The sequence below is a fragment of the Wolbachia endosymbiont of Diaphorina citri genome (assembly GCF_013096535.2).
Lineage (GTDB): Bacteria > Pseudomonadota > Alphaproteobacteria > Rickettsiales > Anaplasmataceae > Wolbachia.
On record NZ_CP051265.2, the window covers coordinates 1,499,459 to 1,542,468 of the forward strand.

At 34.4% G+C, this 43,010-nt stretch carries 33 protein-coding genes and 4 pseudogenes (1 of these 37 cut by a window edge); 5 read left to right on the forward strand and 32 right to left on the reverse strand.

What is annotated here, in order from left to right; genetic code table 11:
- From wmk (HGO49_RS06960) to wmk (HGO49_RS07000), 9 genes and pseudogenes are all read right to left on the reverse strand, one after another.
- On the reverse strand, positions 1-425 hold the beginning of the coding sequence (wmk, locus tag HGO49_RS06960; RefSeq protein WP_172758510.1) for a WO male-killing family protein Wmk. It extends 490 nt beyond the left edge of the window; 425 of the gene's 915 nt are visible here — the first part of the coding sequence; the start codon lies at positions 423-425; its stop codon lies beyond the left edge, outside the window.
- A 78-nt stretch (positions 426-503) separates the two neighbouring features.
- Positions 504-953 (reverse strand): annotated as a pseudogene (locus tag HGO49_RS06965) (hypothetical protein); the annotation flags it as partial.
- A gap of 20 nt (positions 954-973) precedes the next feature.
- Positions 974-2,299, reverse strand: a complete 1,326-nt coding sequence (locus tag HGO49_RS06970) for an IS110 family RNA-guided transposase (RefSeq protein WP_172758509.1) — start codon at positions 2,297-2,299, stop codon at positions 974-976.
- Positions 2,300-2,593: 294 nt separating this feature from the next.
- A complete protein-coding gene (locus HGO49_RS06975) occupies positions 2,594-3,919 on the reverse strand; it encodes an IS110 family RNA-guided transposase (protein ID WP_172758509.1) in 1,326 nt (441 codons plus the stop codon).
- Positions 3,920-4,213: 294 nt separating this feature from the next.
- Positions 4,214-5,539, reverse strand: coding sequence for an IS110 family RNA-guided transposase (locus HGO49_RS06980; RefSeq protein ID WP_172758394.1), 1,326 nt, complete (start codon positions 5,537-5,539; stop codon positions 4,214-4,216).
- 294 nt (positions 5,540-5,833) lie between these two features.
- Entirely contained in the window at positions 5,834-7,159 is a 1,326-nt protein-coding gene (locus HGO49_RS06985; RefSeq protein ID WP_172758394.1) for an IS110 family RNA-guided transposase, read from the reverse strand.
- 250 nt (positions 7,160-7,409) lie between these two features.
- Positions 7,410-8,159, reverse strand: a pseudogene (locus tag HGO49_RS06990) (hypothetical protein); the annotation flags it as partial.
- Positions 8,160-8,329: 170 nt separating this feature from the next.
- Positions 8,330-8,995 (reverse strand): JAB domain-containing protein, encoded by a 666-nt coding sequence (locus tag HGO49_RS06995; RefSeq protein WP_172758508.1) that lies wholly within the window; start codon positions 8,993-8,995, stop codon positions 8,330-8,332.
- Positions 8,996-9,166: 171 nt separating this feature from the next.
- Positions 9,167-10,096 carry a WO male-killing family protein Wmk gene (wmk, locus tag HGO49_RS07000; RefSeq protein WP_172758507.1) on the reverse strand — a complete coding sequence of 310 codons (930 nt, stop codon included), beginning with the start codon at positions 10,094-10,096 and terminating at the stop codon, positions 9,167-9,169.
- Between the two features lie 370 nt (positions 10,097-10,466).
- On the opposite strand from wmk (HGO49_RS07000), the gene HGO49_RS07005 reads away from it, so the two are divergent.
- Complete coding sequence (locus tag HGO49_RS07005; RefSeq protein ID WP_172758506.1) at positions 10,467-11,396, forward strand: Rpn family recombination-promoting nuclease/putative transposase; 930 nt, start codon at positions 10,467-10,469, stop codon at positions 11,394-11,396.
- A 173-nt stretch (positions 11,397-11,569) separates the two neighbouring features.
- Here HGO49_RS07005 and HGO49_RS07010 read toward each other — a convergent pair whose 3' ends face one another.
- Genes HGO49_RS07010 through HGO49_RS07020 form a run of 3 tightly spaced genes read right to left on the reverse strand, consistent with a single transcriptional unit; the run spans position 11,570 to position 21,374 of the window.
- Positions 11,570-11,713: a hypothetical protein gene (locus tag HGO49_RS07010; RefSeq protein WP_017531684.1), complete on the reverse strand. Its 144-nt coding sequence runs from the start codon at positions 11,711-11,713 to the stop codon at positions 11,570-11,572.
- 20 nt (positions 11,714-11,733) lie between these two features.
- Positions 11,734-20,067, reverse strand: a complete 8,334-nt coding sequence (locus tag HGO49_RS07015) for an ankyrin repeat domain-containing protein (protein ID WP_172758505.1) — start codon at positions 20,065-20,067, stop codon at positions 11,734-11,736.
- Positions 20,068-20,099: 32 nt separating this feature from the next.
- Complete coding sequence (locus HGO49_RS07020; protein ID WP_172758504.1) at positions 20,100-21,374, reverse strand: hypothetical protein; 1,275 nt, start codon at positions 21,372-21,374, stop codon at positions 20,100-20,102.
- Between the two features lie 956 nt (positions 21,375-22,330).
- On the opposite strand from HGO49_RS07020, the gene HGO49_RS07025 reads away from it, so the two are divergent.
- A complete protein-coding gene (locus HGO49_RS07025; RefSeq protein ID WP_017532019.1) occupies positions 22,331-23,656 on the forward strand; it encodes a hypothetical protein in 1,326 nt (441 codons plus the stop codon).
- A 188-nt stretch (positions 23,657-23,844) separates the two neighbouring features.
- Here the strand turns inward: HGO49_RS07025 and HGO49_RS07030 are convergent, their stop codons facing one another.
- On the reverse strand, positions 23,845-24,501 hold the full coding sequence (locus tag HGO49_RS07030; RefSeq protein ID WP_172758465.1) for an exopolysaccharide biosynthesis protein: 657 nt from the start codon (positions 24,499-24,501) through the stop codon (positions 23,845-23,847).
- Positions 24,502-24,823: 322 nt separating this feature from the next.
- Between HGO49_RS07030 and HGO49_RS07035 the strand changes: the two genes are divergently transcribed.
- A complete protein-coding gene (locus HGO49_RS07035) occupies positions 24,824-25,987 on the forward strand; it encodes an actin-bundling T4SS effector WalE1 family protein (RefSeq protein WP_172758464.1) in 1,164 nt (387 codons plus the stop codon).
- A 123-nt stretch (positions 25,988-26,110) separates the two neighbouring features.
- On the opposite strand, the pseudogene HGO49_RS07040 reads toward HGO49_RS07035, so the two are convergent.
- Positions 26,111-26,377, reverse strand: a pseudogene (locus HGO49_RS07040) (transposase); the annotation flags it as partial.
- 68 nt (positions 26,378-26,445) lie between these two features.
- Between HGO49_RS07040 and HGO49_RS07045 the strand changes: the two are divergent.
- Entirely contained in the window at positions 26,446-27,684 is a 1,239-nt protein-coding gene (locus tag HGO49_RS07045) for an IS256 family transposase (protein ID WP_172758362.1), read from the forward strand.
- 18 nt (positions 27,685-27,702) lie between these two features.
- On the opposite strand, the pseudogene HGO49_RS07050 reads toward HGO49_RS07045, so the two are convergent.
- Positions 27,703-28,698: pseudogene (locus HGO49_RS07050) on the reverse strand (IS256 family transposase); the annotation flags it as partial.
- Between the two features lie 219 nt (positions 28,699-28,917).
- On the opposite strand from HGO49_RS07050, the gene HGO49_RS07055 reads away from it, so the two are divergent.
- On the forward strand, positions 28,918-29,163 hold the full coding sequence (locus tag HGO49_RS07055) for a hypothetical protein (RefSeq protein ID WP_172758463.1): 246 nt from the start codon (positions 28,918-28,920) through the stop codon (positions 29,161-29,163).
- A gap of 216 nt (positions 29,164-29,379) precedes the next feature.
- Here HGO49_RS07055 and HGO49_RS07060 read toward each other — a convergent pair whose 3' ends face one another.
- The 17 genes from HGO49_RS07060 to HGO49_RS07140 form a co-directional block, all read right to left on the reverse strand.
- Positions 29,380-30,909, reverse strand: a complete 1,530-nt coding sequence (locus tag HGO49_RS07060) for an ankyrin repeat domain-containing protein (protein ID WP_172758462.1) — start codon at positions 30,907-30,909, stop codon at positions 29,380-29,382.
- Between the two features lie 156 nt (positions 30,910-31,065).
- Positions 31,066-32,556: a recombinase family protein gene (locus HGO49_RS07065; RefSeq protein ID WP_172758461.1), complete on the reverse strand. Its 1,491-nt coding sequence runs from the start codon at positions 32,554-32,556 to the stop codon at positions 31,066-31,068.
- Positions 32,557-32,558: 2 nt separating this feature from the next.
- Positions 32,559-32,990, reverse strand: coding sequence for a DUF2924 domain-containing protein (locus HGO49_RS07070; RefSeq protein ID WP_172758460.1), 432 nt, complete (start codon positions 32,988-32,990; stop codon positions 32,559-32,561).
- A gap of 4 nt (positions 32,991-32,994) precedes the next feature.
- On the reverse strand, positions 32,995-33,492 hold the full coding sequence (locus HGO49_RS07075; RefSeq protein WP_172758459.1) for an ankyrin repeat domain-containing protein: 498 nt from the start codon (positions 33,490-33,492) through the stop codon (positions 32,995-32,997).
- A 38-nt stretch (positions 33,493-33,530) separates the two neighbouring features.
- Positions 33,531-34,268, reverse strand: a complete 738-nt coding sequence (locus HGO49_RS07080) for an ankyrin repeat domain-containing protein (RefSeq protein ID WP_172758458.1) — start codon at positions 34,266-34,268, stop codon at positions 33,531-33,533.
- A 168-nt stretch (positions 34,269-34,436) separates the two neighbouring features.
- A complete protein-coding gene (locus HGO49_RS07085; protein ID WP_172758503.1) occupies positions 34,437-35,603 on the reverse strand; it encodes a phage tail protein in 1,167 nt (388 codons plus the stop codon).
- A 263-nt stretch (positions 35,604-35,866) separates the two neighbouring features.
- Entirely contained in the window at positions 35,867-36,658 is a 792-nt protein-coding gene (locus tag HGO49_RS07090; RefSeq protein ID WP_172758457.1) for a baseplate assembly protein, read from the reverse strand.
- A gap of 2 nt (positions 36,659-36,660) precedes the next feature.
- Positions 36,661-36,996 carry a GPW/gp25 family protein gene (locus tag HGO49_RS07095; RefSeq protein WP_172758456.1) on the reverse strand — a complete coding sequence of 112 codons (336 nt, stop codon included), beginning with the start codon at positions 36,994-36,996 and terminating at the stop codon, positions 36,661-36,663.
- Positions 36,997-37,001: 5 nt separating this feature from the next.
- Positions 37,002-37,256: a PAAR domain-containing protein gene (locus HGO49_RS07100; RefSeq protein WP_172758455.1), complete on the reverse strand. Its 255-nt coding sequence runs from the start codon at positions 37,254-37,256 to the stop codon at positions 37,002-37,004.
- 5 nt (positions 37,257-37,261) lie between these two features.
- Positions 37,262-37,726 carry a phage baseplate assembly protein V gene (locus HGO49_RS07105; protein WP_172758454.1) on the reverse strand — a complete coding sequence of 155 codons (465 nt, stop codon included), beginning with the start codon at positions 37,724-37,726 and terminating at the stop codon, positions 37,262-37,264.
- Entirely contained in the window at positions 37,713-38,183 is a 471-nt protein-coding gene (locus HGO49_RS07110) for a hypothetical protein (RefSeq protein ID WP_172758453.1), read from the reverse strand. The genes HGO49_RS07105 and HGO49_RS07110 overlap by 14 nt, the downstream gene beginning before the upstream one ends.
- Positions 38,180-38,671: a phage tail protein gene (locus HGO49_RS07115; protein WP_409350572.1), complete on the reverse strand. Its 492-nt coding sequence runs from the start codon at positions 38,669-38,671 to the stop codon at positions 38,180-38,182. Before HGO49_RS07115 ends, HGO49_RS07110 begins: the two co-directional genes overlap by 4 nt.
- Positions 38,668-38,979 (reverse strand): head-tail joining protein, encoded by a 312-nt coding sequence (locus HGO49_RS07120; protein ID WP_172758452.1) that lies wholly within the window; start codon positions 38,977-38,979, stop codon positions 38,668-38,670. Before HGO49_RS07120 ends, HGO49_RS07115 begins: the two co-directional genes overlap by 4 nt.
- On the reverse strand, positions 38,979-39,983 hold the full coding sequence (locus HGO49_RS07125; RefSeq protein WP_172758451.1) for a major capsid protein: 1,005 nt from the start codon (positions 39,981-39,983) through the stop codon (positions 38,979-38,981). The genes HGO49_RS07120 and HGO49_RS07125 overlap by 1 nt, the downstream gene beginning before the upstream one ends.
- Before the next feature lie 43 nt (positions 39,984-40,026).
- A complete protein-coding gene (locus tag HGO49_RS07130) occupies positions 40,027-40,398 on the reverse strand; it encodes a head decoration protein (protein ID WP_038536951.1) in 372 nt (123 codons plus the stop codon).
- 74 nt (positions 40,399-40,472) lie between these two features.
- Positions 40,473-41,510, reverse strand: coding sequence for a S49 family peptidase (locus HGO49_RS07135; RefSeq protein WP_172758538.1), 1,038 nt, complete (start codon positions 41,508-41,510; stop codon positions 40,473-40,475).
- Entirely contained in the window at positions 41,510-42,916 is a 1,407-nt protein-coding gene (locus tag HGO49_RS07140) for a phage portal protein (RefSeq protein ID WP_172758450.1), read from the reverse strand. The genes HGO49_RS07135 and HGO49_RS07140 overlap by 1 nt, the downstream gene beginning before the upstream one ends.
- Between the last annotated feature and the right edge of the window lie 94 nt (positions 42,917-43,010).

Sequence of the window (43,010 nt, forward strand, 5' to 3'; positions counted from 1 at the left end):
GAGATAACATGAGCAGAAACTCCTACTTTCATCAAACCCCTTGCTACTTCTATTTTTACCGCTTTTCTGCTTCTTTCCTCGCTCAAACGAATAAATTTGGTTAATAAATAAAATACCTCGCTTAATTCTTCATCCTTATACCCCTTTACTAAATTTAATATTTCTTCATCTTCAAAATATCTTTTTTCATTTGGTAGTGTCTCTCCACAAACTAGACCTTTAACATTCACTGATAATGCTTCTGCTATGGCATATAACTTCTTAATTGGAATTTTACGACTCCCTTTTTCATATTGCAGTATTGCCCAGTACTTTACACCAACCTTCTCCGCTAAATCCTTTTGAGTATACCCTCTCTCTAACCTCCAACTTTTCACTTTTTCCCCTACTTCACAGTCTAGACTTTTTTCCACGAAAACAACCATGCGTATAATATTTTCTACTATAGCTCAGATATAACGGTAGAAAAAACCTCTGGAACCTTAAAGTTTGCTGTAGACGCATTAAAGTTCCCTAAAGGTTTCTTTACTACCTCCACATACCCTATTTACCCATGAAGACAATACTTCATCATTGCTAATATCTTTTATAGCATACTTTTCATTCCATATGCCACATCTAGTGAAATTACCTCTTTCTACCACTTCCTTAAGCTTCACTCCCCCAAAGAGGCAATTTTTTCCAATTTCTTCGCATCTTTTTTGTAACTCAGCCCACATTTCCTTGTTTTCTACTCTGACTTGTACTTGATCATATTTTTTTACATCGTGGTACAATATAATATTTAGCTTACCAATGCTTGTAGGAAACTCTAATATAATAGAGCTTCCATCTGACATATCGATATAGTTTCTTATACCTCCCTTCTCACTTTTAACCTCAACTGCATCATTGCCAATTTTTAAAATATTACTTCCTAACTCTCTCAGTATTTTGGCAACCTCTACTTTACTTCTAAGAAACTTCCCATTAGTTATTCCTGTTGAACTAAGATATAACCGAACTCCTGTGCCTTTTTGATTAAATTTTTTACAACTTTCTCTTTGTAACGTGTTTCATAATAATCTATTCCTCTTTCTACATATTCTTGTCCATACTTCAACATACTATAAAAGATACATGCTAATTTCCTTGCCGTAGCAGTAATCGCTTTTGGTGCACCTAGTCGTTTTTTTAACCTTCTACAATATGCACCTATTCCGCTATTGCTTCTTGATACACAATGAGCAGCCATTCGAAATGCATTCGCGGCACGATTAATGACTTTACGTGTTCTTGTGCTAAACACTTTTTCCCCTGTAATTTTATTAGCAGGGCTTAGCCCCAACCACGAAGTAAAATGCTTTTCTGATCGCCATTTATTATAGTTAACACCAACTTCCGAAATGATAGTTTGTACAGTTAGTATATCCAATCCAGGAATTTTGGTAAAATCTATACCAGTTACTCGATATAATTCTTCATGCAAAGCAAAGTTTGGTTTACTTTTTCTATACTTATTTTTCTCTTCACCTAACTTTTTACTTTCATCAGACTTTGTCTCAAATGTTTTATAATATTCTTCAATGCTCCTGTCACATTCTGCTACTTTTTCCTGATAAATATTATATAGCTCAAATTCTTGCTTTAATGTAAATAGGTGTTCTTTCCTATAGTTTCCTGCTAATGCTTTTGCAATAACAGATTTATCACTTTTTATTCGTCCATCTCTTAGTTCAGCCAATTTTTCAGGATTACTCTCACCATCTATTATTGCTTTAATAATTTGCATTCCAGTTACACCAGTTGTATCGCTTATAACTTTATGTAGTTGAATATTCATTTGTGTTAGCGCTTTTTGCATACGCAAAGTATGTGTAGAAGCATTTTCAATTAAATTTTTACGTTGCCGAACATAACTACGCAATACACACATTTGATCATCTGGCCTAAATGAACCTTGGAGTAACCCATAACTGTGTAGTTGTTGAATCCATTGACAATCTTGCACATCTGATTTTCTTCCAGGTACATTTTTAATATGTTTTGCGTTTACCAGTTTTACTTCAAATCCGTGTGATTCAAGTACTTGAAACAAAGGAATCCAGTACACTCCTGTTGACTCCATGGCTACTGTATTAACTTTACATTTTTTCAACCATTTTGCTATGTTGTAGAGATCTTCCGTAAAGCAGCTAAATTTTTGTATACGTTGTTCATCGCTTCCTTCGGGTACACATACATAATGTACAGCAGAACCAACATCGATTCCTGCTGCATTAGGATTCGTTATCTCTAATTTACTTTTGAACTTTGCCATTTTCAATCTCCATTATATAATAATCCATAGTTGAGAAGTGCTTAGCTTGGGACGGTTGAGTTATACATTCTTCTAATCGAGGTAGCCCAAAAGGCTCCATCAGTGGTTTGACCGTTCCTCCAAAGCCACGCTGTCCTACGGGCACTTAAGGCACCATTGCACAGTTCGGCTATAACTGCAAAAAGCTCTTCTCTACAAAATTATATATAAAATTTGCCGTACACTCAGCTAGGAAGTTTCTTTTTGGTTTGACAGGTTTTATCTGTCCGGCGCTTCTAAGAAACTTCCCATTAGTTATTCCTGTTGAACTAAGATATAACCGAACTCCTGTGCCTTTTTGATTAAATTTTTTACAACTTTCTCTTTGTAACGTGTTTCATAATAATCTATTCCTCTTTCTACATATTCTTGTCCATACTTCAACATACTATAAAAGATACATGCTAATTTCCTTGCCGTAGCAGTAATCGCTTTTGGTGCACCTAGTCGTTTTTTTAACCTTCTACAATATGCACCTATTCCGCTATTGCTTCTTGATACACAATGAGCAGCCATTCGAAATGCATTCGCGGCACGATTAATGACTTTACGTGTTCTTGTGCTAAACACTTTTTCCCCTGTAATTTTATTAGCAGGGCTTAGCCCCAACCACGAAGTAAAATGCTTTTCTGATCGCCATTTATTATAGTTAACACCAACTTCCGAAATGATAGTTTGTACAGTTAGTATATCCAATCCAGGAATTTTGGTAAAATCTATACCAGTTACTCGATATAATTCTTCATGCAAAGCAAAGTTTGGTTTACTTTTTCTATACTTATTTTTCTCTTCACCTAACTTTTTACTTTCATCAGACTTTGTCTCAAATGTTTTATAATATTCTTCAATGCTCCTGTCACATTCTGCTACTTTTTCCTGATAAATATTATATAGCTCAAATTCTTGCTTTAATGTAAATAGGTGTTCTTTCCTATAGTTTCCTGCTAATGCTTTTGCAATAACAGATTTATCACTTTTTATTCGTCCATCTCTTAGTTCAGCCAATTTTTCAGGATTACTCTCACCATCTATTATTGCTTTAATAATTTGCATTCCAGTTACACCAGTTGTATCGCTTATAACTTTATGTAGTTGAATATTCATTTGTGTTAGCGCTTTTTGCATACGCAAAGTATGTGTAGAAGCATTTTCAATTAAATTTTTACGTTGCCGAACATAACTACGCAATACACACATTTGATCATCTGGCCTAAATGAACCTTGGAGTAACCCATAACTGTGTAGTTGTTGAATCCATTGACAATCTTGCACATCTGATTTTCTTCCAGGTACATTTTTAATATGTTTTGCGTTTACCAGTTTTACTTCAAATCCGTGTGATTCAAGTACTTGAAACAAAGGAATCCAGTACACTCCTGTTGACTCCATGGCTACTGTATTAACTTTACATTTTTTCAACCATTTTGCTATGTTGTAGAGATCTTCCGTAAAGCAGCTAAATTTTTGTATACGTTGTTCATCGCTTCCTTCGGGTACACATACATAATGTACAGCAGAACCAACATCGATTCCTGCTGCATTAGGATTCGTTATCTCTAATTTACTTTTGAACTTTGCCATTTTCAATCTCCATTATATAATAATCCATAGTTGAGAAGTGCTTAGCTTGGGACGGTTGAGTTATACATTCTTCTAATCGAGGTAGCCCAAAAGGCTCCATCAGTGGTTTGACCGTTCCTCCAAAGCCACGCTGTCCTACGGGCACTTAAGGCACCATTGCACAGTTCGGCTATAACTGCAAAAAGCTCTTCTCTACAAAATTATATATAAAATTTGCCGTACACTCAGCTAGGAAGTTTCTTTTTGGTTTGACAGGTTTTATCTGTCCGGCGCTTCTAAGAAACTTCCCATTAGTTATTCCTGTTGAACTAAGATATAACCGAACTCCTGTGCCTTTTTGATTAAATTTTTTACAACTTTCTCTTTGTAACGTGTTTCATAATAATCTATTCCTCTTTCTACATATTCTTGTCCATACTTCAACATACTATAAAAGATACATGCTAATTTCCTTGCCGTAGCAGTAATCGCTTTTGGTGCACCTAGTCGTTTTTTTAACCTTCTACAATATGCACCTATTCCGCTATTGCTTCTTGATACACAATGAGCAGCCATTCGAAATGCATTCGCGGCACGATTAATGACTTTACGTGTTCTTGTGCTAAACACTTTTTCCCCTGTAATTTTATTAGCAGGGCTTAGCCCCAACCACGAAGTAAAATGCTTTTCTGATCGCCATTTATTATAGTTAACACCAACTTCCGAAATGATAGTTTGTACAGTTAGTATATCCAATCCAGGAATTTTGGTAAAATCTATACCAGTTACTCGATATAATTCTTCATGCAAAGCAAAGTTTGGTTTACTTTTTCTATACTTATTTTTCTCTTCACCTAACTTTTTACTTTCATCAGACTTTGTCTCAAATGTTTTATAATATTCTTCAATGCTCCTGTCACATTCTGCTACTTTTTCCTGATAAATATTATATAGCTCAAATTCTTGCTTTAATGTAAATAGGTGTTCTTTCCTATAGTTTCCTGCTAATGCTTTTGCAATAACAGATTTATCACTTTTTATTCGTCCATCTCTTAGTTCAGCCAATTTTTCAGGATTACTCTCACCATCTATTATTGCTTTAATAATTTGCATTCCAGTTACACCAGTTGTATCGCTTATAACTTTATGTAGTTGAATATTCATTTGTGTTAGCGCTTTTTGCATACGCAAAGTATGTGTAGAAGCATTTTCAATTAAATTTTTACGTTGCCGAACATAACTACGCAATACACACATTTGATCATCTGGCCTAAATGAACCTTGGAGTAACCCATAACTGTGTAGTTGTTGAATCCATTGACAATCTTGCACATCTGATTTTCTTCCAGGTACATTTTTAATATGTTTTGCGTTTACCAGTTTTACTTCAAATCCGTGTGATTCAAGTACTTGAAACAAAGGAATCCAGTACACTCCTGTTGACTCCATGGCTACTGTATTAACTTTACATTTTTTCAACCATTTTGCTATGTTGTAGAGATCTTCCGTAAAGCAGCTAAATTTTTGTATACGTTGTTCATCGCTTCCTTCGGGTACACATACATAATGTACAGCCGAGCCAACATCGATTCCTGCTGCATTAGGATTCGTTATCTCTAATTTACTTTTGACCTTTGCCATTTTCAATCTCCATTATATAATAATCCATAGTTGAGAAGTGCTTAGCTTGGGACGGTTGAGTTATACATTCTTCTAATCGAGGTAGCCCAAAAGGCTCCATCAGTGGTTTGACCGTTCCTCCAAAGCCACGCTGTCCTACGGGCACTTAAGGCACCATTGCACAGTTCGGCTATAACTGCAAAAAGCTCTTCTCTACAAAATTATATATAAAATTTGCCGTACACTCAGCTAGGAAGTTTCTTTTTGGTTTGACAGGTTTTATCTGTCCGGCGCTTCTAAGAAACTTCCCATTAGTTATTCCTGTTGAACTAAGATATAACCGAACTCCTGTGCCTTTTTGATTAAATTTTTTACAACTTTCTCTTTGTAACGTGTTTCATAATAATCTATTCCTCTTTCTACATATTCTTGTCCATACTTCAACATACTATAAAAGATACATGCTAATTTCCTTGCCGTAGCAGTAATCGCTTTTGGTGCACCTAGTCGTTTTTTTAACCTTCTACAATATGCACCTATTCCGCTATTGCTTCTTGATACACAATGAGCAGCCATTCGAAATGCATTCGCGGCACGATTAATGACTTTACGTGTTCTTGTGCTAAACACTTTTTCCCCTGTAATTTTATTAGCAGGGCTTAGCCCCAACCACGAAGTAAAATGCTTTTCTGATCGCCATTTATTATAGTTAACACCAACTTCCGAAATGATAGTTTGTACAGTTAGTATATCCAATCCAGGAATTTTGGTAAAATCTATACCAGTTACTCGATATAATTCTTCATGCAAAGCAAAGTTTGGTTTACTTTTTCTATACTTATTTTTCTCTTCACCTAACTTTTTACTTTCATCAGACTTTGTCTCAAATGTTTTATAATATTCTTCAATGCTCCTGTCACATTCTGCTACTTTTTCCTGATAAATATTATATAGCTCAAATTCTTGCTTTAATGTAAATAGGTGTTCTTTCCTATAGTTTCCTGCTAATGCTTTTGCAATAACAGATTTATCACTTTTTATTCGTCCATCTCTTAGTTCAGCCAATTTTTCAGGATTACTCTCACCATCTATTATTGCTTTAATAATTTGCATTCCAGTTACACCAGTTGTATCGCTTATAACTTTATGTAGTTGAATATTCATTTGTGTTAGCGCTTTTTGCATACGCAAAGTATGTGTAGAAGCATTTTCAATTAAATTTTTACGTTGCCGAACATAACTACGCAATACACACATTTGATCATCTGGCCTAAATGAACCTTGGAGTAACCCATAACTGTGTAGTTGTTGAATCCATTGACAATCTTGCACATCTGATTTTCTTCCAGGTACATTTTTAATATGTTTTGCGTTTACCAGTTTTACTTCAAATCCGTGTGATTCAAGTACTTGAAACAAAGGAATCCAGTACACTCCTGTTGACTCCATGGCTACTGTATTAACTTTACATTTTTTCAACCATTTTGCTATGTTGTAGAGATCTTCCGTAAAGCAGCTAAATTTTTGTATACGTTGTTCATCGCTTCCTTCGGGTACACATACATAATGTACAGCCGAGCCAACATCGATTCCTGCTGCATTAGGATTCGTTATCTCTAATTTACTTTTGACCTTTGCCATTTTTAATCTCCATTATATAATAATCCATAGTTGAGAAGTGCTTAGCTTGGGACGGTTGAGTTATACATTCTTCTAATCGAGGTAGCCCAAAAGGCTCCATCAGTGGTTTGACCGTTCCTCCAAAGCCACGCTGTCCTACGGGCACTTAAGGCACCATTGCACAGTTCGGCTATAACTGCAAAAAGCTCTTCTCTACAAAATTATATATAAAATTTGCCGTACACTCAGCTAGGAAGTTTCTTTTTGGTTTGACAGGTTTTATCTGTCCGGCGCTGTCCTCAGAAAATTCTATATATAATGTTGCATTGTCTATCTCGATATCTATTAATTCTCCTTCTTGAAGAGCACTTTCGCCAGCTTTCTCTAGTTCTTCTAGTCTCTCATCTATCTGTGGCTGAACTTCTGGCTGTAGCTCATTATAGATTTCACCTATCAATTTATTCTCCAATAAAGTATCATGAAACTCTGCACCGTTTAGCATTAGTTTACGTATTAGCTTTTTACGATCAGCCTTATCAAATTTATGAAAATGTGTACCCAATATTACATACTCAGCAAAGCTCCACTCCCCATCATTACATGCATTTAGCCTTCCTCCAGATGCTAATACTTGGTCTATGGCTTTATGCAATTCATTTACGCTTTTTGCCTCTACTACAGAACTCTTAAACCAGCTTAACTTTTCACTTTCGCTTGCACTTGGCTTTATTTTTTTCAAAGCTGAAGTAAATGGATTTAAATATTCTGCTTGATCGTTTAAAGGTTTTGTACCATATATATAATCAAGCCCTTTTCCATAGTTGATTTGAACGTCTCTATTAGAGGAGGGCACTTCTCCAGGTTTTTTAGCCTTATTAATTTTGCCTACAAAGGTGTTAGTACGACCAATTCCTATAATCGCATTTGATATTTCACCCTTTGATAATCTATCAAGATCAACATTTAATTCGTAAACACCTCCTTCTTGATCATCAAAAGGTACAATTATTTTATTAACCATATTAGCCTCCGCTATTAAATATACTTTACTAAGTCTACAACCGACTTTATTACTTTATTATTAATTCAATATATACTTTTTCATTAATTATAAACAAGAATTAATGTGCTTGCAAATACTTTCTTCATTCAACTAGTTAAATAACTCATGAAAATCTTCAAACATCTGCTTTATAACAGTCCTTGCTCTTTAAAGCTAAAATACCCAACACTCGTGATGATAATGTGATCCATTAACCTAATCCCTATAGTCTGACAAGCTTTAGCCAAGTCTTTAGTTACAGCTTCATCCTCATCAGATGGCTTTAACCTTCCTTCTGGGTGGTTATGCGATATTATTATTGACGTCGCTTTTCTTATTAATGCCTTTCTTGTTACTTCTCTTATGTAAAAAGGTACCTTATCCACTGTACCAGTGAACACTTCTTCCCCCTTTAAACGGCACTTTTGATCAAAATATATTATTTTCATCTTTTCCTCCTCTGAATAGCCAATACTCACCCTTAAATATTTTACTATGGTTTCCAAGTTATCCATTACAGGTCCTTTCTTTAACTCTTCTCTTGGTACTCTCTTTGCAGCTTCCTTTAGGCACAAAATTACTGCTACTGTAGAGTCAGTTATCCCTTCTATAGTTTTCAAGTCATCTATTTCCTGACCTAAAATTCCTCCTATTCCAAAATTATCCATTAGCTTTCTAGCAATAACTCGAGCTTCTTCCCTGTCATGCACTGCACTTAGAAACGTTTCTATTACTTCACGATCAAGTAAAGCTTTACCGTTGCTTTCTAATGCTCTGAATTCTATTTCTTCTCTACGATCTTTCTTATTGTTCATAAAAATTACCCTTCACTAATAACAAAATGTTTTTATATATTTACTACTGTTTTTTTGTCAGCATTGGCATAAGGCCATAGCTTTTGAGTGAAGTCAAATCAATTTTTCAATCTTTTTTACTTATTTTTTCATCAAAAAGTAAAGATGTTAATAGATACTGATTTTTTTATTTTAAATTTGTTGAATTTCGTCTAAAGAGATGCCTACTGTTTTTAAAATAATATTGATAGAAATTCCTTCCTTAACTAAATTCTTTGCAATTTTCATCTTTTCTACTTTCTTCACTTTCTCTTTACAAATTTGTATGCTTTCAAACAGAGATTTTATTAGTACATTACGTAGTTCTTGGCTTTTAATCTTTTTATATTCTTCTATTAACCTTGATAGTTCCACTTCACTATTTTCATTTTCTGCTGTTTCTGGAAGCAGATCCGTAATATTAATTAATAGTACCTTTGCTATTTCATCTAACATTTCAAGTGAAACACCAGCTCGTCCTTGTTCATATTCATATATTCTTTGATTTATTATGCCCACTTTACTTGCTAAATCTTCTTGTGTGTATCCTCTTCTCAACCTCCATTCTTTTATTCTTCGACCTACTTTATACGGAATAGAAATTTTTTTTTCATCATTATCATATTCACCAATAGATAAATTAGTTGTTCGAGAGATAACATGAGTAGAAACTCCTTCCTTAACTAAACCCTTTGCTACTTCTATTTTTACCGCCTTTCCACTTTCTTCCTCACTAATACGGATGAATTTAGTTAATAAATAAAACGTTTCGCGTAATTCTTGATCCTTAATCTCTCTATGTCTTCTTACTAGATTTAATACCTCTTCTCCCTCGTACTTTTCCTCATTTGATACTTCTTGTCCGCAAGTTAGATCTCTAGCAGTTGTTGATAATGCTTCTGCTAATTCATATAACTTCTTAATTGAAATTCTGCGTGTTCCTTTTTCATATTGCAGTATTACCTGATATGTTGTACCGATTTTTTTTGCTAATTCTTTTTGAGTATATCCCTTTGCTAACCTAAAACTTCTTACCTTCTCTCCTACTTTGTGATCTAAAGGATTAGTATAGCTAACGGTCATTCTTTTTCATAACTTACCATTTTAAAAGTTTTAGATAGAAATTTTGCTAGCATATGTTACCTTTGTTGAAAACTAGTATATTAAATGCCTATGCTATGACAAGCTAAGAAGTTCACACTTTAAATAGGTATCTTTGAGGCTGCTAAATCATAAATCCATTTGTTAGCATTTTAATATACCTTATAGAAGAGTTGATAAAAAGATCTACAAAAGGGCGTCTAAGGTGCATAGTAGCATTCTAAGGTTATCTATGAAAGTAATTTTTCCCAACTCTTGAAATTTTGCTAACTTTAATAGACTTTAGCACAAAAACGTTGAATATTTCTTCAGAATTGTGTATAATTATTAATGCTTTCTAGGTTAATTTATCATGGCTTTTTCTAAATTTCTTGATGCACGCAATGATTATGCCTTCAAAAGAATATTTGGCACCGAGAAGAATAAAGATATCCTCATTCATTTCTTGAACGATATTTTAGGCTTTACTGGCTTAGCTGCTATTCACGATGTTGAATTCTTAGCTACCATTTTAGACCCTGAAATTGCCGCTAAAAAGCAAAGTATTGTCGATGTTCTTTGTAAAGACTCTCAAGGTTCAAGATATATTATAGAAATGCAATTCACTAAGACCAAGGGCTTCGAAAAGCGTGCTCAATACTATGCTGCTAAAGCCTACTCAAGTCAAGCAGATCAAGGTGATAATTATCATAATCTCAAGGAAATTATCTTTATTGCTGTTGCTGATTGTATTATTTTTCCAGATAAGGCTGAGTACAAATCTAATCATGTCATTTTAGATCAAAATAGCTTTGAACATGACTTAAAGGATTTTTACTTCGTATTCATAGAACTACCAAAATTTACAAAGACAAAAGAAGACCAACTAGAAAATATAGTAGAAAAATGGTGTTACTTTTTTCGCTATGCAGCAGAAACAAACGAAGAGGACCTAGATAAAATAGTTGGTAGTGACGTAATAATAAAACGAGCTTATGAAGAGATGAATAAGTTTAATTGGTCAGAAGAAGAGTTACTAGCATATGAACAAATGAAAAAACGCATAATGGATGAGATTGCTGCTTTTGCTCAAAAATTTGATGAGGGTCTTAAAGTAGGTCAAGAAAAAGGTAGACAAGAAGGCATCCAAATCGGCCATCAAAAAGGTAGGGAAGAGGGAGAAAAAAAGACTAAAATAGCTGTGGCCAAAAACTCACTCAAGGCCGGTGTATCTATAGATGTTATCGCTCAAATTACCGGTCTCTCTCATTCTGAAATTTTACAACTCAGGGAAAAAACATAATATTCCTACTCATTCACTTCAATATTTATGAAAACCTTTCCTAAGTTAGACATACCACTTAATTAAGAGTCTAATGAACTGTCTAAAATGGCTATAAAGATTGCACAAAGAATTATATAAATTACTATCATAACGTTATCCAAACTTCTATATCAAAGCTACATACTGTAAGTTCAATATGGAAAACACATTGACCACTTAGCATTATTACCTGTAACGTCTACTTCATCCATTTTATTATTAAGACCATCAAACTTGCTACTGGTTTCCCTAATTATTTTGGCTACCTTTACTTTAAATTTTCCACTGCTTGGCATATTACCTCTTATATTATAACCTACCTATTGAGATTACCTCCAAGCTTGGTTACTCCTATCTCAGAAAGACAAGTTGATACTTTATCCTTTGGTAGAACATTTGTACAAAAGCACTTCTTGCACTTTTCTAAAACATTATCTAACCCAACATTACCACTAAATTCAACTCCTCTTTCAAGACTTGCTGTTATTTCTGGATATGCACCTTTAAGTTCAACACATATTCTAGCTTGTTCTTTTGAATCTAGGTTTCTTATTTTATCTTCTACAAATGAATTAAAGTTTTCAAGAGCAAATTCAACTGCAACTCTTCTACTTGGCACAACTTCTACTCCCTTACTCATTAAACCTTGATAGCGCCTACTTGGAGTATTATCTAATGCATCGGCAACACAACTCGCAAGAGCAATATTTTCATTATTTAGGAATTTATTCCAACCAACAGATGATGTACTTTGTGGTATGTTTTTATTATCACTTTTTACATTATTCTTGTCTGCAATGTCGTATTGAGAGGGTAATGCAGGAATTATAGAAAAAGTGCTGGCTGCTAATTTTTTCGCCCAAGAAATACAATTATTTATCCATGAAGATTGTCTTGTACCACTACTTGCTACTATTTCAGGTTGATTACTTGAATCTATAGCAAGAGGCTTTCTTGACATATGATGACGAGCATGATCTCCATGGTGATGACGGCGTTTACGTTGTCTTACGCTATCATCAACTAGAATAACTTGAGGAATCGACATTAAAGATGAAACCGCGGACTTGCTCCTTAAATATTCCTTAATTTCTGTATCATTCTGATTGATAGCCAAATCATAGGGTGTTCTACTGTCAGCAGTTAAGGCATTAACATCAGCAACCCTTTCAACAAGACGCTCAACGACGTCTAATGAACCCGATTGCACAGCCCAATGAAGAGGTGTCCAACCTTCATTATCTTTGACCTTAATATCAGCACTGTTATCTAAAAGAAGTTCAACTATATTAAAATTATTCTTTTGAATGGCCAAAAATAAAGGAGTCCAACCCTGCCTATCTTGAACATTAACATTAGCACCTCGTTTGATACTTTCTCTCACTTTTTCAAGATCTCCTTTTTCTGTAGAAATTAATAATTCTTTATCTAGATTCAATTGTTTTTGTGTCAAAACTTCTACTATATCTTCGTAACCCTTTTGAATAGCTAGGTCTAAAGATGTCTTGCCGTACATGTCTGTAGCCTTTAAATTAGCACCCCTGTCAAGAAGTAGATTTACTACATTCAACCTGTTTGCGTCAACAGCAATATGCAAAGGTTTCCTATTGTATGCATCTTGAGCCTCAATATTAGCACCTTTATCAAGAAGAAATTGAACCATATTTGAATTACCTTCTTGAGCCGCAAAGTGCAAGGGTGTTCCTTGATATGTGATCTCATTATTAAACTTGGCACCCTGAGCTATAAGGAACTTGACCACATCCCATTTACTTCCCTGAGCGGCATAGATTATAGGTGTCCAACCATTATTACTATCTTGAGTATCTAAGCTAGCGCCTCGAACTACAAAATCCTTAACTTCATTAAGATTACCACCTTGTACTGCAGTTAACAACTGCCTATCTAGACCTAATTGTGTTTGTTGTAAGTATTCTACAACATTATTATATCCTTTATCTCTAGCAAGATCTAGCGGTGTTTTACCATTCCTATCTTTAGCATTGACATTGGCTCCCTTACCTACGAGGTATTCTATTATACTAAGATGGCCATTCCAAGAAGCCCAGTGCAGAGACATCCAGCCGTCTTTGTCAACCTCATTAACACTTACTCCTTTATTAAGAAGAAGTTCTATAATATTTTTATTATCGTGCTCAGCAGCAATGTGTATAGGCTCTCTGCCATAAACGTTTTGAGCATTAATACTAGCCCCTTTGTCAATGAGAAACTTTGCAACTTCTAAACAGCCTTTCGACGCTGTATAATGTAGCGGTGTCCAACCATAGTTACTGGTATCATCAACGCTTATCCCCTTACCGAGAAGGAACTCTATAATATCTTTGTAATTTTTTTCAGCAGCAATGTGTATAGGTTTCCTACCAAAAATGCCCACATCTATAGCATTAACATTAGCACCCTGACCAACAAATTTTTTGACTTCAGAGAGATCTCCATTTTCTGTAGCAGTCAATAATTTTTTGTCTAATTCTGTTTGTTTTAAAAATCCTACTATATCTGTATAATTCCCTTGAATAGCCAAGTCTAAAGGTGTTTTTCCATCGCTAGTTTTAGCTTCAATATTAGCCCCTCGACTTGAAAGTACTCTAACTATATCAAGCCTGTCTTTGAAAATTGCATGATGTAAAGGTGTCCAGTCATTTTTCGTTTTAGCTTCAATATTAACACCTTTATTAAGAAGAAACTCAATTATTTTAGGTGTAGTATTATTATGCTGAATAGCCACATGCAAAGGCGTTAAACCATCATTAGTTTTAGCTTCAAGGCTAGCCCCTTTATCTACAAGAAGCTCAATTATTTTCAATTGACCATAAGCATTTGCTATATGTAAAGGTGTTTCCCCAATGTTAGTTCTAGCCTCAATATTAGCATTTCGATTTAAAATTGCCCTAGATATATCAAGCTTATTATCATTGTCAGCAGCACAGTGCAAAGGCGCCCAACTACGTTTATCTCTAATATTAACATCTGCACCCATACTGAGAAGATTCTCAACTTCACTAAGATTATTTCGTCTCACAGCATCAAACAGTTGCTCTGTCGATAGAATTGCTTTTTCCTTATTAAATTCCACTATAACATCTTCTGAGTTACAAATAGAAGCTATACACTTTGAGTTAGAAACTATTGCATCATTAAAAGCAAGCATCATTTCTCTTGCTGGTTGGTAAGTATTCCAATTTTCTATTTTTACAAGAGTGTTATTTTTATGTGATAGCAATAAGGTATCATTCATAACTTTCATATCGAAATCTAATATAGACTTACCTTTCAAATCAACCAAACCAATATCATTCTTATTAATAGGCTGATTATGATAAATCTCTAACCCTTGCTCATCTGGTTGGTAATACCTGAAAGAACTAAATTCATCAGCTCTTTCTCCAAATTCTTCTGGTTCCATAATTTTGTCGCTCAACTCTATGGATAAATCCCAGTTTTTATGAACAGAAGAATAGTAATCCGATATTGATAATGCTCCTCTATCTGATAACAATAGCAAATCATTATTTAGCTTCAAAAAAAGTACTTTGTCTGAGTCAAATGTGAAACAATTATGATGATTTAAAAGATCAGTACCATTAACACTAAATCTTCCATCTATTCTCAAACTATGAGAGCAATAATCTCGCTCTAATTCTCCATTCTGAAGTTTGTAATATTCTTCCCCATCAAATGTAACTGTGACATCTTTATAATCTGGTAGCAAGGTTACATTTAGGCCATTTTTATTAATCTTTATTTCCCCTTTATCGTTTTCTATAAATGGCATATCATTTAATGTACTATTTAATTGGCTAAAATCTAATATACCATTTGCTTGAGCAATCGTAATATTAGCGTTTCTGTTATCGAAAAGATAAAGATGACTTGTATTACTTGGAGCTTCCCAGTAAAAATTATGATGTTCTTTATCAGGATAAAAAATATGATTACTGGAACTACCTATAGTACTATGATAATTAGCACTTGATAATTGCTTTGTAATATTAAAGTTTGAATTTTCTATTTTTCTTAAATTATCTAATTCATCATCTAACACAATATCACCTCTCAAGCTTTTTGTCACATGCAAGTTTGTTACTATGCTAGTCTTATCATCTATTTTCGTTGGTGTTACAAATAAACCATCTGCTGTTTTTACCGATGTTTGTTTATCTACACTTATAAAAGCTCCACTTTTGTTATAGATGGTTGTTATGTTATTAACGTGGGTTATGTTATCCATATCATTAAAATTTATCGGTAATAATACTAAACCTTCTCCATGAATGGAATCACCAAAATAACCCTTTATTGTAGTAAAGTTTTTTGCTGTTATTACATCATTTCCACCTTTACCATCTACATAATCTACATTGAAGAACTCTAGGTAATTAGTTCTATTACTGCCAATAATAGAATGTATGTTTATTGAATCTGTAGTAAGATTACCTTGTGTTATGACTATGTTCTTTTGTCCATCTGCTCCTAAATCACAAGAGAACTTTCCTGCTATGTGAAAGAAATTTTTACCTGGACTATATACCTTACAACTATCTAATGACTTTTCAAAATAGTACCTATTTTCTATATTATCTCTTCTATCCCGATCACCATTTAAAATATCCTTTTCTTGAAAAACAATATTAACATTAGCATTTTGAGCCGGTATGTAATATATGCTTCCATACCCACGGGAATTCTTATTTCTGTATATAACTGCATTATAACAGTCGCCAGAATGTTCTTGCAAGGACCACTTTTCTAATACTCTATTTAATATCCTACCCCTATGTGGTGATGAATCTCCACATGAAGCTTGACTTGGCAACGTATACAGAATTTCCCTATTTTTTTCATGTATTGTAATATCATCACCACGTGGTCCACAAGTGACACTATAATTTTCAATAGTACTCGGAACAATTCTAGAATAGTAATTCATATCATCAGCATAAAGAAAGTGCGTAATATTCGTACCTAAGTCAAAACCAAGCCTATTACTAATCACCCTAGTTTGGGTACTACACTTAAATCCGCCTAAAAGTTCTACAATTCCTTTACCAACATCCGATGGCATCATATGCCCCTGTCTTTTATCTCGAAAGTGTTTACTAGTAGCATATTCTTCTTTTGTAACCAGTATAGAAGGCAGTGAAATAGCTATTGTATCGTAGTTACTCTTAAATTGATTTAAGATCTTTGATATATACTGTTTATATATCTCTTCTGCTTGCAGATCATTTCCTATATAATCTGGTACTTTTTTACCAAGAAAGAAATCCCAATACAAGTCATGTTTCTCTTGATCTGTAAGTTTTATATGTTCTCCTAATTTTTCTACTTCAAGTCCCGCTTCTACAAATTGTGCTATAATGATTACAACAACTGAAATAGCAGCACCAACCGGACCTGCAAATTCTCCTATTATTCCTGCTTCCATACCTATAGCTGACATTGTTTCCGTAACAACCGCAGGGACATCTGCAGCTATAAAGATAGAATTAGTTGCTATGTTTAGATCGGCAATCTTTATGTCTGCAGGATCTGTTGCATTTTGTCTTGCTTTAATCGATTCTGCTAGCCCTAAAAATGCCGCAAAATTACCTATAGCACGTCCCATAACTGGAGCAAACCCCTTCAAGATCTGAGAATCAAGCTTTGTTCCTAACTCTAACATTTTTTCAGAGATTTTTTCACCAATCTTTGGCATTACCCAGAGATTTAATGCATCGTAGCCTAACCCCTCTATGTCTCCATTTGCTATATGTTTACCAACTAAGAATACTGTAAAGGCAAGACCTGCACCTTCTGCTACTTTTCCTATTTTTTCTGATACTCCGGATCTTCTCAGAATATTTTTCACTTCTTCTTTGTTCTCTATATTATCCTTCATTTCTTTCACAATATCCCTAATCTCTGGGTCTATTGAATCCAGATCTATGTCTTTAATCTTTGCTACAAATGCTTCTTCAACATTTTTGTCTATAATTTCACCTTTAGATATCTTCTGAGAAACCTTGAAAAGCTGATCATAAAACTCAATATTCTTTACTTTTTCCACCACCTTGTCAGTACTGAACAACTCTTTGATACGCTGTTCTTTTTCCTCCTTTGTAATCTTTTCTTCATCAAAGGAATCTATGCAGGCCATACCTGTACTGCGCTGTTTCCTTCCTTTAGAACATTGCTGCTGACTAAAACTGAAGATAGAGCTATGAACCACTTTAACAGAAGCAAATTCATCTTTACTTACTAAAATAAGAGAATTTGCATTACTCGCCCCTTTGTCAAAAATAACACCCATAAAAGCAACTTTGTTGCCATCTGTGAGCGTTTTATAAGTAACACCTTTTGTATACTCTTTAGTTATTTGATCATTTGCTTCTGTTATTAATGCATCAGCTGTCTTACCTTCCCTTGGTCCTTTAACCTCCAATCCTACCGGATCATACTCTTTAGCACTGCTGGCTTGGTTTGCAAACTTAACACCATGAACTAGCATATCAATGCGTTTTCCCCTACCTGTTTGAAACTCTGTTAATATTAACGCTCTATCTTCTTGTTGTGGTTCTCCTAGCTTGATATCACTATAATGGTCAAATGCTCCATGCAATACTGCCTGAGTATGTGCTTCTTTTTCTATTAAACCTTTAAAAGGTAATATTGCCTCGCCTACTTTGCCAAATAACTTCTTGTACTTACCTATTGATGAAGATTGATCTTGTAAAGAAGCAAGCTGAGATACTAGTACTTCATCAAATGTTTTCTTAAAATCCTTAGGGTAAGGAACATTCTTAAAATCACCTTTAAACTTATCAGATTTTTTACCATTATACTCTCCTAGAGAAATAGGCTCATTAACTTCAACACTAAAATATTTTTTAAAATCTGATTTTTGTTCTTTTATATTAAAATTAAGATTTAATTCTACTATCTTTCTATTTCCTATCTTTTGTTCAAGTTTATTAAGAGGAATGCCTTTTTTTAATATTTCAGCTTTTCCATCTGATTCAACAATATTCATTACATAAGCTGATTTTTTATCACTTTCTGGAACAAATACCATTGTTACAACTGCATGACTTTCATCAAGCCTAGATGACTCAGCTAACTTTTCATCTGCCTTCTTGGCTGCTTGGCGTTGAGGAATACCTCTACCTTTACTTTCTAAACGAACTTCAGTAGGTACGTTTTCTTCATAAACAAAAATATGTTTTTCAAAACTCGTCTTTAAATCCTTAACTTCATTTAACAATAGTGATTGTCCTAACAAAAATCTACTAAAATAATGATTATCTCCCTTCTCTCCCGTGCCAGGAAATGTATGATATACACGTTCTATATTATTTTGAATTTGCTTTTTTAACTCTCCTTCATCAATTTTACCACTGTTTCGTTCATCAATAGATCCCAATATATCATTAAAAAGAGGGGTGATTTCTTGATCACGTGATTTAGTAGCGATATCTGAAATAGGAGATGGATGATCAAGGTTTACACCAACGCATAGCATGTCATTTGCAGTAGTTAAAACTCTCATTACATTTGGTTGAAAACCTTTTGTGTAATCCTCAGCTTGCTTTAAAGCAGCAGCTGGTGTAGTTCCACTCTTTTCCCCTATTTTACCTTCTTTTAGCTCTGCTTTAGTAGCAGCTTTCAATTCTATAACAATAGGAATAGAATTCAATGATCTATCCTTACCACGAGGCACTAGAACAATATCAGCGTAACCTCTTCCTGCAAATTGCTCCAGGTAAACTCTAAGATTATGTCTATAGCGAAAATTTACTAAAGCTCCTGCTAAAAACCCATGATGTGCTGCTTCTCTTGCTTGATTAGCGTAAACAAGTGCTGGATTAGCGTAAACATTTGAATGCTCATATCCAGAGTGAATTTTACTCACTTTATCAAGAACTCTTTCAGTAAATTCTTTTACTATTTTTACTTCAGAATTAGTTAACTCTGTTATATCACTTTCTGGCTTACTCCATAACCCTCTTTTTACCTCATGAAAACTTTTGCTAACAGCAGAATTAAGTACTCTCGTATCTATTACTTCAACATTAATACCCTCTTTGTTAATATTATTTCTGGAAATCTGTATTAACCTAAAGTCCATTTCTAATACAGAATCTACCGGACCTTTAGATGCATCTTTTATACCTTGAGCTTCAGCTTGTATAGTTTTGCCTTGATGTGGAGTAAGACACTTCTGCAATATCTCTCCCAGATCACCTGAAGTAAACTTACAGTTTTTATCATCAGAGTTATGCTCTGAAATAGAAATTAATTTTACATGCTTCTTAACGTCTTCATAAGATTGTATTTTATCATTACTAATAACAGCTACTTTTAATGTACCTGGAGTATCAAATCTAAAATATATTTTTTCAATCTTCAGCTTTGTCGCAATTTTGCTGTCTATCAAAGTAGAAAAACTTCCTAAAAAGAAATGAGGAAAAAATCCTTCTTTACCTACTGAATGTAAATATGATGGAATCTGATCAATATATGACTGAAATCTTGCTCTAAAAGATTCAAAATCAGTTCCTTGTTGAGTTGAAGTACTTGCTACATTTGAACCTGCTTCTCGAATTAATAGTTCTATTAACTCAAAATCTTGTGGTCTTTCTACATTCGGCATAAAACTCCCTGTTAATATATAACTTTTTTTATTTACTTAGACTGGCTATGTGTTTTTCTAACTTCCACTTCAGTTAGATCACCACTTGGGCCAGGTATATTTTTTGGATTAAGTTCTTCATTAGCAGACTTACCATATGCCAAAAACCTATTTAATGAGTTACTATCTTCCTTCCCTAATAATATAGAACGTATATGATCTTTTTTAGAATCCATGAACTCTTTGATTTGCCTAGAATTAGCCTTATCTAACATTGCCCACACTGGCTTTATAAAACCTTTTTCAACCAAATACACCGAAAATCTTCCTTGAAAAGAAGAATCTTTCATCAATTCCTCGTCCAATGTGAAAGTACGATGATTATCAAATCCCTCTTTTTTCCACATATGCATAAAAACTTCCACACCAGCACCTAAATAATGCTCTGGACATTCCTTTGTCATATGCTTTAGCCAGATATAGTAATTATTTTCCCGAACATCACTTGGTTCTAAACAATCAAATAATTCTTGAAATTTACCAAAGTTGAGTATATCAATCATAATGTTTAAAGAACCATAATAACCATTTTTCTCCAAATCTCTTTTCAAAAGCTCTGGATATCTATCAGGATTTATCTGATTAAGGAAGAACTCGAATATATCAGGGTAAACGCGAAAATTAGGTCCTGCCGAATACACTGCATTTTTCATGAAGATCTCATCCTTTTTCTGTGCACTCATTTCATTCTCAGGTAATGATTTTATCTTACTCCAAAAGAACTCAACTGCTTGAACTTGTCTGCAATCTATAGCACAGTCAAGCCCATACTCATATATATGACGACCTTTCAAGTTCAGTTTAGAAGCATAGCCACCAACAAAATGTGACCAAAACCTCCCTAAAGCACCTTCTCCGAAACACCCAATTAAATGCTCATACTCTAACAAGCTACTTTTACCTTGAGCTAATAATTCTTCCTTTCTTTCCTCAAATAAAGCTCTCACATCCTCTTCTAAGCAACACTCACATGCAATTTTATACCTTTTCGCATCAGTAAACGGGTTATCTGAGTCTGGTGGCAAGATAAGTTTCTTACCTACCATTTGTCTATTGAGCTTCACCCTATGTAAATTATTAACTTTCTCCCAACATTCTTCATCAGACAATACTTGTGCAATAAAATTATGTCGTTTTTTGCCACCTCTTTGATGCAAATGCCAGTTTACATAGCACCAACGTTCAATTTGAAGAAGCTTAGATGCTCTATAAGGATCATCTTCTCTAATACAAGAAAATAAAACCTCTGGAATATCTCCACGGTCCATAATTACCCCTCTTTGCAAATGAATGAAAAAATATTTTGATTCTTAACCCTCTCACGTACCACAATGAACTAGCCTCTATTGTACTCTAGGCATATTACTCCATCTTTAAAACTTGTCAATCACTATTTTAGAAAAATTTTCTAACCCAAAGTAATTTTCGATAAAAGCCTCTTAATAAGCTCAATATATGACCTTTTATTTATTTTAAATTTTGTTTTTGTCATACGCTTGTTAATTCTTTTACAAGTAAATCAATATTAATTTAGTAAAATATATTATTAATATCTCAAGTAAAACAGCCATTTCCAACGCTCAAAACTACCGTACGTGAGAACAAGTTTTCTTGGGATGGGATGGTCTACCATGTGATCTGTACGAACTTTTTAATATAGTGATTTCATTATACGCTAAAACTAGCCACATTAGACCATTTCATCAATATCCACATACGAACTGTTTTGCCTAAGCTTATTGAAATAATTTAAATCTTCTATTTTTATAACCTTATTTTTACGCGGCTTGTTCTCACAAATATACGACCTTTTTTGCAATCTTAGGAAGAGTCAATAATTCAATTCTTTAGCTAGCATGGTATCTTCACTAAAATATTTTTTGAAAAAGTTAGTTGACTTATAAATAACTCTCTACTAATACTAGCATGTGTTTGTTTATTCTGCTGAACATGCAAATTTAATGTGCAAACTTCAGCAGCCTCCTTAAAGTATATTCTATCTTCCTTCATATTCTTATGGTCGTGATATTAAACATCATTAGTATTTCTCAATTTTGTTAAATAGAGTAAAGTTAGCCTGCATTTATAAGGAATTTTCAACCATCTCCATACATTAGACCATAAAAACTGAACAAAAATATGAATAGTAAAAAGATTATGGTTATTGACTTAATGTTATATATCGCATACAATATGCCATATATCTTAGTTTAGAGGGACAAGTATGGCGTTAGAACATATTTTAGATAATAAGCAAGTTTGTACAAAAAAGCCATTTGGTGGGTCAGATACTGAGGAACAGCATACGCAACATTTTGGCCGGTACACTCTTGAAAGCAGCGCATCATCGTTAAGTCAAGAACAAACTGATGACTGGAATGAGTCCATTATTGAAGATAAAAATACCGTTTTTGAAAGTTCTTTTATTCCAGAAAACTCACTTTTTATGAATTTATCAAATCTGTTAACTGAAAACGAAAAAGTTTCGATTAATGAATTTCATGAAAAGATGGAAAACATAATGAAAGAGTTTCATGAAAATAGATACGAAAGTTCTGCAAAGGTTACTCTAGAACAGATGGAACGTTTAATAGATGAATATTTGAAAAGGAAAATAAAGCTAAATTTACGCTGTGATCACTATGAATGCACTGTATCGAATTTTGTATTCAAAAAAATAATTGATATTGCTAATGCTAGTAGTGTTATGCGTATAACGCCTACTACTAGATCACGTTATAAAGACAATGGGGAAGAAGCAATGGATGAGTGGGAAGAAGGTTTAGAACCTTTATTTAACATTGTCAATAAACTATTATCATCAGGTGCAAAAATAGAGTCTGATTTTTACAATAATAGTATGATAAGTGAAGTTATGTGGGGAAATGATGAGCCTATTTTTACAGAACGTAAAAAAATCAAAGAGGAACTGAAAAGTATAGCATATGAAGGTTTAGTAAACAAGAATGAACAAGTTCAAGGTGATGATCTGACAGGAGAAGTAGATAACAATCTTGTTCTTTTTAGGTGGCCAAAAAACAGTATCGTTGAAGTTGCAAAGGTTATGAATAGTAAGGTGAATGAAAATTTCAGTATAGAAAGTAGCATCTTACAGATCGGGAAAAGTATAATAAGAGTTGAAAGCATAGGAAGAAAAAGAAATTATACAGATGTCTTGGGAGGTGGAATTGAAATGTCCTTTACCACTGAAGTAGGCAAGATTAGTATTCATCTATGTCCTAGTGATGAAGGTAATAATATAATAGAAGTAAATCTTGATGGAGAGAGCCAAGAGAAGTTTGACAAATTAAAAGATCAATCAATTCTAGGGGAAAGCTGCCTTTTAGGAGGAAAAAGTGTTCTACAAGCTATAAAAGATAAAGGTTTTGAAAGAAATGGTGGAATATTTATAGAGCTAGCTGAAACTATCAAACAATCAGATTTTGTAGTGAAAGAATCAGGTGTTCCGTCTACTCTTATGAGATCGGTTGATAGTTTAGACCAGTTGCAAAAGATGAAAGCTTCGAAAGAAATACTAGTGTGTTCATAAAGTCAACTAAAATTATAAAACAAAAGAAAGGTCTTGGAGGGGTAAAGAGATTGATCTTTCTCAGCCGACTTATCTCTCCCTATGTAACACTTGTCTCTCATTCTTTGTCACTTATATTGCTTGTTACCCTCCTATTTTTTGCTTACCTCATCTTATTCCCTTTCAAAATAGGTTCTCACAGTTAAAAATTAACCATATACACAACTTTTGAGAAAAGAAAACGCACTAATTATAAGCTGTGGTCCTTTAACCATTACAATAAGAGCAAATAATATTCCACATAAAGATACCAACACTCCAAGTATCGAGACAAGCCCATCCTTACTCATAATACCAAGTGAAATAAGGGTTGTACCGATTGCTGGAATAAAGTGAGTTAACGGAAACGGATTTGCTATCATCAACGCACAAATTAACATTATAAATGCCAAAATCTTTTCACCTGGCCCTCGGAAGATAAAGGACATTCTTGGTTTCATGAACTTTTCTATTTTTTTTAATGCAGGTAAAGTTTTTTTGACCACAAGGGTTAGTGTTGAACGTTTAAAGGATTTTCTTTCTAACCAAATTGGCATCCAGGGAGAATGAAACCCAAGCAGAAGCTGCAGTGAAAATAAGATTAACGGTATGGAAAGTATAGTTGTATAGCCAGGTGGAACTGGTATAGGTACAGATAGTGGCAAGGAGAAAATAATTATTAAAATACCAAAACCACGTTCTTGTAGAGATGTTTTAATTTCAAACAACGTCACTTTGTCACTATTAGTATTACCAGCATCTGCAACCTTTTGTAGAATATCAGATGCTAATTTTTTATCTTCAGTCAAATTCTCACTTTTTTGCACAATTACTTTTTAACAAAATCATTCCTAATAAATAGCATAATTACTCGTATATTCCAATCTTGATTTAACACTATTATCAGGATAATCCTCTGATATTCTATATACAGCCTTATCAGTTTGAATCTAATTATTTTGGCTGAACAAAGTCTCTTGAGTCATTTATAATTACTATACTCTAGGCTCTAATCGTAAATTTGAGTCTCTATAAAATCATGTCCAGCTAAATTATTCTAAGCTATACCAATATTAGTAATCAAGTTAACACTAATTTAATGATGACATATATAAAATATAATATATTGAATTAATAGTGAGGTTAAAAATGTTACCTAATGAAACAAATTCATATTCTCTTGTAACTCAACAAGAAAATGATCTTGATTTTAAGAAATTTACTGAAGATCTATCGAATATGAAGAGTGTTAATAATCACAAAAAGCTAAAGGAAAGAATCACTGACCTGTTAAAAGGAGATACAGAATTCTCTCGCATGAAACAAGGAGAGCAGGCTCTTGTAGTAGGTACAGCAAGTGGGTTATTTACAGCATTATTACCACTTTTAGCAGTTGGTGTAACACTTGCTATACCAGGTGCTATAGTTGGTCTTACTTTATATTTCGCTGTAAAAGTAGCTGTAAAATCAGTTCAATCTGGATATAAAGGACTCAAATGGTCAGCTGAAAAAACTGTTGAAGGAGCACAATATACTGCAGGCACAATAAAAAAAGGCTTTATAAATGCTAGAGATTCATTAAAAGAAGCTGGAAGTTCTGTAGCACAGAAAACAAGAGAAGGCACCAGTGATACACTTAAAAAAGTAGGAAGTAAATTGGGTAATTTGGGTTCAAGTATATCTAATTTGGATAGCATTCCATATTCAATAGACTTACAGAGTCAAACTGTTGTTTTAAAAACAGAAGAAAAAACGAAAAATTTCAACAGTGTGAAGGAGATGCTTGTTAGTGAAATTTTGCAAGACAAGACTGTAAATAAGTCTGCTTTAATTAAGGAAATATTCTCTGGATTAAACAGAAAAATATCAGAAAAAGCTGGTTCTATTGATGGTCCACAAGGTTTCAAAAAGGATCAGTTAATCAATCAATTGAAACAACAAGCAGATTTTGTCAAAAAATTGGATGATAAGAAGTTGCAAAATTTATTGGCTCAAGATGATAACAATCTCTATGAAATTTTCTCTGAACATCATGATGAAATTAAGAGGATTATTAGAGAATGTACAATAGAGCATAAACTTTCTAATTCTATAGAGAAGCTTAATAAGATAGCAAGCAAGTGTGGTGAAAGCAAAAAAGTAAGTAATGTGAAGTATCAAGTTTTAGCTGCAACACCAACTGCAACAATAGGAAGTAGACCAGGAGTAACGCGACGTAATAGCACTGGTAACCTTACTAAGGTATTAACTCCAAAAGTACCAAATATAAGTGCTTCACTGACTAATTTGAATGAGGTTATAAATTCATTTTGAGGATGTTCAAAAAAGTGTGTCAAACCGAATTTTTAATTCAACTCAATCTTTAATCTACTAGGGAAAAAAATATCGAGTTGAGATATAGAGAGGATGTTCAAAAAAGTGTGTCAAACCGAATTTTTAATTCAACTCAATCTTTAATCTACTAGGGAAAAAAATATCGAGTTGAGATATAGATAATGCCCAATCATGTACAGGCATCGTCCATTTCTCTTCCACCTTTCTTATAGCACAATATACCAGCTTGTACAAGGCATTTATGCTGGTGAATGCGCCTTTGGTCTTGGTAAATTTCCTAATTTGCCTGTGTAGCCCCTCGATGAGATTAGTGGTATAAATTAGCCTTCTAACAGGACCTGAATACTTGAAGTAACCAGATAAACTTTCGGGGATGTTCAAAAAAGTGTGTCAAACCGAGAAGTAAAATATAATTGAGATAAAAATGGAGGTTTGACATGAGTCAAAGAATAGCAGATAGAACTACTGGTTTGGTAGATTATAAAGAATTAGAAACAAATATCTTGTCGTCTATACGAGAAGGTAGACCATTAATGGGAAAAGATGGTGCATTAACGCCATTTGTAAAAAGGCTACTTGAAGCAAGCTTGGAGGGTGAAATAGAACATCATTTATCTACTGAAAGCGAAGAAAACAATCGTAGAAACGGAAGGAATGGAAAAACTTTGAAAACAAGTGCAGGTTCATTTGAACTATTGACACCAAGAGACAGAGAGGGAAGTTTTGAACCACAGATAGTGAAAAAAAGGCAAACAAGCCTACATCCAGAACTTGAAACAAAGGTCTTGAACATGTTTGCAAGTGGTGTGGGATACAGAGATATAGCATCATATGTGGAAGAAATTTATGACCATAAAATATCTGCAGCAGAGATATCTGGAATTACAGATAAATTACTACCTATAATCAATGAATGGCGTAGCCGTCCACTGCAATCAGTGTATCCAATAGTATTTATGGATGGGATGTTTTTTAAGGTAAAAGAAGACGGTCGCTGTGTAAGTAAGTGCATGTATAACATATTAGGAATAGACCAAAATGGCAGAAAAGAAGTACTGGGTTTTTACTTAGCAGAAAGCGAGGGAGCTAGCTTCTGGTTAGGCGTATTAAATGACTTGAAAGAGAGAGGAATAGAAGACATTTTGATAGCTTGTGTCGATGGCCTAAAAAGCTTTCCTGCAGCTATAAATAGCGTATTTCCTAATGTGGAAGTACAGCTATGTGTAGTGCATCAAATACGGAACTCTCTGAAATACGTATCAAGCAAAGATGTAAAAGTTTTCATGAATGATTTAAAAAAAATATACCGCGCTACAAGTAAAGAAATTGCAGAAAATTATTTGCTTGAGCTGGAGGAAAAATGGGGCGAAAAGTATCCATTAGTTGTAAAATCTTGGCAGAACAATTGGGAAAGTTTATCTGGTTACTTCAAGTATTCAGGTCCTGTTAGAAGGCTAATTTATACCACTAATCTCATCGAGGGGCTACACAGGCAAATTAGGAAATTTACCAAGACCAAAGGCGCATTCACCAGCATAAATGCCTTGTACAAGCTGGTATATTGTGCTATAAGAAAGGTGGAAGAGAAATGGACGATGCCTGTACATGATTGGGCATTATCTATATCTCAACTCGATATTTTTTTCCCTAGTAGATTAAAGATTGAGTTGAATTAAAAATTCGGTTTGACACACTTTTTTGAACATCCTCAAACTTTCCCAATTGTTCTGCCAAGATTTTACAACTAATGGATACTTTTCGCCCCATTTTTCCTCCAGCTCAAGCAAATAATTTTCTGCAATTTCTTTACTTGTAGCGCGGTATATTTTTTTTAAATCATTCATGAAAACTTTTACATCTTTGCTTGATACGTATTTCAGAGAGTTCCGTATTTGATGCACTACACATAGCTGTACTTCCACATTAGGAAATACGCTATTTATAGCTGCAGGAAAGCTTTTTAGGCCATCGACACAAGCTATCAAAATGTCTTCTATTCCTCTCTCTTTCAAGTCATTTAATACGCCTAACCAGAAGCTAGCTCCCTCGCTTTCTGCTAAGTAAAAACCCAGTACTTCTTTTCTGCCATTTTGGTCTATTCCTAATATGTTATACATGCACTTACTTACACAGCGACCGTCTTCTTTTACCTTAAAAAACATCCCATCCATAAATACTATTGGATACACTGATTGCAGTGGACGGCTACGCCATTCATTGATTATAGGTAGTAATTTATCTGTAATTCCAGATATCTCTGCTGCAGATATTTTATGGTCATAAATTTCTTCCACATATGATGCTATATCTCTGTATCCCACACCACTTGCAAACATGTTCAAGACCTTTGTTTCAAGTTCTGGATGTAGGCTTGTTTGCCTTTTTTTCACTATCTGTGGTTCAAAACTTCCCTCTCTGTCTCTTGGTGTCAATAGTTCAAATGAACCTGCACTTGTTTTCAAAGTTTTTCCATTCCTTCCGTTTCTACGATTGTTTTCTTCGCTTTCAGTAGATAAATGATGTTCTATTTCACCCTCCAAGCTTGCTTCAAGTAGCCTTTTTACAAATGGCGTTAATGCACCATCTTTTCCCATTAATGGTCTACCTTCTCGTATAGACGACAAGATATTTGTTTCTAATTCTTTATAATCTACCAAACCAGTAGTTCTATCTGCTATTCTTTGACTCATGTCAAACCTCCATTTTTATCTCAATTATATTTTACTTCTCGGTTTGACACACTTTTTTGAACATCCCCTTCATTTTCACAAAATTCTCTAAGTGAAGATGTTTTCAATCATCCTACTGTCAAACGCAATCTGGATATTTTATCTAATAGAACTCCAACTCGCAGTAATTCTGTTAGTAGTTTTGCTTCTAATAATATCCATTCAAGTTTTAGTAGTAGTATGGATGGCAGTATTGAGTCTAAAAGCAGTTCTTTTATTGACCTTAGTGGTTCTGATAGTGGAAAAGGTACATCTATTCCTTCTACACCAGAGAGGATGATTATTTCTTCGGACGACTTAATTAAAACTAGGTCACAATTGAAAAAAGTAAATTATCAGGAAAAAGTAGGGAAACAACAGCCTTCTACATTTATGTCTGGTCAAGAGCCTATTCAGGTGACACAATCTTTGCAAACATCAATATAAACAAAACAGCTCACCTTCTTCAAAAGGATGTTACTTATTCAGTAATGTCCTTTTATTTCTTATTACAATATAGATTTTCGATTATATTTTAGATAAGTTGTTAAAAATCCTTTTATTAAGTATAACCAAATTTTAAATATTGTATACCTATTAACTTTAGTTAAAATATACATAATAGCATTATTCAATGTTATGTTGGTTGTACTATCTGACTTATCAGAATAAATCAAGGCTTTGTTCTAATTGAACAGGTGTGTTATCATTTTCTGTATCATTTCCGTATATGAATAGCTTGTTACTAAAATTAACATATAAGTTCTCGCGATAACAGCAGTCTTTATTTATTTCTAGATTATGGTAATTTTTGTAGTGAAGATTATTATTACGATCATAATAGATAAACTCATCAATAAGATGACCTACTTTTCTATTTGTTATAACTTTATAAACACTTACACTCTGCCCCTCAGAATCGTTCTTTAACTGAAATAATGGTCTCCAATCATAGGATAGATTTAAATTTCTACCTTTCTGTAAACATATATGAGAATTTTCAACGAAATCTGGCAATTCTCTGTACTCTGGATCATATTTTTTATATTCGGACAGTAAGTTTCCTAAGCTGTTGCATAATGCCAACTTTAGTTCTCCATCATCATCACGCACCACTCTTAAAAAGCTGAATTCCTGAGGTATTTTGATATTCTTATCAGTGAAATAATTGCGTATATATAACTCATTATCCTGAAAAAAGTATCCTATATTTGAAAAGTTACCAACATCGTTATTTTTCTCATTTGATATCTTTGTACTACTAATATCACCATAATTTTCTCCCTTGACGATCTTAAATAACATACTTGCTTGTGTGTTATTGTGATCTAAAAATTTATAGTTTTCATTATTAGCAACATCTAGTACTGCTTTTGCTAGTTCTTTTAACTTAGTAGTCATAAGTTGCTCTGTAACCTTCTCTGGTTTTACATCTTCACCTTTAAGTCCTGGATCGCCCTTTTCTCCTTTAGGACCTTCTGGCCCTGGGCTACCCGCTGGCCCCCTAGCAGAATTTTGAAACTCAGTATCACCCTTTACACTCTTTGCTACTGCACCCTGAAAATCTGAATTATTAGCAATCTCTGTTACCAACTTATTCTTATGAGATGGATCAGTAACCAATTTCTCAGCAACTTTCTCAGGATCCGCATCTCTTCCCTCAAGACCTGTATCACCTTTCATTCCCTTTTCGCCCTTTGGTCCTTGTTCACCTTTTATGCTTGCTTTGAATCTGTCGTCTTTCTTAAGTGTTTCTGATATTCGTCTTGTTAAACTTGATAACAACTCCTCACCCATAAGCTTGTCTGCTACTTCTTTGTGACCCCGCAATTCAGCTTCATGAAGTGGAATTTGCCCTTTATTATCCTTAGAATTAACATTAGCACCCTTCTCCATAAGCTGTTCTACTACATCTAAGTGACCATAGTATGCAGCTTTGTGTAGTGGTGTTTCACCCTGATCATCCTTAGAATTAATATCAGCTTTACTTTCTATAAGCTTTTTTACTATATCTAAGTGACCTTTCTCTGCAGCTTTATGCAATGGAGTTTTACTATGATCATCCTTATAATTAACATCACCTCCCTCTGATATCTTATTTGCAACTCTTGTAATATCTCCTTTGCTTGCAGCCCAAATCAAGTCTTTATTCAATTTTTCCTGTTGTTCAGGAGTTATTTCATTGTTAGACATGTATACCTTCTTTTTTTGTTACAGAGATTATTGATTCATAAACACTTTTAAAATCTGATATATTAAGTTATATTATCAGAATGTGTATGTAATACAGCGTAAGTAATTACAATTTGTTAATTTCCTGTGATTAGTATAGATTATCGCGACTGGTTTTTAGGAACAAGATAATGCTAATTTGTAAAATTTCTTCATCTGCTCACTCCAAAGCATCGGTATTTCTCTTAAATCAGCTAGCCTCAAATTACTTGGTTGCCTCCCATTTACTATATCTTCTTTAATCTTTGGTGCTAAATAATTCAGCCTTAAAATTTGCTGTATACGTTTTGTACCTATATTAATTTTGGCACTCAGTTCCTTTACACTTCCATATTTTCCCTCTTCTAGTTGACGTTTCCATAGGTGGGCTCTTACCACTGCTTTGAGTAACGCATTGTTTGTTTTACCTTCTGGCTCTACTACTGTGCATTTATTTCCTTTCTTTTTTATTGGTATAAACTTTTCCTCTGATTCAGAATGCACCTCTATTCCATCTTCTCTTACCATTACTCCCTTTATTAACTTTTTCACTACTTCTTTCTGTTCTCTGAAACTTAAATTTTTCCATTCTTCTCCCCATTTTTCATATAGCTGCTCTGTCTTTCTCATTACTTCTTTTTCCACCTCTCCCGCTACTATAGTTCTGTTTATTGATTCACAACCTTTTCCCCTTAAATGGTTATTACATATATAATATCGGTACCTTTTATTCTCTTTTTTTGAGTACGTCAAAGTCATATTTACATCACAGCTTTTGCACTTAATTATTCCCTTTAGTAGCGCCTCTTCATATCTTGCTTTTCTATATGGTTGATTCCTTATCAATTCCTGCGCTTTTTGCCATTTTTCTTCCTCTATTATCGCCTCATGTTTTCCTTCATACTCTTTCTCATAATGCCTTATTTTTCCCGTATATATTGGATTTGTTATTATTCTTCTCACCGTCGCTTTTTTAAAGATATCTGATTTTCCTTTCGTACGGTACCCTTCTCTGTTTAACTCCCTTGCCAACTCTGCCATTGACTTCAGCTCCACATATCTTTCAAATATATGCTTTACTGTTTTTGCTTCTTTCTCATTTATTATTAATTCTTTATCTTTTACATCATATCCAAATGGCAAAGTTCCTCCCATCCATAGTCCGTGTTCTTTTGATGTTGCTATTTTATTTTTTACTCTCTCTACTATCATCTCTCTTTCTAGCTGTGCTGCTCCTGATAACACCGTTTGTACGAACTTTCCCATTGGCGTATTATTATCAAATATCTGCGTTACTGCTACAAAATTTACTCTATGTCTTCTAAAAAATGATGTAACTTCGATGCTATCTTTTGTTTCCCTTGATAGTCTGTCTAGTGTGTACACTACTACACAATCTACTTCCCCTCCCTTAACATCTTCAAATAATTCCTTTATTGCTGGTCTTTCTAAATTCTTTCCTGAATATCCTCCATCATCGTACCTTTTGGCCAATATTACCCAGCCTTCTCTGCTCTTTATGTACTTTTCACATGCTACTCGCTGTGCATCAAGACTGTTAAACTTTTGTTCTAGTCCATCCTCATTTGATTTTCTCGTATATATCGCACATCTTACTTCTTTTAGCATTTTCAACTTCCATTTTTTTCACGCATTCCAAATAATAAAGGTCCGTTGTAACTCATTCCCATTATTTTTCCGGCTACTGCTGACAATGACGTGAAAAACTCTTCTTTGTAGATTAAACCCTTATCTGTTACCATTACCGCATGAGTCTCTTTACCTCTTTCTAATATTAGCTCTGTTCCTGCTACCGGAAGTTTATCACTACTTATTCTCTTTCCCTTCTCCAGCCGATCTGCTAAATAATCTAGTCTTTTTAACCCTTTTCTTGAAATTTCTCCATATGCTTTTTCCTGCATTCTATAAGCTAATCTTGGTATCAGATATTTCTTTGAATGTTTAGGTGCCTCTTCCCCAAATACCTTCTTCCACATTCTCCTTAGCTCTTCTAACGTTTTTTTCTCTAAATTCATTACTTTCTTTTCTGTTTCTTCCTCCATGTTTTTAGCCTCTCATAGAAGATTTCCCACTTTGCTGTTCAAATAACTTTTCAATTCTGTCTATTTCTTTCTTTAATACCTTGGCTATTTCTTCACTATTTTTTGCATAATCCATCGCTGTCATTCCGAACTTATCTTCTTGCTCTATTTCTGCTCCTGCTTCCACTAACTCTTTTACTATTTCTACTTTCCCCACCATACATGCAAGGTGCAATGGAGTGCATTTATTGCCATACTCTTCAGCATTTACATTCCCTCCTGATTTTATCAATTCTCTCACGGTTTCTAGACGTTTCTCCGTTACCGCTAGGTGCAGTGCTGCGTATCCTTTTACATCTGCTGCATTCACATTCGCTCCTTTTTCGACTAACAACTCCACTGTTTTTACCTCTACTGCATAATGTAGAGCTGTTCTTCCATTCTTGTCTCTTGCATAAATATTTTTATATAAGTTCTCTAATAGCGATTTATTAAATGATTCTTTGTTACCAAGCTTTAACATAATCCACCTCACCTTTTCTTTAAAATCAAGTCCCCTTTTTAAGCCTTTCTTCCTACTACATTTTCTACCTCATCTATCATTTCATTCACTTGGCTGATTATCTTGCTTGCTAAATTTTGACATTCTTTCTTTATTAGCGATTTGTCTCTCTTCCTTATTTCTCCTATCTCTATTATTTTTAGCTCTGGCATGTAGCTTCCATTCAACATGTCTGCTATTTCTCCCACTAGCCTCTCTATTCCATAGCATGTCAGTTCTCTATTTTTTATTACTCCTCCTTTTTCTCTCAAAAACTTGCTTGCCTTTTCACTTTCTTTGCTATCACACAGAGAATACTTTTCACTTTCCCAGATGTAATACATTGGTGTTGCACCATATTTATTCAGTTGATTAACCTCAGCTCCTGCTTTTACTAGCTCTTTTATTATTTCAACTCCTGCTCCTCCTATTTTGCACGCAGAGTGCAGTGGCGTACATCCACTGACATATTGAGTGGCATTTACTTCTGCTCCTTCTCTTAGCAGTACTTTTACATTTTCTAAACTCTTTGCGAATACTGCACAGTGTAGTGGTGTATAACCATTTTTATCTCTTGCATTTACCTCTGCTCCTTTTTTTATTAATAATCTCACTATTTTGTAATCAGAGATTTCTACTGCTTGATGCAAGATCGTCTCTCCTTCTTCATTTCTTTTATTAATGTTTTTAAACCCGTTACTTGATACTTCTTTAAAAAACTTACTAAAAGATTCTCTCTTTTCTTCGTTGAACCCCATTGCATACCTCACAAAATTAGCTTTTCTAGCGCCAGATAAATTTCTTATGTTTACCTTCCGCTATTCAAGTCATGTCCTTTTTAGCATGAGAAAGCAAGTCTTTTTCTTTTTATTTCATACACTTTTACCTATTATTAATATAATATATGAGTATCTAAATATAAATACTTAACTTATTAGAGATATTATTCGACTATCTTTCCAACTTCTGTGTAAATGTCGATGTTCGTGCCACTTCAGTACTCCCAGGTAAAATACTAAAATGTGCTTTTCTAATTCGTGTATTGAGTCTTTTTGCTCTGAATCCAAATCATTTTTATAGTAAACGTTGTGTTCTGCTAAAACATATTTTCTGACCTTCTGATCTGTATAATTTTCTACTTTATAGTTGTGAGTAACGCTAAATCTTTCTAAAATTGGCTTGTGTTTTAAATTCCAACGTTGCCCTGAAAGTTTATCGCTTCCCAATACAAATTTATTTCCTCTTTCTTCTACGCTACTAACTGGAAAGCACGCATTTATTTCTCCTAACCTCCAACTGTCCGATAATACTATTTGTGCCTTAGCAAACTTAATTTCTGGTAATAAACTTTGTGGTAATGGATATAGTGCTTTTAAGTTGTACCACAAATGATTTCTTTCATAAATACCGTTATAATTCTTTGTGTGAGGCTCTGTTTCTCCAAGTACTGCTACATCTAATCGATATATGTCATTACTAAATGTTTGTTCATAATGCTCTCTTAAATAGTTGTCTACAATCTCTACTAACGGACCTCTAGAACTGAAAAAATTTATTCTTCCAAACGATAACACTGGTCCATTTTTTTCAACTTTTATACCAGAGTAGTCTGATAACAAACTTCCAAATAAACTTTCATCTAAAATAAACCTATCAACGTTATAGTGATCATTGAAAATCCTCATTAGCCGCGATCTTGCTGGTAACGATAGTTTTGCAAGTTCTACTACTGCATCCACAAAAAAGTCATTTGGAACATCTTTTATTCCTATTTGCAACTCGAAAAAATGTTTACCAGGTGGTTCTTCGATGATTGTAATATCTTCTATATTTGCCCACTTTAGTGCTATTTTAAGTGATGCAGGTGTTCCTCTCAGTCTTTGAAATTTTACTCCTTCTACTATCGCCCTTCTTTTATTTTTTACCCAGCGCAATATCTCTTCTAAACCATATTCTTCTATTATCCATGGTAATGTTTCTTCTTTCAGGTTGAACTTAAACCCTCTGATACAGCTTGGATCAACCTTATAATCTATTGCATCAACCAGTGCTTGCTCTTGCTTTGTTGCGTTTGGCGGTAATAAACTTTTCATTTGTCTTTTCTTTCAAGTTGCTTTAATTTCCTTTATTTAGGTAGCTTATGAGTAAGCAAGAGATCATTTCAGAAAAATAAAGATGTTCTTAATATCAAAAACACTTTCCATAATGTTTGACAATATTATCCATACTTTAAAAAACAAGTTACAACTTCTGGAAGAAAATCAATACTTTCGTCTCCCTAACATTGGATCCAGTAAACCTTAAACCACTTATTGCACGCAATCCCCTCACTGGCACAAAACAAAAAAAATACGTTTTAAATCCTATCTAACTTGACGTAGCCAAGCACTGCACACTCATTCCCCAGAACCACAACATCCTCTCTTGGCTCGATTAATTCTACGTTTTCTACACCATCTACAAATAGATTCGCTATTATCCAAGATCTTGTTACGTTCCATCCCAACCTTTTGCTTGCTTCAAACTTCTTAATGAACTGCTTCTTGATTTCCTCCTTTGATATTATAGGACTTATACTCATTCTGCTGTGAATATCTATTTCCGTAATATTGCAACCAATGACTGTTACTGTATCTGTTAAAACCCTTATATCATCTCTAGTAACCTGCTTTCTTATAATTTCAAGTAGCTCTTCTGGCAGTGTGGATAATTGTGTTGATAAGATTGAAATTTGTACTTTTCCTGGTATAGGTGATTCTACCAATGCATCTTTTACTCTACTATCTGCTGACAGTGCATGATATTTATAATATTCCTTACTTCCTCCTGTTGACCAACCTGCTATTTTTGCTTTTACCCTCTTTCTAAATCGTTCGTCATCTTCTTCTTTCTGCCTCTCTACTCCATAAAATTCAGCCAAATTATCAAGATCTTCTCCCGTTGCAAATTTAAGTAAATTACCCTTTACAGCTTCGCTTATCCTTTGTCTGAGCAAAAGTTCTCTCCACGCTGCTACTTCCAGAACCTTCATTGCTGGATCGGATTCTACTAATCCTGAAAAGGTTTCATCTCTACGGACCAATTCTTCCTTCATTCTCGAAAAGATTTCCTCAAAGTTCAGTGGCTCGATAATATTTGGCTGCTGCATCTTTATACCACAATCCCATCAAAGCGAATGTTTTTCCCACTTGGCACGTATAATCCTTCCAGGTCAAGCGTTACTTTTCCCTCTTTTACTTCTGTAATTTTTACTTTTTCTAATTTAAACCTTTTTTCCCATTTTTCCAAAGCCTCTGCTGTTGCTGCATATATCTCAAGTGTTAAATCTCTATTTATCGGTTTATCAACTAATTCAAGTAGCCTTGAACCATAACTTCTCCTCATTATTCTACTGTTTACTGGAGTGGTTAATATATCAATTATTGATTGTTTAAGATGGTCTAAACCTTCCAATTCCTTTCCACTAGTAGCACTCATACCACGCATCTTTTTTACCCTACAAATACATTTTTGCTATTACCCATCACATAAAAACCACACGATACTAAATCTCCTGTTCTCACTACACCAATACCATTCACAAATACTCTGTTTGAACCTTGTACTATCGTCTCTCCCAAAGTTGCAATATCACCTTTTCGACACACAGATCTTCCTTTCTCAAAAACATTGCTGCTTCCACTCATACAAACATGAGCTGGTATTCCACTGCAATAATCTCCTACACAAGCTACTGTTTTTCCCATGTATTTTAATTTAGGTCTATTCTACTTCCTTTCAGTTTTATTCCACTTTTTGTCATCTCTATGCTCGATTCCCCAGCCTTCAGTGTTATTTTATCTACTACTTCAATCTCTAAATGATGTTTATCTTTATCGTATGACAACTTTGTTCCATCTTGAAACTTCACACTATTTATTTCTTTTTTATTCTCTGGTGCAGAGTATTTTTCCTGGTATATCCCTCCTAACACCACTCCTAACGATAATTCGCCAAGAGGAGAAAATATCATAACCTGTTCACCGATATCTGGTGGAGACCAATCTCTATCTTTTCCTGCTTTATTTGTTATCCACGGTAAATAATCTGTTAAAAATTCGCCTATTTTAATTCTTACTTTTGCTTTTTCATAATCTACTTCTTTTACAAGCCCTATTCGTACAATGTTTGCTAATTTTCTTTGCAGCTCTGAAATAGCAAAATTACTCTCTAACATTTTCTCCTATTGTAATCGTATGTGGCTTAATCTTATTTTCTGTCCATATCGATTTACCTAAATGAAGCTGATGATTCCAATCAACCATCCACACCAAATATGCATCTAATTCTGGTCTAAATCCATCAGGCTCTGCAGAAAGAAATTCAGCCGGAGATACATTCTTTTCCCAGGTATTCTTGTTCACTACTCTTGCTACTTCTGCTGCTAATGACCTTACAACTAACGAGGAATCCTCTACTGTTCCATCAACTACAATTCTCGCTTCAAATCTTGCTTTCAGCGCTAATTCTTCTGTTCCAGGATCATGTCCTTTTTCAAATCCGCTAAGTTCCACAAACACCGCTGGCGCTAATAATTCTTTCCTTATCGATGGATAAATTTCACAAGTTTGAATTGCTGGTATTTCTTTCTTCAGCGTAGTGCAGATTGCGTTATGCAAATCTTTAAAATTCATATATTTCTTGTAATATCACGTTCAAAGAACTTTTCAAACACTTCCTCAACCTCATAATTAACAAGATTCCCTATTATCCTTGAAGCCTCTGGTTCCAGTGGTAGTTTTACTTCCTTTATTGGCAATGCTGCTCTTCCTTCACGTTTAAAAATACCGCTATTTCCTTTTGGCATAACTGCTGCAAATCCTCCTATAAACTCATGCTTTCCTACTTTCGATCCTCTTCTTGTTTTTTGTATTTTACCAATTGTCGATGCTTTAATGTCATAGAGATTTGCTCTAATTAACACTTCTAATCTGCTAGTTTTCGCCTTAAAAATTCTTAATCTCTTTCTTATCAAACTTTTCTTTTCCTCACTGATTTCCTTAGCTGCTTTTGATTTTAGCCATATTGCTGTTTTGTTCAGCGCTTTTGTAACTGCCAGTTTTATTTTTTGCTCTTTTCTTTCAATATTGGAGATTATTTCATTAATATTGTTACTAATCACACACTTTCTATTGCCTCAATTTTTAATATTTTACCTGAAGAATCTTTCAATGGTTGTTCAAAAATCTTGTAGAACCTTTTTTCAATCTTGATATAATCACCTATGCTAAAGGAAGTAACGTCCTGATCACGTATTTCTATAGAAGCAATTTGCTGAGTTAATTCTCCACCTGCACCTAAAGAGTACGTAGTCTCAGGACATTTAATTAGCACTTTTATTTTACGAATGCCCTCCTTATTTTTATTACAATATGTGGCTTCCACTCCTAAATGCTCAAAACAATCTTCCAATAATTTTCCTATATTCATCAACTAGAACTAATTTTTACCAAAATGGCCGGACGATGGCACATTGGCAGAGGATTTGACTGCGTATGTAAATCGGTCCCTCTATCGAATCTTCTCGGCTCTTGTTTTGCGTATAGTGGCTGTCCAAGAGTATTTACTGTCTCATTAAAATCTGCTGGTGCAAAATATGTTGTAAATGTGCTTGCTGTTCCTACTGGAAAACAGTGCCCTGTATCTTTCTCAATAAATCTTCTAACCGTTCCTTCAGGGCCAGTTGCTTGCCCTCTATATTCCTCAAATGTTATGCCACAGAACGTAAATCCTGACCTCATATCATTCCGAAGTGCTGCTCCTTCTTGCCATCTTTCGTATGCTTCTTTCACTTTACTATGCGAAGTTAATGCATCAAAAAACTCAGGGCTTACCAAAGCATGAATCCCGGTCATATATTCACCACTTAGATTATCTTCAATATGCCGCAATACTTCTAGACATTTACGCTTGACATCGGTTGTCGCTGTTCCTAGTGCAAAATTTACTACTTTTGGTGTTATTTCAAATTCGTTGTACAGATTTAGTAATTCTGACCCATCAGCATCTAAAATTATTCCTTTCAGCGCTCCCATCCGCAAATGCTCCAACGTTATTGCATGTTTATTTCTCATTAGCTGCAAATGGTCAGTTATTACATCTGCCAGCGCTTTCAGTTCACTCTCTGATCCAAATGCCCTTATTCCTTGTACTTCCTCTGGCAGTACTACATCATCATGTGGAATATGTGGAATCGTAAACGTTCTTACCTTTCTTTTTCCTCTTTTTCCTACTGTTGCTGGCGCCCCTGGAACTTGCGTTGGTAGTAAACTTAAAACTCCGTTATGTTCTTCTATTGTAATATGTCTAAATCTTACTGACCTATTTGGAAATAAATTTAAATTTTCAACCCGTCCATAATTTATCGGCAATATATTCATCGCATTTGTTAGTGCCGTCATGCTAAATGCTGTATTTGTAAATGGATTTTGCATTTTTTCTTTTCCCCCTTTGTGTTTTTTATTGTTTAATATAGCTTTAGGCCGCTTTACGGATAATGATTCCTCGTCCTTCAAGTTGCTTTATTGCTGTAGCTTTCTGTTCTTCAGTAATATTTGCTGGCCACACAACTGCATGATCAGCTAGCATGGCACCACGAGCAATAATTACTCCTTTACTATTTTCCTTTGCGTTTACATCGCTTGCTATCACTCCTATCGCCGTTTGTGTACCATCTGTGGCAGTTGGATTTAAAGCTTTAATAAAACCATCTTTAGTATCATAACCAACTACTGTTCCCAGCTTTAGATTTTGTCCCTTGGCTACTGTTATCTGATCTCTTGAATATAAGTTGGACACTTCATATTTCAGAAGATCTCCTAAATTATTTCCTTCAGTTATACTTATCATGTCTTTTTCTCTCCTTTTTTTATTTTTTTACCGCCATATTTGTGGTTGTTATACACGGCGGTTATACACATACTTTAAATGTTTGATTGCCCACGACTTTTCGCTACCTGCATCATCAACTCTTCTCCTGAATTCTGTGGTATTGCACTCAGTATCTCTGTCTTTTTCGTTCGCTCTGCAAGTAATTCCATTAAAACCTCCCTTGCTTGCTCAACACTTACACTTTGCTCAATAAATTCTCCTATCTTTTCTGGCATCTTCGATAAATTACATAAACGTATTAATTCAAGAACTTCAGTACGATACTTGGTTAAATTATCAGTTTCTAGGTCATTTGTAGTTTGTTCATTCATAGTAATACTCCTATTTTTATTAATAGATGAAAGAATTGTCATTCCGTCTGCAAGGCCTATTTCTACTGCTTTCTCCCCAAAATATAGCCCTGCCTCTGTTGATCGAATCTTTTCAATTGAAAGACCTCTGTTCCTTGCTATTAGCTGCAAAAACATTTCATATAGTCGGTCTACTTCTTTTTGTAAGCTTCCCAGACTTTCAGACGTCATTGGCTCATGTGGATTTAAATCATTCTTTCGACTACCAGCAAAGATTGTGGTATACTTAATACCTTGCTTTTCATCAAACCTACTTTGATCTATGTGACTTGCTATTACTCCAACACTTCCTACTCCTGAAGTTCTACTCACAAATACCTTCTCAGTGCTAGAAGCTATAGCGTACGCTGCAGAATATGCATCATCATTTGCTATCGCTATTATCCTCTTTTTTCCTCTTGCACTATAGATAAAATCAGCTAAGTCAAATACTCCATTTACCTCTCCTCCTGGGCTATCTATGTCCAGTAAAATAGTCTCTATACTACTATCTGCTAATGCTTGTGCAATTTGTTCTTCTATTTGCTCATATGATGTCATCCCAAGCATTTCATCAAACGCACCTGGTTTTTTCGTCAAGATTCCATGAATTGGTATAATTGCAGTTCTTTCTACGTTACTTTTGATAGAGTGATTTTTGAAAATTGGCTGTTTTCCTTTGTATAGCGATAGTAGCTCAAAACTCCTTGGTTCAAGCATTAATGGCTTTCCTAAGAGCATCATAATCCTTTACAATCAGAGTCAAACATTAAGTTGAGACTATTTGCACGACTCTGATCTTCTGCTATTTCTTGATCTATTTCTTCTACATCGTAACCCATTTCTGATACTACTTCCGATCGACTTTTGAAGCCATTCCTTACTGCCATTTGCTGTGCTTGTTGATCTTTTAAAGGATCCACCCAATCAAATCCCTGTGGTATCCATTTTACTTCTTCTTTCGCTGCTTTTACTACTTTTTCATCTATACGGAGTTCTCCACAAAGTACTGCTAATTCTAGCCATCTATTCCAAATAGGTCTACAAAACTGGAACACTATCACGTTATGCTGTAACATTGCACACCTTCTGCGAAACTCTATCAGCCCTGCTCGAATGGATGAATAATTAACACCGGTTAAATCTCCTGTTAGCTGCTCATATGTTATCCCTGTACCAATCGCTATTGCTCTGAGTTGCTGTCTCATAAACGCTTCATAACTTCCTCCAACATCTGATGGCTCTGAAAATTTTATATCTTCTCCTGGGTCTAAAAGCTGCATTGTTCCAGGTTCCAGTCCAGATAGTGCTACTCCTTGCTCATTACTTTCACTTTCTCCCATGATATTTGCTTCTGGATCAAGTCTTGTAATAAACCCTGCAAACATCGCTGCTGTCTTTTTTCTCACTAATTCTGCATCATCGTATTGATCAAGCTCATAAAGTTTCAGCAGTATATTAGAAAGCCAAGGCTCCCCTCTGATTTGCCCAGGTCTTAAAGGTTTATAGATATGTAAAACATCATTTGCCGGTACTCTAACTGATTCTCCAAACGAACCTTCACCTGGGTGCTCTCTAAATAGGTAATAAGCTTCTCTTTGACCAAGTCGGTTAAATTCAATACCACTACGAATAATATTGCCGTTCGCAAGAGTCTGATTGCTTTTGTTATCTAAATGCTCTGATTCCAATACTTGAAGTTGCAATGGTACAGAAAATCCATCTTCGAGTTTACGATTTCGGAGGCGTACAAAACACTCTCCACCTTCTATCATGCTCCTACATACCAGAGCTTGTAATCCATAAAAATCACTTACTCCGCTACTGTCTGCTTCATCTGTCCATTTTAGCCATAATTCTTGTACTTTCTTTCGAAATTCTCCATCTCTTGCTTTTGATTGCGGTTTTATTCCTGTTCCAATAGAGTTACTTACTATCGTATCAATTATATTTGCAGCGTAAGGATTTTTTCTCACCATATCACGTGATCTACTACGTAAAGTTTCAAGGTTTTGAGACAGCAAATTGTTTATACTTCCTAACTCTGGTTGAAAGTGAAAAAATCTTCTTCCTGAGCCTGCTGCATCCCACGCTGAGCTTTTTATCTTTGGTTTGTTAAATAATTGCTTGAAGGTTTTTAGCAGCATTTATAAAATTCCTTTACTCGTTGAAAAAACAATTTTCCTCTTTGGCCTCATGCCTGCAACTTTTAACTCAGCCTTAATTCGTTGTCTTAAATTC

What these genes read in the sequence shown, in the direction of transcription:
- HGO49_RS07025 (WP_017532019.1), top strand. Translation starts at nt 22,331, where the DNA reads ATGGCGTTAGAACATATTTTAGATAATAAGCAAGTTTGTACAAAAAAG.
- HGO49_RS07080 (WP_172758458.1), bottom strand. Translation starts at nt 34,268, where the DNA reads ATGGGGTTCAACGAAGAAAAGAGAGAATCTTTTAGTAAGTTTTTTAAA.
- HGO49_RS07110 (WP_172758453.1), bottom strand. Translation starts at nt 38,183, where the DNA reads ATGAATTTTAAAGATTTGCATAACGCAATCTGCACTACGCTGAAGAAA.
- HGO49_RS06980 (WP_172758394.1), bottom strand. Translation starts at nt 5,539, where the DNA reads ATGGCAAAGGTCAAAAGTAAATTAGAGATAACGAATCCTAATGCAGCA.
- HGO49_RS07125 (WP_172758451.1), bottom strand. Translation starts at nt 39,983, where the DNA reads ATGCAAAATCCATTTACAAATACAGCATTTAGCATGACGGCACTAACA.
- HGO49_RS06970 (WP_172758509.1), bottom strand. Translation starts at nt 2,299, where the DNA reads ATGGCAAAGTTCAAAAGTAAATTAGAGATAACGAATCCTAATGCAGCA.
- HGO49_RS07105 (WP_172758454.1), bottom strand. Translation starts at nt 37,726, where the DNA reads ATGTTAGAGAGTAATTTTGCTATTTCAGAGCTGCAAAGAAAATTAGCA.
- HGO49_RS07055 (WP_172758463.1), top strand. Translation starts at nt 28,918, where the DNA reads ATGGATGGCAGTATTGAGTCTAAAAGCAGTTCTTTTATTGACCTTAGT.
- HGO49_RS07140 (WP_172758450.1), bottom strand. Translation starts at nt 42,916, where the DNA reads ATGCTGCTAAAAACCTTCAAGCAATTATTTAACAAACCAAAGATAAAA.
- HGO49_RS07045 (WP_172758362.1), top strand. Translation starts at nt 26,446, where the DNA reads ATGAGTCAAAGAATAGCAGATAGAACTACTGGTTTGGTAGATTATAAA.
- HGO49_RS07020 (WP_172758504.1), bottom strand. Translation starts at nt 21,374, where the DNA reads ATGGACCGTGGAGATATTCCAGAGGTTTTATTTTCTTGTATTAGAGAA.
- HGO49_RS07005 (WP_172758506.1), top strand. Translation starts at nt 10,467, where the DNA reads ATGGCTTTTTCTAAATTTCTTGATGCACGCAATGATTATGCCTTCAAA.
- HGO49_RS06975 (WP_172758509.1), bottom strand. Translation starts at nt 3,919, where the DNA reads ATGGCAAAGTTCAAAAGTAAATTAGAGATAACGAATCCTAATGCAGCA.
- HGO49_RS07075 (WP_172758459.1), bottom strand. Translation starts at nt 33,492, where the DNA reads ATGTTAAAGCTTGGTAACAAAGAATCATTTAATAAATCGCTATTAGAG.
- HGO49_RS06995 (WP_172758508.1), bottom strand. Translation starts at nt 8,995, where the DNA reads ATGAACAATAAGAAAGATCGTAGAGAAGAAATAGAATTCAGAGCATTA.
- HGO49_RS07100 (WP_172758455.1), bottom strand. Translation starts at nt 37,256, where the DNA reads ATGGGAAAAACAGTAGCTTGTGTAGGAGATTATTGCAGTGGAATACCA.
- HGO49_RS07085 (WP_172758503.1), bottom strand. Translation starts at nt 35,603, where the DNA reads ATGAAAAGTTTATTACCGCCAAACGCAACAAAGCAAGAGCAAGCACTG.
- HGO49_RS07010 (WP_017531684.1), bottom strand. Translation starts at nt 11,713, where the DNA reads ATGCCAAGCAGTGGAAAATTTAAAGTAAAGGTAGCCAAAATAATTAGG.
- HGO49_RS07070 (WP_172758460.1), bottom strand. Translation starts at nt 32,990, where the DNA reads ATGGAGGAAGAAACAGAAAAGAAAGTAATGAATTTAGAGAAAAAAACG.
- HGO49_RS07120 (WP_172758452.1), bottom strand. Translation starts at nt 38,979, where the DNA reads ATGAATATAGGAAAATTATTGGAAGATTGTTTTGAGCATTTAGGAGTG.
- HGO49_RS07015 (WP_172758505.1), bottom strand. Translation starts at nt 20,067, where the DNA reads ATGCCGAATGTAGAAAGACCACAAGATTTTGAGTTAATAGAACTATTA.
- HGO49_RS06985 (WP_172758394.1), bottom strand. Translation starts at nt 7,159, where the DNA reads ATGGCAAAGGTCAAAAGTAAATTAGAGATAACGAATCCTAATGCAGCA.
- HGO49_RS07095 (WP_172758456.1), bottom strand. Translation starts at nt 36,996, where the DNA reads ATGCGTGGTATGAGTGCTACTAGTGGAAAGGAATTGGAAGGTTTAGAC.
- HGO49_RS07035 (WP_172758464.1), top strand. Translation starts at nt 24,824, where the DNA reads ATGTTACCTAATGAAACAAATTCATATTCTCTTGTAACTCAACAAGAA.
- HGO49_RS07135 (WP_172758538.1), bottom strand. Translation starts at nt 41,510, where the DNA reads ATGCTCTTAGGAAAGCCATTAATGCTTGAACCAAGGAGTTTTGAGCTA.
- HGO49_RS07065 (WP_172758461.1), bottom strand. Translation starts at nt 32,556, where the DNA reads ATGCTAAAAGAAGTAAGATGTGCGATATATACGAGAAAATCAAATGAG.
- HGO49_RS07090 (WP_172758457.1), bottom strand. Translation starts at nt 36,658, where the DNA reads ATGCAGCAGCCAAATATTATCGAGCCACTGAACTTTGAGGAAATCTTT.
- wmk (WP_172758507.1), bottom strand. Translation starts at nt 10,096, where the DNA reads ATGACCGTTAGCTATACTAATCCTTTAGATCACAAAGTAGGAGAGAAG.
- HGO49_RS07060 (WP_172758462.1), bottom strand. Translation starts at nt 30,909, where the DNA reads ATGTCTAACAATGAAATAACTCCTGAACAACAGGAAAAATTGAATAAA.
- HGO49_RS07130 (WP_038536951.1), bottom strand. Translation starts at nt 40,398, where the DNA reads ATGATAAGTATAACTGAAGGAAATAATTTAGGAGATCTTCTGAAATAT.